Origin of the sequence: Phormidium sp. FACHB-592, from assembly GCF_014695795.1 — a bacterium.
Taxonomy (GTDB): domain Bacteria; phylum Cyanobacteriota; class Cyanobacteriia; order Leptolyngbyales; family Leptolyngbyaceae; genus Stenomitos.
Map to the genome: position 1 here is coordinate 1 of NZ_JACJOZ010000058.1, position 57,671 is coordinate 57,671.

General features: G+C 49.8%; 43 protein-coding genes, 2 tRNA genes and 1 pseudogene (1 of these 46 running past the window's edge). 17 read left to right on the forward strand and 29 right to left on the reverse strand.

The window, feature by feature from the left end; translation table 11 throughout:
- Positions 1-613: 613 nt before the first annotated feature.
- Positions 614-1,609 (reverse strand): hypothetical protein, encoded by a 996-nt coding sequence (locus H6F86_RS15315; protein WP_190449480.1) that lies wholly within the window; start codon positions 1,607-1,609, stop codon positions 614-616.
- Positions 1,610-1,701: 92 nt separating this feature from the next.
- On the opposite strand from H6F86_RS15315, the gene H6F86_RS15320 reads away from it, so the two are divergent.
- From H6F86_RS15320 to H6F86_RS15330, 3 genes are all read left to right on the forward strand, one after another.
- Entirely contained in the window at positions 1,702-3,507 is a 1,806-nt protein-coding gene (locus H6F86_RS15320) for a hypothetical protein (RefSeq protein ID WP_190449481.1), read from the forward strand.
- Positions 3,508-3,515: 8 nt separating this feature from the next.
- Positions 3,516-5,306 (forward strand): hypothetical protein, encoded by a 1,791-nt coding sequence (locus H6F86_RS15325; RefSeq protein WP_190449482.1) that lies wholly within the window; start codon positions 3,516-3,518, stop codon positions 5,304-5,306.
- A gap of 482 nt (positions 5,307-5,788) precedes the next feature.
- Positions 5,789-7,150, forward strand: a complete 1,362-nt coding sequence (locus H6F86_RS15330; protein WP_190449483.1) for a leucine-rich repeat-containing protein kinase family protein — start codon at positions 5,789-5,791, stop codon at positions 7,148-7,150.
- 92 nt (positions 7,151-7,242) lie between these two features.
- Here the strand turns inward: H6F86_RS15330 and H6F86_RS15335 are convergent, their stop codons facing one another.
- Together H6F86_RS15335 and H6F86_RS15340 are read right to left on the reverse strand one after the other, a co-directional pair.
- Positions 7,243-7,383, reverse strand: a complete 141-nt coding sequence (locus H6F86_RS15335) for a DUF2442 domain-containing protein (RefSeq protein ID WP_242033542.1) — start codon at positions 7,381-7,383, stop codon at positions 7,243-7,245.
- A gap of 93 nt (positions 7,384-7,476) precedes the next feature.
- A pseudogene (locus H6F86_RS15340) lies at positions 7,477-8,215 on the reverse strand (IS1 family transposase).
- A gap of 142 nt (positions 8,216-8,357) precedes the next feature.
- Between H6F86_RS15340 and H6F86_RS15345 the strand changes: the two are divergent.
- Positions 8,358-8,467: transfer RNA gene (locus H6F86_RS15345), tRNA-Ser, on the forward strand.
- 159 nt (positions 8,468-8,626) lie between these two features.
- On the opposite strand, the gene H6F86_RS15350 is transcribed toward H6F86_RS15345, so the two are convergent.
- A complete protein-coding gene (locus tag H6F86_RS15350; RefSeq protein ID WP_190449484.1) occupies positions 8,627-9,325 on the reverse strand; it encodes an NAD-binding protein in 699 nt (232 codons plus the stop codon).
- Between the two features lie 269 nt (positions 9,326-9,594).
- A complete protein-coding gene (locus H6F86_RS15355) occupies positions 9,595-10,935 on the reverse strand; it encodes a TrkH family potassium uptake protein (protein ID WP_190449485.1) in 1,341 nt (446 codons plus the stop codon).
- Between the two features lie 400 nt (positions 10,936-11,335).
- Between H6F86_RS15355 and H6F86_RS15360 the strand changes: the two genes are divergently transcribed.
- On the forward strand, positions 11,336-11,962 hold the full coding sequence (locus H6F86_RS15360) for a DUF3611 family protein (protein WP_190449486.1): 627 nt from the start codon (positions 11,336-11,338) through the stop codon (positions 11,960-11,962).
- A 78-nt stretch (positions 11,963-12,040) separates the two neighbouring features.
- Here H6F86_RS15360 and H6F86_RS15365 read toward each other — a convergent pair whose 3' ends face one another.
- The 4 genes from H6F86_RS15365 to H6F86_RS15380 all read right to left on the reverse strand — a co-directional run bounded on the left by H6F86_RS15365 (position 12,041) and on the right by H6F86_RS15380 (position 17,446).
- A complete protein-coding gene (locus tag H6F86_RS15365; protein WP_190449487.1) occupies positions 12,041-13,174 on the reverse strand; it encodes a KilA-N domain-containing protein in 1,134 nt (377 codons plus the stop codon).
- Positions 13,150-13,235: transfer RNA gene (locus H6F86_RS15370), tRNA-Arg, on the reverse strand. The genes H6F86_RS15365 and H6F86_RS15370 overlap by 25 nt, the downstream gene beginning before the upstream one ends.
- A 227-nt stretch (positions 13,236-13,462) precedes the next feature.
- Positions 13,463-14,629 (reverse strand): DNA polymerase III subunit beta, encoded by a 1,167-nt coding sequence (gene dnaN / locus H6F86_RS15375; protein ID WP_190449488.1) that lies wholly within the window; start codon positions 14,627-14,629, stop codon positions 13,463-13,465.
- 828 nt (positions 14,630-15,457) lie between these two features.
- Positions 15,458-17,446 (reverse strand): PA14 domain-containing protein, encoded by a 1,989-nt coding sequence (locus tag H6F86_RS15380; protein WP_190449489.1) that lies wholly within the window; start codon positions 17,444-17,446, stop codon positions 15,458-15,460.
- A gap of 646 nt (positions 17,447-18,092) precedes the next feature.
- On the opposite strand from H6F86_RS15380, the gene H6F86_RS15385 reads away from it, so the two are divergent.
- The gene (locus H6F86_RS15385) at positions 18,093-19,115 is read left to right on the forward strand and encodes a spore photoproduct lyase family protein (RefSeq protein WP_190449648.1); all 1,023 of its coding nucleotides are present in this window, start codon (positions 18,093-18,095) and stop codon (positions 19,113-19,115) included.
- Between the two features lie 7 nt (positions 19,116-19,122).
- On the opposite strand, the gene H6F86_RS15390 is transcribed toward H6F86_RS15385, so the two are convergent.
- The 17 genes from H6F86_RS15390 to H6F86_RS15470 all read right to left on the reverse strand — a co-directional run bounded on the left by H6F86_RS15390 (position 19,123) and on the right by H6F86_RS15470 (position 41,680).
- Positions 19,123-20,175, reverse strand: a complete 1,053-nt coding sequence (locus tag H6F86_RS15390) for a glycosyltransferase family 4 protein (RefSeq protein WP_190449490.1) — start codon at positions 20,173-20,175, stop codon at positions 19,123-19,125.
- Positions 20,176-20,178: 3 nt separating this feature from the next.
- Entirely contained in the window at positions 20,179-21,327 is a 1,149-nt protein-coding gene (locus tag H6F86_RS15395) for a glycosyltransferase (RefSeq protein ID WP_190449491.1), read from the reverse strand.
- Positions 21,328-21,434: 107 nt separating this feature from the next.
- Positions 21,435-23,810 (reverse strand): glycosyltransferase, encoded by a 2,376-nt coding sequence (locus H6F86_RS15400; RefSeq protein WP_190449492.1) that lies wholly within the window; start codon positions 23,808-23,810, stop codon positions 21,435-21,437.
- The gene (locus H6F86_RS15405) at positions 23,807-25,219 is read right to left on the reverse strand and encodes an O-antigen ligase domain-containing protein (RefSeq protein ID WP_190449493.1); all 1,413 of its coding nucleotides are present in this window, start codon (positions 25,217-25,219) and stop codon (positions 23,807-23,809) included. The genes H6F86_RS15400 and H6F86_RS15405 overlap by 4 nt, the downstream gene beginning before the upstream one ends.
- A 110-nt stretch (positions 25,220-25,329) precedes the next feature.
- Positions 25,330-26,148, reverse strand: a complete 819-nt coding sequence (locus tag H6F86_RS15410) for a glycosyltransferase family 2 protein (protein ID WP_190449494.1) — start codon at positions 26,146-26,148, stop codon at positions 25,330-25,332.
- A 107-nt stretch (positions 26,149-26,255) separates the two neighbouring features.
- Positions 26,256-27,344 (reverse strand): glycosyltransferase family 1 protein, encoded by a 1,089-nt coding sequence (locus H6F86_RS15415; protein ID WP_206756047.1) that lies wholly within the window; start codon positions 27,342-27,344, stop codon positions 26,256-26,258.
- A gap of 84 nt (positions 27,345-27,428) precedes the next feature.
- The gene (locus H6F86_RS15420) at positions 27,429-28,730 is read right to left on the reverse strand and encodes a glycosyltransferase (RefSeq protein ID WP_199305304.1); all 1,302 of its coding nucleotides are present in this window, start codon (positions 28,728-28,730) and stop codon (positions 27,429-27,431) included.
- 29 nt (positions 28,731-28,759) lie between these two features.
- Complete coding sequence (locus H6F86_RS15425) at positions 28,760-29,788, reverse strand: polysaccharide pyruvyl transferase family protein (RefSeq protein ID WP_190449496.1); 1,029 nt, start codon at positions 29,786-29,788, stop codon at positions 28,760-28,762.
- A gap of 323 nt (positions 29,789-30,111) precedes the next feature.
- Positions 30,112-31,320, reverse strand: coding sequence for a glycosyltransferase family 4 protein (locus tag H6F86_RS15430; RefSeq protein WP_190449497.1), 1,209 nt, complete (start codon positions 31,318-31,320; stop codon positions 30,112-30,114).
- Positions 31,317-32,237: a glycosyltransferase family 2 protein gene (locus H6F86_RS15435; RefSeq protein WP_190449498.1), complete on the reverse strand. Its 921-nt coding sequence runs from the start codon at positions 32,235-32,237 to the stop codon at positions 31,317-31,319. The genes H6F86_RS15430 and H6F86_RS15435 overlap by 4 nt, the downstream gene beginning before the upstream one ends.
- Before the next feature lie 45 nt (positions 32,238-32,282).
- The gene (locus H6F86_RS15440) at positions 32,283-33,107 is read right to left on the reverse strand and encodes a glycosyltransferase family 2 protein (protein ID WP_190449499.1); all 825 of its coding nucleotides are present in this window, start codon (positions 33,105-33,107) and stop codon (positions 32,283-32,285) included.
- 26 nt (positions 33,108-33,133) lie between these two features.
- Entirely contained in the window at positions 33,134-34,090 is a 957-nt protein-coding gene (locus H6F86_RS15445) for a glycosyltransferase family 2 protein (protein WP_190449500.1), read from the reverse strand.
- 69 nt (positions 34,091-34,159) lie between these two features.
- Positions 34,160-35,215: a glycosyltransferase gene (locus tag H6F86_RS15450; RefSeq protein ID WP_190449501.1), complete on the reverse strand. Its 1,056-nt coding sequence runs from the start codon at positions 35,213-35,215 to the stop codon at positions 34,160-34,162.
- 89 nt (positions 35,216-35,304) lie between these two features.
- Positions 35,305-37,206: a heterocyst formation ABC transporter subunit HepA gene (gene hepA, locus H6F86_RS15455; RefSeq protein WP_190449502.1), complete on the reverse strand. Its 1,902-nt coding sequence runs from the start codon at positions 37,204-37,206 to the stop codon at positions 35,305-35,307.
- 101 nt (positions 37,207-37,307) lie between these two features.
- A complete protein-coding gene (gene hepC, locus H6F86_RS15460; protein WP_190449503.1) occupies positions 37,308-38,219 on the reverse strand; it encodes a heterocyst development glycosyltransferase HepC in 912 nt (303 codons plus the stop codon).
- 116 nt (positions 38,220-38,335) lie between these two features.
- The gene (locus tag H6F86_RS15465; protein WP_347240445.1) at positions 38,336-40,549 is read right to left on the reverse strand and encodes a polysaccharide biosynthesis tyrosine autokinase; all 2,214 of its coding nucleotides are present in this window, start codon (positions 40,547-40,549) and stop codon (positions 38,336-38,338) included.
- A gap of 54 nt (positions 40,550-40,603) precedes the next feature.
- On the reverse strand, positions 40,604-41,680 hold the full coding sequence (locus H6F86_RS15470; protein WP_190449505.1) for a glycosyltransferase: 1,077 nt from the start codon (positions 41,678-41,680) through the stop codon (positions 40,604-40,606).
- Positions 41,681-42,532: 852 nt separating this feature from the next.
- Between H6F86_RS15470 and H6F86_RS15475 the strand changes: the two genes are divergently transcribed.
- Positions 42,533-44,029: a polysaccharide biosynthesis/export family protein gene (locus tag H6F86_RS15475; protein WP_190449506.1), complete on the forward strand. Its 1,497-nt coding sequence runs from the start codon at positions 42,533-42,535 to the stop codon at positions 44,027-44,029.
- A 48-nt stretch (positions 44,030-44,077) separates the two neighbouring features.
- On the opposite strand, the gene ylqF is transcribed toward H6F86_RS15475, so the two are convergent.
- Together ylqF and H6F86_RS15485 are read right to left on the reverse strand one after the other, a co-directional pair.
- On the reverse strand, positions 44,078-44,938 hold the full coding sequence (gene ylqF / locus H6F86_RS15480) for a ribosome biogenesis GTPase YlqF (protein WP_190449507.1): 861 nt from the start codon (positions 44,936-44,938) through the stop codon (positions 44,078-44,080).
- Positions 44,935-45,618 carry an adenylate/guanylate cyclase domain-containing protein gene (locus H6F86_RS15485; protein ID WP_190449508.1) on the reverse strand — a complete coding sequence of 228 codons (684 nt, stop codon included), beginning with the start codon at positions 45,616-45,618 and terminating at the stop codon, positions 44,935-44,937. Before H6F86_RS15485 ends, ylqF begins: the two co-directional genes overlap by 4 nt.
- Positions 45,619-46,035: 417 nt before the next feature.
- Here H6F86_RS15485 and der point away from each other — a divergent pair, with 417 nt between their 5' ends.
- The 8 genes from der (at position 46,036) to aat (ending at position 54,847) form a co-directional block, all read left to right on the forward strand.
- Entirely contained in the window at positions 46,036-47,400 is a 1,365-nt protein-coding gene (gene der, locus H6F86_RS15490; RefSeq protein ID WP_190449509.1) for a ribosome biogenesis GTPase Der, read from the forward strand.
- A gap of 76 nt (positions 47,401-47,476) precedes the next feature.
- The gene (locus H6F86_RS15495; RefSeq protein ID WP_190449510.1) at positions 47,477-48,469 is read left to right on the forward strand and encodes an energy-coupling factor transporter transmembrane protein EcfT; all 993 of its coding nucleotides are present in this window, start codon (positions 47,477-47,479) and stop codon (positions 48,467-48,469) included.
- Between the two features lie 272 nt (positions 48,470-48,741).
- A complete protein-coding gene (gene pipX / locus H6F86_RS15500) occupies positions 48,742-49,011 on the forward strand; it encodes a transcriptional coactivator PipX (RefSeq protein ID WP_190449511.1) in 270 nt (89 codons plus the stop codon).
- A complete protein-coding gene (locus H6F86_RS15505; RefSeq protein WP_190449512.1) occupies positions 49,008-49,697 on the forward strand; it encodes a YggS family pyridoxal phosphate-dependent enzyme in 690 nt (229 codons plus the stop codon). Before pipX ends, H6F86_RS15505 begins: the two co-directional genes overlap by 4 nt.
- 443 nt (positions 49,698-50,140) lie before the next feature.
- Positions 50,141-50,755, forward strand: coding sequence for a cell division protein SepF (locus tag H6F86_RS15510; RefSeq protein ID WP_190449513.1), 615 nt, complete (start codon positions 50,141-50,143; stop codon positions 50,753-50,755).
- Positions 50,756-50,843: 88 nt separating this feature from the next.
- Entirely contained in the window at positions 50,844-51,647 is an 804-nt protein-coding gene (gene proC, locus H6F86_RS15515; RefSeq protein ID WP_190449514.1) for a pyrroline-5-carboxylate reductase, read from the forward strand.
- A 111-nt stretch (positions 51,648-51,758) separates the two neighbouring features.
- Positions 51,759-54,143: an FHA domain-containing protein gene (locus H6F86_RS15520; protein WP_190449515.1), complete on the forward strand. Its 2,385-nt coding sequence runs from the start codon at positions 51,759-51,761 to the stop codon at positions 54,141-54,143.
- Between the two features lie 116 nt (positions 54,144-54,259).
- Complete coding sequence (gene aat, locus H6F86_RS15525; protein WP_190449516.1) at positions 54,260-54,847, forward strand: leucyl/phenylalanyl-tRNA--protein transferase; 588 nt, start codon at positions 54,260-54,262, stop codon at positions 54,845-54,847.
- Positions 54,848-54,920: 73 nt separating this feature from the next.
- Here the strand turns inward: aat and H6F86_RS15530 are convergent, their stop codons facing one another.
- A complete protein-coding gene (locus H6F86_RS15530; RefSeq protein WP_190449517.1) occupies positions 54,921-55,616 on the reverse strand; it encodes an alpha/beta fold hydrolase in 696 nt (231 codons plus the stop codon).
- Positions 55,617-55,924: 308 nt separating this feature from the next.
- On the opposite strand from H6F86_RS15530, the gene H6F86_RS15535 reads away from it, so the two are divergent.
- Positions 55,925-57,004 carry a hypothetical protein gene (locus H6F86_RS15535; protein ID WP_190449518.1) on the forward strand — a complete coding sequence of 360 codons (1,080 nt, stop codon included), beginning with the start codon at positions 55,925-55,927 and terminating at the stop codon, positions 57,002-57,004.
- A 137-nt stretch (positions 57,005-57,141) separates the two neighbouring features.
- Positions 57,142-57,671, forward strand: the 5' portion of a protein-coding gene (locus H6F86_RS15540; RefSeq protein ID WP_190449651.1) for a PfkB family carbohydrate kinase. The gene runs 529 nt beyond the window's last position; 530 of the gene's 1,059 nt are visible here — the first part of the coding sequence; the start codon lies at positions 57,142-57,144; its stop codon lies off the right edge, out of view.

The window sequence follows — 57,671 nt, forward strand, 5'->3', positions numbered from 1 at the left end:
CCTGAAAATCATGAAGGCATGGTTTATGTGGTCATGATTCGGTTGATGCTGAGGCGGTTAACAAACAACCGACGAACGAGGAACTTGAAACCTGCTTAACCAGCATTTACAAACACTTTCTTAGCAACCGTTCGATAAATTCAGAACAACTGAACCCTTCTTGGGTAGACAGCTTTTCTAAGTGACTAATGGCTGATGGCGTGAGAGTCAAGCTAATCCTTTGCTTCAATTCGTCATAATAAACCGGTACACCACGACGGCAAGCTTTCCCTTTGTGACTAACCTTTCTTCCTCTTGGCACAGTTTTATCCTTCCTTAAATTGAACTTAGCCCTTCTGATAGGCATTCAGTTTATGTGCATAAACTGAATATCTGATTGACCTTTTTATAGCTCACTAAATTGTCTATTCATTATAGAAAACTGAGCTAGTAGAAAATAGCAAACACTTCAAAATAGCTAAGGTTATAAGTTTAGCTTAAGTGCCTTTAATACGCATGAACTGTAGAAATGTCACTGTTATATAGCTGTATAAGCAGGTTTATATAACATTATGGGTTGAAGCCAGGATTTGAATTGGTATGGCTCAGTAGATTCACTGTTAAGCTTTGTAATTTACGGTGCTGTATAACTCAGTACTTGCCGCAGGTTGGCTATGCCCAATTCTAAAGCTTGAATCTCCTGACGCATGGTAATCATCTGTTCTTCCTGCGTCTTCAGGTTCTGCCTCATACCAGCTAGCCGTTGCGTATTGCGTTCGATGTCTCGCTGGATTTCATGCTGCTTATCCAGAATGCCATCGTAGGCAGCCTGCAAGCGGCGATCGTTGGCGAAGGTGTACGGATTCTGAGTAAAGCGCACGCGCCAGTTATGTGCTTTCCCACGCAGTTCCATGAACACTTGCCGTCCGGGACTGGCAGACAAGCAAATGTCAAACCCGCCATAGGCACCAACGTTCACCCATTGGTCGAAGTAGTTGCTGGCAAGCAGTTGCTCTGCTAGTTCAGCAAACGCTTTGGCAGCGTCTAGCGGGTTGGTCAGTGCCTGGTCTTGAATCGTCGCCAGGAAGTTCTCTGCCGTTAGCCCCTGCTCAATGTGCTGTAAGGCTAGCTCGGTGTCCGGTGTCAGGTATTGCAACCGCCGATTGAGATGCTCAATCTCAGCCTCCAGCCACGGCGTACCCTGACCGCCCCAGCGATCGTGCTTCATCCGGTACACATCCTGTTCTGCCGCTCGCAGCAGTTGCCGCTTGACTTCCAGGTCAGTCTCAAACTTGCACAGCTCCATAATGCGGTCATCGCCAGTCAGCAGCGCTTCGAGCTGGGCATAGGAGAAAGCGGGCAACTCGGTTTCTTCTTCCAGCCGTCGCACGCTCATATCTTTGGAGAGCAACGAGGTTCGCATTTTGTGCTTGCGCTTGAGGTGCCCCAGGATGAATGGGTCAAAGCCTGTACTGCCCTTCACCCCAGTCGTGCCATAGGTATAAATCCGCACCGTCTCATTTTGGTTGCCGTAGCGAATGACCCGCTTAATGAACTGTTCAAAGGTATCGGGTCGCCACGGAAGAACAAATGTACTGTATAAAATGTTATAATTAGCTAAAGAAAGCAAATCTTTGAATCATAAAGCAGACTTATCTTTTGTTTGTGTTGATGACTGGCACATGAACTCATTTTGTTAGCAGGAAGAAGGGGCTATTTATAATGTCAAACCCAGCCAATGCAGCCGAAGCATTTTCTGCTTTTCAGGCTCATGCTCAAGAGTCTGAATATGCCAAAATTAAGACAGCTTTACTACGTTTTACGGTGCCTGGTTGGAGCAAGCGTTATCCTCTAGAAAAACGTTCATCGTCGCAAGTAATGGCGAAAGCTCTACATTTTTTAGAAACAATTTCATTGCAACAGCTTCAAGGTGCGTTGCAAGTGCAGGCTGAAGTCTTTGAGAAGATGGCAGTTTCTGAAAGCAATCGTCGCGTTTTTAAGTCTTACTTAAGGAAGTTTCTGAGCTGGTGCGAGGAGCAGGGTTGGTTTGATGAAGCAACAACTCGGAGTCTGCCCAACGAAATTGCCAGTCAAGTGCCAGCCAAAGTTGCCGTGCAACTCAACAGATTTCAGAGTCCTAAAGGCGTGCATAAACCACTAGCGAAAGACCTTAAATTGAGTGGTGTGCCGAAGAAGGTTAACTATGCGCTCGGTACTGTAGCGGGTGATGTCATCAATACGCGCTTAGCACACCAACTCGATCGCCTCTTCCAGTTCATGCAGCAGACGCTGGGGCTGCGGCCCTCAACGAGGGAGAACTATCGTGAACGCTTGTTACAGCTTTTGGGATGGTTCCATCGGTATCAAGGGGTGCCGCTGGATGAGCTTTGCTTAGAGTCGATCGTGCCAGTGGTCAAGTTGAAAGCGCGGATGGCAGACTGCTTCAAGGAGGATGGCAGCCCTGACCACAATAAGTTCGCGATCGAGACCATTTTGGCAGCAGAAGGGGCGATGCAGCCGGCGCAACAGACAGACCACCGCCTTCGGCAGTATTTGGATTTCCTGAATGGGTCATTGAGTGCAAAACTCAAAGTCCTGCAAGCCTGCATTAATACGGCCAAGTACCTGTACTCCGAGCAAACCAGCGATCCCAAGCAGTACCAGGATGTGCCGATGATTCTGCTTACTCGCAAGCTGACGCGATCGCTCCGTCAATGTGAGGGAAAAGTCGCGCCGCGCATTCCCTTTGAGGTCAAGAGCGTACCTTGGGAACGGTGCTATGAAGTGGTGCTGCAACTGAAACAGGAAGCCGATACGGTGGTGCTGTATCAAGTCGCACCGAGGCGGACAGGCGGGATTGCAGCGTCTCCTCGCAAAGAGACAGGCATTGCTAGAAGCTATCTGCGTTTTTTGCTAGCGGCCTTATTTGTGCTGATACCACCCGATCGCGCTCGCACTATCCGTGAACTGGAGCTAGGGCGTACCCTAGTCTGGGGCTGTTTACAGGGCGGGGTCATTTTGCCTCCAGAACGGACGCAAACGCCGTCTGCGGCTCGCTGGTGGCTTCATCTACAACCGCAAGATTACAAAACAGGGGACGCTTATCAAACTTACTGGGGAGAGTTACCAAATACGGACTTCGGCGATGGCACATACTTCTACGATTACCTCGATCGCTGGGTCACGATTTACCGTCCCCTTTTTCAGCCCAATCATCACCGGCTCTTGGTCAAGCGCAACGGCGAGCCGCTTTCGAGAAACGGTATGAATCAAAGCTTTCGTCAATGCTTTTTCCGACTGACCGGTGTACCAGTAACGCCCAAAGAACTGAGACCAATGTATGTGACCTACTTACGTCACAAGCAAGCGAATGAGGCGGTACTAGACGCTGCTGCCTGTGCGATGCACCACAGTCGTGCGATGCAAAATGAGATCTACGATCGCCAGCAGTTGCTCGACAAGCAGGAACCCATACACGCATTTAATCAACGTTTGATGACACAAGCCGCTTCCACTACGAGACCTTAGGAGTTGCCATGTTGATGCCGACGAATGCCGCCGAAGCGCTGTGTGCTTACCAGTTGCAAACCAAGCCATCTGAGTTTGCTGGGGTTAAAACCGCTCTCTTACGCTTTGTGGTGCCCGCCTGGAATGGCACTGATCCATCTGGGTGCAAAATGACCGCTCAAGATAGGCAGACTGCGCTGCGTTTTCTAGCTGACGTATCACTCGTGCAGTTGCAAAACGCTTTAGACACTCAATTGACGGTGTTTGAGCGCTTGGATGTTGGCAAGCATAGCCGTGCCGTCTACCGGTCTTACCTCAAGCGCTTTTTGGAGTGGTGTCGTGAGCAAGATTGGATGCCTGATGCGTCTTTCAGTGACCCAGTGCAACCAGCTTCAGAAACTATATCAGTACATCAGTTTAAGCACCCCAATGGCAAGGGCCTCAAGGTTCGCAGCAAGGTCACGGGTCGCCAGCAAAAGGCAGCTTATGCGCTAGGGGCAGTATTGGGAGATATCATCAGTCCTAAACTGCAACAGCAGTTAGATGCGTTTGATCAATTTGCACAGGCGCAGCTTAAGCTGCGCCCATACCCGTTGCAAATTAGCAAAACACTCTTGCTGCAATGTTTGGGTTGGTTACACCGGTATGAAGGTGTGCCACTGAATGAGCTTTGCTTGGAGACTTTGGTGACAGTTGTGCCACTAAAGCAGAGACTCGCTGACTTCACTCATACCAGCGGAGAGCCTGACCCCTTAGCGTATGCTGCTGCCAAGGCGATGGCGATGGAGTCCGCTGAGCAGGAGGGTAGAAAGACCATCAAGCTTATAGAGCGCTACCTAAACTTTGTTGACGGTGCGCTCGGCACGTATGTGGAAATCATCAAAACGGTAACTCGCGTTGCTAAATTCTTGTATGACTCGCAGACAAACGCCATTCTCTACGATTATTACGAAGATATCCCGGTGATTCAGCAACTCCGGCAGTTGGCAGCCGACTTAAAACGTGCACGTCAAGGCGAACCGGCTCAGGTGCCCTACGAGCGTAAAAGTGTTGCTTGGGAGCAAGCGTTGACCGTTTTGTTTGAGTTGAAGCGCCTAGCTGATCTGGATGTCCGGTATGCCAAGGATGCCAGCAAGCAGGACGGCTATCGGGTGCAGCCGCGTCGGGCAAAGGGTATTGGCATGAGTTATCAACAGTTTCTGTCGCTGGGCTTCTTCATGGTCATCCCGCCCGATCGCTCCCGCACGTTCTACGAACTGGAACTTGATCGCACTTTGCGGTGGGGTTACTTTCAGGATGGCCTTTTTGTGGCAATAGAGGATAGGGAAGACCCATCAGCGGCCTGGTATATTCATCTTCAAGCTGAGGACTATAAGACGGGCGCGGCGCATGGCGAGTATTGGGGCAAAGTGCTGAACGCTGAGTTTGCTGATGGCACCTGCTTTTATGACTACATCCAGCGCTGGTTAACGGAGTTCCGTCCGCTCTTTCAGCCGGAGCACCCTTTCTTTTTCGTGCAGCGGAATGGCAAGCCTCTCCTCAAGAATGCGCTTTATGCCCGCTTGCGCTACTTTTTTCAGAAATTGGTGGCGGTACCCGTGACGCCCAAGGAGTTGCGGCGGATGTATGTGACGCAGCTTTATGCGGAGGGTGCATCTGAAGCCGAGAAGGAAGCGGCGGCTTGTGCGATGCATCATAGCCGGAAGATGCAGGCAAGTGTCTACAACCAGCTCGATCAGATACGCATGACGGCACCGATTTATACGTTTAATGAACAAGCCTTCAGTGATTTTCTTAAACAGAAACCCGATGATGCTTGAGACTGCGATCCCAGCAAATGGCAATTTCTCCGCAATTTCTGTTCGTCGAACTCACATTAATTGCGGAGAAATTGCCGTAACCTACTTAACCTGAGTTTGGGTTAAGCCAAAGGCTAAAACCCCTAATATGATTAGTCTGAGCCAAGCAACCAGCAACCCTTTCGTTTGCTAAGCAACGGGAGCATCACATGGGGGCGATCGGGTTTTTCATTCACCACTACAAGGCATCCTTACCGCTTGAGCACTACCGACGTTAAGCACGTTGTTCGTTTAAGGTCTGACGCTAGCCGTGATTCAACGCTTAGTGTTTCAACACTGCTGTTTCCTTTTATAGAATCATCAGTAAGCTGCAAACGACATCGTGCAGCAAGCGGCTCGTTTCGACGCCGCTCAACCTGCAGCGATCGTGGGTTGAGCAAAGCTAAAACCTAAGCACCTTATACCTTTTATCTGTAGCCAAGTCCCTTATTTTTTAACAAGACATGGAAACGCTTGACTTGCTTCGCTCGGGTCAGCTTGAGGGGACTAAAAAACTCAATCTTGCCTGTGGGTTAACTCAATTTCCATCAGAAATTTTTGCTCTGGCAGATTCTTTGGAAGTTCTGGAGCTATCAAACAATCATTTTAAGTGCTTGCCAGAGGCGTTTGGGCAATTGAAGAAGCTTAAAATTGTGTTCTTCAACAACAATGAGTTTGAAGAAATGCCAGCGGTGCTGTCGCAATGTCCTGCACTCTCAATGGTTGGTTTTAAGTCGAATAAAATTACGTCGTTTGGCGCTAATGTCCTCCCACCGACCGTCCGCTGGCTCATTCTCACTGATAATCGGCTGGAGCAGCTACCCGCCTCAATCGGCAGGTTGAGCCATTTGCAAAAGCTCATGTTGGCGGGAAACAAGCTGCGATCGCTCCCCGATGCGATGGCTGCCTGCCTGAATCTAGAGTTGATCCGACTGGCGGCAAATTGTCTCACGGCATTGCCCGACTGGTTGTTCACGCTGCCGCGCCTCTCGTGGCTGGCATACGCGGGAAACCCGTGCTGCATAGCTGCACCCTCGGTTGAGCGATCGCTGCCAGAGATTAGTTGGATGGACTTAGAGCTAGGAGAAGTGCTTGGGCAAGGGGCTTCTGGCCTTATCTCTAAGGGCATTTGGCAAGCAAATGATCCTCAAACCAAGCAGCCACAAACCAAAGACGTTGCCATCAAAGTCTTTAAGGGCGAAATCACCAGTGATGGGTTGCCAGCGGATGAAATGCGGGCGTGTCTCGCGGCTGGAGCGCACAACCATCTGGTGAGCGTACTGGGCAAGCTGACCGATCACCCTGAAGCGAAGGCTGGACTGGTGCTGTCCTTCATCCCGCCTCACTACAAAAATCTCGGTGCCCCCCCCGATCTGGATACCTGCACACGCGATACGTATCCATCAAAGCCCGCTTTTGCTTTAGCGACCATTTTGCGCATCGCTCAGGGTATCGCTGCCGCTGCTGCACACCTCCACGATCGCGGCATCATGCATGGCGATCTCTATGCTCATAATATTCTGGTGGATGAAACAGGAGCGAGCTTACTAGGAGATTTTGGAGCCGCTTCTTTCTACGATTCAACTGACCCAGTGATTAGTCAAGCAATGGCACGGCTGGAAGTCAGAGCTTTTGGCTGTCTGCTAGAGGATCTGTTAGACCGTTACGCCGTGGAGGATGTCACACAAACAGAACGGCAAGCAATGATTGAGCGGCTGCGCACCTTACAGCAAGACTGTATGACTCCAGTGCCATCCCTGCGCCCTCTCTTTCATGAAATCTGCGCTCGCTTAGAGGCTTTAAACCCAGCCTTTGGTGCTTTCTAGGCGGCAGCACAGCATTAACTGGTGTGAGACGGTGCCTAGTCAGCGATCGTAGCTATTCATGCTGCATTGCCATCATCGCTGTTGAGTAAAGCCTAACCACCTAGGTCTGCATTCAGCTTCTCCCATTGGAGTCCTGTGCCAGAGGATGTTACTTCAATGTCAGCTAAATCATCAGGTGATGCACCTGCTAACCCCTGCCTTAACTCTGCCAGAGGTTCGGTCGTAAAAAGCATTTCCAGCCGTAGGTTCAGTGAGACTGGCGATCGCTCAAAGACCTAATGGCTCTAGTTAAGGAGTTGGAGCAGCGCACTATTAAGTTTCGCTTATTACAAGAAAGGGTAGTGCTCAAGCGGTAAGGATGCCTTGTAGTGGTGCATGAAAAACCAGATCGCCCCCGTGTGATGCTCCAGTTTCTTAGCAAACGAAAGGGTTTTGCGCACTCAGCGTGAGACGCGTTGCCGTAACGTACAGTGAAAGCGCTCAATGTGCTTGGTCTGCCCGCTTTCTTTGCCGACAGAACGGTGCCGTTGGCTCGGTAAGACCGCACGGTAGGCCTGCAAAAGTCGGTATAACAGAGGGTACACTGACGATAGACCGCTGGCAAAGACTCCCATAGAGCTTGAGCACCCTCCTGGCTACGGTTACCAATCTGCACCCCCACAATCTCACGTGTACGACGGTCAAGCGCTAACCAGAGCCACTGCTTGTTTCCTTGGTTGCCGACAAACGACCATGCCTCGTCGCCTTCCAGGGTCAAGCGCCCCTTTTTTTGGCGCTCACCGTGACTTGGCGAGGCACCTGCTCGTCTTTGGCATTGACAGACTGCTGCAACCATCGTTCGGAAACTGCGGTGACCCTCGCCATCCCGGCGAGCGGGATCTGCTCTCACAGCAACTTGTCAATGAGGCGTTTCGTGCCCGCGTCGATGACCTTCTTTTGTGGGTCTTGGACGCACTGGCGACCGCAGTCGCTGCCTTTGTGGTTTTGCTTGCCGTTATGGATTCTGCCGTTTCTGACCACGTTTTTTGAGTGGCAACTGGGGCAGCAGGGGCGTGTCAATGGCATGGTTAATTTGGCTCGCAGCCTAGCAGCCATAACATTTCAGCATCTAGCGCTGTACCCTGCTCAAGCTAGAGCTTCACCATCCTTACATGTTTAGCACTACCCTGAATTTTTACTTATGCTCGCAGAACTTGAAAAACATTTTGGGTGTAAATTGGGTGTAAAGAAAACTGAAATGCTCTAATTCCTTTCATACTAGGGATCGTTCACCGCCTCCTAAGCGGTAGGTCGAGGGTTCGAATCCCGCCAGTCCCGTGCTTTTTAGCTATCCCTTGGGAGATTTCTAAGGGAAAATTTACCGTTGGTGAGGGGAGATCACTGCCTAAGTCTTAGTCTTTAAACGCGAACTTTTTTACTTCCTCTGCGGGTATTCTGTTTGTTAGAAATCTCCAGTCAACCATCGCTCAAGGCAGCTTAAAGCGGTAGTCGATCAATATTTTTGTTGCAGCCAATTACGACCATAGCCGATCCCGTATGCAACGTTGTGTTGGGATTAGGGTTAATCTCAAACTTGTCGTCCTGGCTCACAGCAAGCAGGTTTAGACCATAGTGAGAGCGAAGCTTAAGTTCAGCGATTGTTTTGCCATTAAAAGATTCAGGCACCAAGATCTCAACAATACTGTTGTCTGGGTCAAGTTCAAAGCGTTCTAAAATGCTAGGACGAGTAAGGGCACGGGCTAAAGAACAGCCCATCTCATGTTCTGGGAAAACGACATGATCTGCCCCAACCTTTTTCAGCAATTTTTCGTGAATTTGGGAGGAGGCTTTTGCAACGACATGAGCAACTCCAGCTTCTTTAAGATTGAGTGTGGTAATCACACTTTCTTCGACATAGTTGCCGATCGCCACAATCACCGTATCAATTTCGCAAATGCCAGCCTCCTGAAGGGCAGCCGGATCGGTAGAATCCAACTGTACAGCCTGCACTGCAATGCGATCGGTCAGCGCTTGGGCAACGCGCTTTTCGTCCGCATCAACACCCATTACCTCGTAACCCAAATTATGCAACGTATGACAAACAGCTCGTCCAAAGCGCCCTAAGCCAATTACCGCATAGTGCTTGCTTTGATCAGGTTGCAAGCTACGAAAAAAACTCAAGAATGTCAGGTTCACAGGCGAACTCCGAGCGGTTAGCTCCAAATTTTGTGTATATGCTCAGGCGCAGTACTTTTCGGCAGAAGTGATCGGATGTAGCGACTGAGCCGAACGCTACACCAATGGCAATCGATCGCAGCTTGTCTCAGTTTGCATCGACAGGCTTTGTTCACATAGTCAGTGGTATCCATCACCAAGACTCAACCAAGAAGTAGCAACTCAGATTCTCTAGCCTATCAAGAAGCGTAACGATGCACCGCTTTTGGAGGATCGGGTTTCACAACGAGTTAACCCACCAGTAAATTTTCTTCTGGATACCGTACCACGCTAGGGTTAGGGTCGCCAAGAATTGCGCCCATCAGGAGCAAAACGCCAACCCGACCGATGTACATCGTTACTATGATCATTAACTTACCAAACGTCGAAAGACCGGCGGTAATGCCCGTTGAAAGACCAACCGTGGCAAAAGCCGAGACGACCTCCAACAAAATGCTAATAAAGTTAATCTCTGGATCGGACAGGGCAACAAGTGTCGTCATCACAATGACAGTGACCAGCGAGCCAACCGCTACACCCACGGCTTTGAGAATGAGTGAGAAGGGAATCTGCCGCTCATAAAGCGATACGTCTTCCTTGCCTTGCAAGATTGCTTTTGTACAGCTGGTTAGCACTCGTAGCGTGGTGGTTTTGATGCCGCCTGCGGTGCCACCAGGGCTGCCGCCAATCAGCATCAGGGCGATCATGATAAACAAGCCTGCCGTGGTCATTTTACTAATATCGATCGTGTTGAAGCCAGCGGTTCGAGGCGTGACCGCTTGAAACCAGGCTGCTAACACCTGCGTACCAAAAGGCATAGAGCCAAGGGTATCGGGATTGCGTAGTTCGACTAGAAAAAGGGCAAGTGTACCAGCGACTAACAAGATTACTGTAGTGCTCACCGCAACCTTGAAATTGAGGGAGAATACGAGCCGCCCGGGTCGTCGCAGTAGGCGATCGCGCAGCCATGTATACATCTCAAAAATTGCCTCGTACCCAATCCCGCCAAAAATAATTAACCCAGAAATGACTAGATTCAGCAATGGCGATGCTTGATAACCGATGAGATTGTCTGCAAACAAACTGAAGCCGGCATTGTTCCAAGCGGTAATACTGTGAAACGTTGCCAGCCACAGCGCCCGCTGCAGACCATGCGTTGGTGTAAACACAATCAGCAGCAAAAAAATGCCAGTGATTTCAAAGAGCATTGTGGTCGCAATGATAGAGCGGATGACCTGCGCTGCGCCTCGCAACTCACTGCGATCGAGGGCTTGCTGCACAGCAATTTTGTCTCGTAGTCCAAACTTGCGCCCCACCAACAGCAGCAGAAACGTTGTTGCCGTCATGTAGCCTAACCCGCCTATCTGGACCAGCGCCAAGAGCACAACTTGCCCAAAAGGTGAGAAATACGTACCTGTATCTACTACTATGTGCCCCGTCACACAAGCGGCAGAGGTTGAGGTGAACAACGCTACCAGTAGATGATCCCAACTCCAACCGCCTTGACTAATGGATAATGGCAGCGCTAACAAAAGAGTGCCAAGTGCGGTGATAGCAATAAAGCCCAGGCAAATCGTGCGAGAAACGGTCATTTAAGTAGTTAACCGATAGTGAAGTGAAAGAAAAGCCACCCTGCCCGCCTGTAACAAATTAATCCCTATCTAAGGCTAAGCGAAGCAAGAATTTAAGCATCCTTTGAGCTGTGTGCGATCTTACAGCTTTCGATCGTCTTTTCTCTAGAGTTGCCGCTAGAGAGTGGCATAAGAGTGCGATCGAGCGCTGTCATAGTCTGAACGACTTTCTCTCAAAGGCTCAAGCGTATCGATCCAAAGAGAGAAGCGAGAGCAAGAACCTTGTTAGAATACCCGCTTTTCATGCAGCATCTCTTTCAGAGGAGACACGCATTTAATTAGCCTCATTTGTACACTGATAGCTAAAGTAACGCAGTCATTTGGTGAGCGAGTGACTGCAACCAAATTGCCTAAGGACACTATGCAAACCAGTAGCGAAAGAACATCTTCAACTGCCAAGTTTGAGCAGATTGCAACTGTTTTACAGATTGCTGGCTGGGCTAGCTTACTTGTCCAGGCTGGGCTAGCTGCTGTTTCTGGTGTGCTGTTACTGTTAGCTGTTTCAGGGCGAAGTTTTAATCAGGCGATCGGAACCACGACGGGCGTTCCTGGAGTTGGCGTTGCCACCACCCAAAGCGCTACTCCAAGCATAGGCATTGGTATTTTTTGGGCAGTTTGCGGTGCGTTAGTTTTGCTGTTTGGGATCTATCTTGCCTTTCGGCTCATGCGTTTCGGTAAGCGACTTCGCAATCCTAGCCCTGCGATTCATCCCCAACGAGCGAAGGTGATGCACGTGTTATGGCTAGGGGTCGTTACAGGGCTAATCGGTATGCTGCTGATGCTTTTAGGCACGGGAGCGACGATCGGAGTGCTGTTGTCTAAGTCAATTGCCCAGCCGCAAGGAGTCGCCATTTATGACCCCAATCGTATTATTCGATCGCTGGATGTCTTTGTAGCTGCTGCCAATACAACAGGAGTGACAGCTCATTTTGCCGGGACAGTCGCTTCGTTGAGCGTGTTTAACTGGCTACATCGTCCTTCAGATTAGAATCTGCCAGGAATTGGCACAGTAGCATGAGAGATGCTCTCGTTTAACTGTGCACCTAGACTGTTATTTAGATATAGGCTAATCAAAGACTCGTGCAACCTTTGTACCCGCTTGTTGGCAAGCTGTGCGGCATGGGGAAAAGCCATAGTGCTGTTCTTCTCGAATATTCTCCCTCGCTATCGTTTCCGCAAGCATAATCGCTGCACGTTGAACCATCTTTCCTGTTTTAGCCAGATGATCCCGAACATTAGCGTCTTTCGGCAGCTTATGTTTTTTGCGGTAATCCACGGCTTTATCCTTGATTAGAAGCTTGTAAATCAGGTTAGTGAGATAGCCGTATGCCATGCCTTCGCTTTTAATCCAAGTGGGTAGAGTCGCCGGATCTACAGCGCCGTGCTGGGCTAAAGTGCTGGCAAAGTCTTTGCGGACAATCACGCACTGAGCAAGAACTTCAATATTCTCGTCAGAGTGACCCTGCTGCTTCCATGTCTTAACGGCCCGTTCGTACCCACGAGAAAGGGCTTTTTCTGGGTCTGTCTCTTCTTCAATTCGTTCTACAAGAACGTTTAACGCCCATTCATGAAATTCGGCAGAAAGGAATCGAGCATAGTCAATCGCTAGCTGAGGCACCGCATAAGTTCCAGGCGCAACACCCCCTTGCTTAGTTTGCAACCAACTAGGCACAGCCTTGATTTTGCCGTTTTTTGAGTAAAGTGCTACCACAGCACTTTGCTTGGCGTAGCGTTTTAAGAGTTCTTGGGTAGCGTCAAGCTCTCTCCAATCAACAGGACGCTTATTGCTTGGCTCTCCCTGTGCCTTCCACATATCTGTCAGACAGACATCTCCTGTTTGTTGGTTACGGTGAATCATCGAGCCTCCGTAAACCAAAGCAGTGCCTTTTGGGAAATTTGACATTATTGTGTCCTCTAGTGTTTTGTACGCAAAGTGCTTTGCGGTAGAGGACTGCAAGCCGCAACAGAATGCAACATGCTTGACAAGCGCGATCTCGAATGACACTATATGTAGCAGTCTCGCAAAAGATGCCATCATATAATCCCGACGTATTCGATTTGCAATCTTTACTAGCTTGTAGTCCTTACCTGGGTAGATGAGAGCCGTAGAAAAGCTTTCGTCTTTAGAGCATAAGCGTGACCTCCAAGGTTGCATTTGTGTTCTGTCGTCAATTGTGGGGGTGGTGGGACTTGCACTCACAAAACCCTGCCAGGTTGCCGGATTAGGAGTCCGGTGCGTCTGCCAATTCCGCCACACCCCCAAACTTTTCAGCAAAGGCGAGCGTTGATCTACAATCAACGCTCGCCTTTGTCTTTTGGCTTAACTATCACGAAGAGTCAAGCGAAACCATTGCTTACATCCTTTTAATTGCGTGCTTACCGATTAAAACCGCTAAAAACATTGTTTACAGTAAAGACTCCATAGAATTGGTGTTTATAAAGAACCGGAAAACCCTTATTCGTTCTTTGTTTACATGTTGTTCTTTTTTTAGCTACGAACCTGCACAGGCATGACTAAGTAAGTCATTTTGATGCTGCCGAGGGGAGTGACGATCGCTGGGCTCGTTGCTGTATTCAACTGAATCTGGATCTCGGTAGTGGCGATCGTCTTCAAGCCATCCATCAGATATTTCACGTTAAACGCTACATCCAGGTCATCGCCTGTAATCTGTGCGGGAATCGTTTCTTTGCCGCTACCCACATCCTGAGCATCAACCGATAGCGAAAGTAGTTGGCTGGTGCTATCTAGAGTCAGTTTGACAATATTGTTTTTCTGGTCTGCCAGCACGGCAATACGTTCCAGGGCACTCAGCAGCAAGCGTCGTTCAGCGGTAATCTGGCGCGAAAACTGACGTGGCACTAGTTGACGATAGTTAGGGTATTGCCCTTCGAGCAGGCGGCTGGTGAGGCGCTGATCAGTCCATTCAAAGACAACCTGGCTCTGGTCAAAATGAACGGCAACATCACTACCCGTTTGCCGTTCGAGCATTTTGGTCAACTCTTGCAGTGCCTTAGCTGGAATCGTCACATCCAGCGCTTTTTCGGCTTCATTCGCAGTACCGCCAGCCTCAGATGCCTCTGCATTCATGGTTTGCACCACAGTGAGGCGATGTCCGTCCGTGGCAGCAAACTCCAAACCATCGGGCTGCATGGTTAGGTGTACACCTGTCAGCACTTGTTTAGTTTCATCACTGCTGGCAGAAAATAAAGAACTCCGCAACCCTTCGAGCAGGTTTTCAATCGAGAGGTACGCTACTTGTCCTGCTTCCACAACGGGCAGTTCAGGAAAATCCTCAGCACCCATGCCGCGCATCTGGTAGCGTCCCGAGGCGCAGGTCAGCGTTGTGAGAAAGTTTGCTTCAGCAGTTTCCTCTGTTCCATTCTCTAGCGTGATATCGCCATCGGGTAAGCGGGAGACAATATCCGTCAAAAGCTTGGCAGGCAAGGTCAGTGTTCCACCCGTAATTACATCAGCAGGAAAGCTGGTTTGGATACCGAGGCTGAGATCAAACGCACTGAGTCTGATTTGCTGCAACTCTTGATCGGCGACCAGAAGAATATTCGCCAGAATGGGATGACTTGGGCGCGACGAGACGGCACGGCTTACCAGCGTGAGATTGGTGCTAAAGCTGTTTTGAGAGCAAACCAGTTTCATGGGAATGTGACCTTTGCGTTGAGAGGGCGACTGTGTAGCTGGGCAGAGCGGTGACTGTGGTGAGAACTGGTGCTGAACTAGCAAACGGAACGCTATCTGTAGCGGTTGAGAGCGTTGTCTGCGTATGTTAGCACCCTTGTTTTGAACAATCCAGCCTGTTTTTTTAGCATTTTTGCGCTTAATTTCTACAATCCGGACTTAAGTAATTCTTATTTAAACAGTAGTAGTAGAGCCTGTGGAAAATGTGGAGAAGCCTCTAAAATGCGACTGGCCGATTCTTTGAGCCAGCTTTAAACCTGTGGAAAACCTGTGGAAAACTTGCCGATCTTTGCACAGAGTATTTATACCTAGTTAAGTTCTCCACGATCGTCTCAAGTTTTAGACAGGCTTTCCACATAGTTTTCCACAGAAAAGTCTAAGGTTTTCCACATGAATTCGATCGCTTTATCTTTCGCAATGTTTTGCTTAATAAAACTTCGTGAAGCATCAAACAGTGGCTAAAGTTCTTCACAGCCTGCCCACAAGCAATCCATAAGTGGGGCTGATCAATTGACCCTCACAATTGCCAAATCGAAAGAGACAAAGGATCTAAACCCCTTGTCTCTACAACATAATGCGAATTAATTTTGCTCTTCACTGATCGCTCGTGAGCACTAACTGCTAGCCACTTTTACAGAAGTTGATTACAGCAGTCACGGTGTCGCCGAGCATAACCAAGCGTTCAAAAGTCAGCAGGAAATTTTACGGCTTTAAACGTACCTTTGAAAACGAAGTATGGGCGATCCCCGCTTTATCTCTATTGTCTAAACAGCTTTGGCATCGGTGCTTCTAAAGAGGTTGCGGTGTCGCCGTTATAGGAGGCACTAACGCAGCGTCTGATGCAGAGAGTTGGATAATCAAAGGTGCATCCGAGACGTTGAGAGTTAGCTGGGTGGGAGTGGTGTAGCGTGCCAAGGGAGCGATCGATTGATTGGGCGCATAAGTTGTTGCTTGAGCAAACGGCGTATTGAAATTCAACGTGACGTTTTGACCAACGGCAGCCTGAGCAGTGCTAGGTACTTCGAGCCAAAGGACGAGGTAGAAGTCACCGTTGCTCTTCTCCAGTAGCGTGTGATGAACGTTCTGAGTGCTGCCACCCATTGAGAAATTGAGCGCCCCTAATGGTGCTGCGGGTGCGGGTGTTGTAATCGGTGCAGGTGTCGCTATGACTGGCGTTGTCGGTGCGGATGTTGTTGGTGTCGTGGGTGCGGGTACTACCTCAGGTTTGGGATCGTCAAGCAGGGTAATCAGGTTTTTTAAGGCAGTGTAGGCAGGTTTAGGTGTGCCATTGCTGCGAATGATGCCGTAGTTGTTTTCGCTATTGTTGGGGTCAGCTTTTTGATCCATCAGCTCGTAGGAAAAGGTGCGAGGCGCACCAGCGTTGAAGCTTTCGAGAAAGAGCCGAGGGAGATATTTCGCCTGTACGGCTTCTGAGACAGGACGATCGGACGTGGGGCTACCAGTAGAGTAGCCGACCTCAGTGGCGATCAAGGGCTTGGTGCCAAAGGGTTGCGATCGCATGGCATAATCTCTAGTCAGGCTACCGTCACCGGGATTATTGGGGTTGTTGTAAGGGTGAAAACTGCCGTAGTCTACCCACTGGCTCAGGTCACCGATCGCGCCGCTAGAGTTGGCATACACAAACGAGGGACCAATGATAGGAATATGTGCTGTCGCTGGGTCTGACTTGAGTGCAGTATAAACGTCTCTCGTAAAGTCTCGTACGTAGCTGATCCAGCCGTCTCCTGTGACTGGTTGACCATTACGGGTATAGGGAAAGATTCTGTGGAATAGGTCAAATTCATTCAAGATTTCGACGGCTTCTACACCCTCTGCCACCAGGTTTTTGACAAAGTTTGTCACTGTATAGCCGGGTGGCTTGATGTCGTAAGAGTCATCAGGACCAATGCCAATGTTTGGGTCAAGCACCAGGGTCGATTTGATGCCCAGTCTACCTAGCTCGTTGATGCGGTTAATCCAGGTAGGGTCGCTGCCGCCATCGCGAATGTGGCGAATGCCCAAATCGAGCAAGCTTTGTTTGACGAACGGATAGTTACCGTATGCTGTGTCGTAATAGCGAACGTGGGTATTGATGCCGATCGAATCGACAAAAGCATCAGCACTTTTGGCGGGGGCACCAATCGCAAAAGGAAGCGTACTAGTACCTTGAAAGAGTTGGCTGGCGGGAATAATTTCTTTTGCTTGTGTCGGACTAGACCATAGTAGTTGAGCGGTCGCGCCACCTGCACGCTCATAATATTCCAGCTTGATGTCGTAGTTTTGACCAGCGGCAAGGGCGATCGTACCACTGTCTTCAGTCAGGGCATGATCAGCCCAGTTGTCAATCAGCAATTGCCCATTAACCCATAGTCGAACGCTATCATCTGATCGCGTGTAAAACGTGTAGGCTTCAGTAGACTTAGCTTGCACTTGCCCTGTCCAGCGCACTGCAAAATTATCGGCTGCTACAAGCGAGTTAGGTGCCTGATTGCCCCAGGTAAAGTTAACCGTCGGATTGATTTCCGACCATTTCAAAGTTGTAAAGTTCTTGCCTTGAAAATATTGCGCTCGCAACCCAGGTTGGTTAACGATCGCTGCACTTGGTGCAGGGGAAGCAAGAGTACCAGACGTACTACTACTGCTGGCGATAGCGCTACTAGAGAATGTAGACAAGCTATCTGCCAGAGTGCTAAAGGCAGGCGCAACGATCGAACTAGCGCTAACGCCTGGATTCAGATCAGGGCTACTTGTAGCGGCTGCGGTGATTAAATCTGACACTGGTATTTTCCCTGATAAACGAAGGTTGCTTAACGAGTCTCAGCACTAAACCCTAAAAACAGAGTGCATTAAGCTGCAATCTGCATTAGAGGATGAAGGTGTTGAAGACTGGTGGTAACTACTTGTAGGGAACACACGAATTGGGAACTGAAAGACATTCGTAAAGGTACGAAGAGGATTAAGTGGGCGGGCTGCCTTTAAGTGAAACGTAGAACCAAAACGGTTACTGGCTCCCGCACCAAAAGAGTTTATAGACGGCTTTTTGACTGCATCATTGCCTTCATTGCATTCATTTCTTTCACGAGCAAAATAATAGTTGAAGCTATAGCTTGATGACTGTAACCTCAAAAATTGTGAAGATCAAACTGAACGATGCACCCAAGTTAAACACACGTTATCTTCAGCTATACAGCACGAAATTGCAACCGCACTAACTTAAAAATTCTTCTCCAAATTTTCATAAAATTTAACACTTAGGGTCTGTATCGCCCTACTTACGGATGGGTTTTCGCCCACTATCAGGGCGTAAAATCCTCCTCTTGAGGGCGGTTTGGGCGATCGTGTCGTCATTATCATGAAGGAATGTTACTAGCAGTCGTTTACAGTGCAAACAACCGTTAATCTTCCTGCTGTTTCACGCTTATGGATGCCTGAGCGTGTTCTCTTTACTCCATCAGCTCTGGAATTGCCCTGGGGGCAGCAAATTTTGTCGCGGGTGCAGGCGCTAGACCTTCCAGTTGAAGAGTTGCCGCGCGATCGCCTGACTGGTCTGCGGGGTGAAGATGACCGCGAGACATATGCGATCGCTAAGCGTACTCTTGCTGTTGTGGTTGCGCCGCCCAGCCATTTCAAGCTCAGCCCCATTCCACCGTCGGCAGACTGGCAGTTTCACCTGGCGGAAGGCTGTCCTGCCCACTGCCAGTACTGTTATCTGGCGGGTAGTTTGCAGGGTCCACCAGTCATTCGTGCCTATGCTAATCTGCCGCAGATTTTAGAGAACTTAGCGGCGTACGAGCGTCCCGGTCAGGCAACATCCTACGAAGTGAGCTGCTATACCGATCCACTGGGTATTGAACACCTGACAGGTAGCCTTGCTGAATGCATTCGTTACTTTGGTACTCGTCCTGATGCTCGCCTGCGCTGGGTCTCAAAGTTTGACGGGGTTAACCACCTCCTTGACCTGCCCCACAATGGACACACGCGCTGTCGTGTGAGCGTGAATGCAGCACCCATCTCTCAACGGCTAGAAGGTGGTACCGCCTCTGTTGCCAAGCGCCTGCAGGCATTGCGGCAATTGGCGTTACCTCGATCGCAGGGTGGCGGCGGTTATCCCATTGGGCTGGTGATTGCTCCCATTATGCCGATCGATGATTGGCAGACTCATTACAGTGAGCTTTTTGATGCGATCGAGTCGGCGATCGACTTTGACTGCAACCTTACCTTTGAGCTGATCTCCCACCGCTTTACCCCTGGCTCCAAGGACGTGCTGCTGAGCTGGTATCCCAATACATCCCTTGACCTGGATGAGTCTACCCGTAGCGTCAAACGCAATAAGTTTGGTGGTACCAAGTATGTCTACGAGGCTGAGATGATGAAAACCCTGCGCCGCTTTTTTGAGCAGGAAATTGCCCGTCGTTTTCCTCAGGCAGAAGTGCTTTATTGGACTTAGAGTCGCTCTAGAGCAATTCGGCGTACACTTCTAGGGTTTCTGCATGGACTCGTGAGACCTTTAGCCAGTCGAGATTTTGCTGCGATCGCCCTTTCCACCTCTCCAACAAGTCAGGATCCCGCAAAAGGGGGGCGATTGCTTCTGCTAGGGCTGTAGGGTTGGCGACTGGGACGAGAATACCTGCGGCTCCACCATCCAGCGCTTCGGGAATACCATCGACGTTGCTAGCGACGATGGCACAGCCAGCTTCCCGTGCTTCTGAAAGCACCAGCCCGAACGGTTCCTGACGAGAGGCAAGCACAAAGATGTCGGTAGCGTGGAGATAGCGCTGCGGTTCTGCTTGGTAACCTTCAAAGTGAATGCGATCGACAACGGCTGTCTGCTGCGCCTGTGCCTCAAACTCAGCTCGATCGGGTCCATTGCCAATTAAATAGAGATGCACATCAGGAAACTCGACTGCCAGTTGTTCAAAGGCGGCAATTAAATCTGCAATGCCTTTGCGATGGTACATTCCGGCAAGGGTGGCGATCGCGGGTCGCTGAAGTTTGACAGGTGGCAGTGTTGCTAATCCTTCACGTGGACTGCCCAACGTGCCATTGCAAACGACCCGCAGCTTGGTTTGAGGAATGCCTTTGCGCGCCATTGACTGTGCCACTGATTGACTGACTGCAATCATGCGATCAGCTAGCCCCATCAAGATCGCGCTGCGCTGAAATTCGTTGTGCACAGTGGACACTAACCCATAGTGTGGTTTTTCCCGCAAGGTTCGTGCCAGCACCATACCAGTCATCATATGGGCATGAACAATGTCGGGCTGTATTGATCGCACCAGTGCTTGATAGCTTCTAGCGGCGCGGAGCAACTGCAATGGGTAGCGACGCTGATCGAGCTGGATGTGCTGCACGTCATATTTTGCCAGCAGGCGATCGTACTCTCCTCCCGCAGAGGCAACGGTCACGGTATGTCCGGCTTCTGCCTGCAAACATGCGAGATCGACAGCAACATTGACAATGCCATTGCCAATTTCTTGAATGTGATTGAGGATGTGCAAAATCCGCATAGCTTAACCGGCTCGTAGGGTATCGGCTGCTATCAGGTGAGACAACACTTCCACATATTGATCAACCACGTGATCGACTGAAAACTCTTGGGCGCGTTGTCGCAACACGTCAGGCGCGATCGGTGCTTGCAAGGCTCCCAAAAGACCCTCTGCTAGCGCGGCAGCATCCCGCATGGGCACCAGCGTACCGTATTTGCCACCGTCCAAAATTTCAGCCGGACCACTGGGGCAGTCGGTGGAGACGATCGTGGTGCCTGCTGCCATTGCTTCTGCGACCACATTGCCAAAGCCCTCAAAGATGGAAGACAACGCAAACACGTTGGCGTGAGCCATGTACGTGTAGGGATTTTCAGCAAAACCGGGTAGCGCCACATCGTCTTGCAGTCCCAATGTTTGAATCTGTGTCTCTAGTTTGGCGCGATCTTCGCCTTCGCCCAGGATCATCAGCCGTGCTGTTCGCTGCCGTCGTACGATCGCAAAGGCTTCTACCAATGTTGGAAAATCTTTCTGGCTGACCAGTCGCCCTACGCCCAAAATTACAGGTGGTTCTCCGGCTGCAAACCAGGGATGATCAACGGGCTGCTGCATTTTAGCTAGTACAGCGGGCGTGACAACTGGATTGTAAATCACTTGAATTGTGTCGGCTGGCATGCCCGTCAACTGAGCAACATCCTCCGCTACGCCTCTAGAAGCTGCCACGATCGCATCTGCCCAGGGATAAAACAAACGCACTAATTTGGGTCTGATGCGCCCGATCGTGTGGGGTTGATGATCGCGAAACTGCTGTGAAAGATTGGTCTGCACGCACATCACGATGCGGGTTGATGCACCTGCCAAGCGCTGCGCCCAGGTTGCTGAGCTGAGAATATCCAGCGCTGACAAGAGAACAGAGGGCTGCTCTTGCTGCAAGTAGCGTCGCAATGCCAGCGTTTTTGACACCAGCAGCGGCGATCGTGCCTTCAAATCCACAATCCGAATGGTGGATGGCACTGTGTCTAGATAGGCTCCTTTTGTTTCTGCTAGCACCAGATCGATTTTGAAACCACGATCGGCAAGACCTTCTGCTAGATGCAGCATGGCTCGTTCGGCACCACCACCTTCAAGGGCTGGAAGGAAGACGCTGATGGAGGGGGTAGATGGAGGTAGGGGCATGGGAGGAAAGGATGAGGGATGAAGGATGAAAGAGGAGAGGGAGACGGGGAAAGCAGGGGAGGCAGAGAACGCGAGGGAAGCAAGAACGTTTTGAGTTAACTCAGCCTTTAGCCTTCTGCCTTCACCACGGCTTGCAGGAGGTGATCGATCTGTTGTCGAATGTGGCTCAGTGCAAAGCGATCGGTGGCTTGGGTTTGAGCGGTTTGGACGATCGCCTGTGTATGTGCTGGGTCTGCGCGACAGTGGGCGATCGCTGCTGCTAGTGCCTGTGCGTCTCCGGGTGGCGTTAGCCAGCCAGTTACTCCTGGTTCTACTAGCTCCACTGCGCCGCCAGCAGCAGCGGCAATAATGGGTCGCCCACAGAGCATCGCTTCGACGATGACGCGCCCAAAGGGTTCTGGTGCAGTGGAGGTATGGGCAATCACCTCGCACGCTTGCATGATGGGCACTACATCCGACCGAAAGCCGAGAAACTGCACCCGGTCTTGTAGTCCCAGCGTTGCCACTTGCGTTTTCAACGCTTGTACATACTCCTGCTCGCCAAACAGCGCATCGCCTACCAAGACTGCTGTCACATCCTTGGGACAATGAACTAGCGCTTCAATAAGGATGTGCTGTCCTTTCCAAGGCGACAGACGGCTGAAATGTCCGATCGCAAATTTGCCGTCTAGCCCAAGCTGCTGTCTCTGGTTCAGATTCACTTGACCCAACGTTACATCTAACTGATAGGCGGCTGGCTCGAAGCCGTTATAAACCACAGTGACAAGTTCTGCGTGTCCACCTGCCTGAATGAAAGCATCACGAGTGGCATTAGATGTGGCAATGACCCGACTAGCGCAGCGATTTGCCAATGTAACAGCAAGACGGCGATTGGTGCGGCTGAAATGATCGGCTGAAAGGATGTCGTGCAGATGATAAACCAGGGGACGGCGACTGAGTAGGCTTGCTAACGCCCCAACCACCAACGCTTTTTGGGTATTGGCATAGATAATATCGTAGTCGCGGCTGAGACGGGCAACAGTGACAGCGATGGGTAGCAGTTGACCGAGGCTCTGAAGCCCCTGTATCAGACCACTTTCTTTGCGAACCGCGATCGACTTAGTTGCTACCACCTTGACCGCTACTCCCTGTTGCTGCAATGCCGTTTTGAAGGCACCATCTGCAAAGAGACAGACTAAGCTGCGATCGCGGTACGGCTGCACAAGATCCAGCAAACATAGTTCTGCGCCGCCTAAAGCACCACTCTGATCCAGAAAAAGCACCTTGGTTGCTGTGGCAGCGACCGGATCAGACGCTTTTGTTGCTGTTGCTAGTTGATTCACAAGCGTTCCTCTTAGTCGATAGACCAATGGTTTTTCGAGCCACACATACGTCAGGCAACCTACGCTCAAGGTGGTCAGCAGCAACAAGCTAATTGTCGCCGAGTAACCAATGATGCTAATAAGTTGAGCCGCAATTGTCAGCTTCAATAAGGCAGATAAGCAGGGATAGTGGGTCAAATAAATGGAGTACGATGCATCGCCCAGGAACGAAAAGAGACGTACAAAGGGGCGCGATCGCTGTACTTCTAACGTTGCTGCGCCGATTACAATCAACGCTGAAGAAATGCCATAGATCACGATTGGATTGAAGGGGGACGATCGCTCAGTTTGAGCAATATCAAACGTGATAAAGCAAGCCGTCCCTAATAGCAGTAAAAACGTATTGCTTGCCTTTAGTTGCTTCTGTAGCACTACATAAGCTGCCAAACAACCGAGCATAAACTCTAGATTGTGTGGACTAAAAATAAACCACAGCAAAAAATGTTGTTCTGGGTCAAAAGCACCTGCAACATTGAGTAAAAAGATTGCTAGCGTGCCCACAAGCCAGCCTGAAAGTAGACGACTGAAAAGCTTGAGCGGGAATAAAATTGCTAACGCAAAAATGAAGTAAAACAGCACTTCATGGCTCAGCGACCAGCCTACGATCAGGATCGGCAAATGCGCTTGTGGCAGCAGCCATAGAGACTTCAAAATGACATCTAACTGACGCTCATATCCATAACCAAATTGCGGTGCGAGAAAGTAGATCGGCAAGATGGCTAAGGTAACTAACCAATAGAGTGGGTACACCCGAATCAACCGTTTGAGGATGAACGGTTTCAGGCGATCGCGCCGCCCTATATCTGTCTGATGTACAAAGAAAATAATAAAGCCGCTGAGTACAAAGAAAAAATCAACGCCAGCGCTACCAAAGGTAAACAGATTTGCCAAAAACGCTTGACCCAGTTTCTCTTGACTAAGCTGTGTCACATGAAACAGCAGCACTAGTAGAGCCGCGACCCCTCGACAAATTTGAATCCCTTCCAAGCGAAGTTTAGCGACTTTTGGTAAGTGCTCCAGTCGCATGGAATCGCGATCGTATGGCTCCTTCTCTGCGTTTGCCTCTGTTCTATTCCTGAATGACTGCTTGATTGGTAGACTGCCCCTATGCGATGCCATCATTCGTCTCCCGGCTGTAGCAGATGTTGATAGCGATAGAACCGCTGGGCTGCCAGTGCCATACCTGCAAAGCTCCACATCACCACGCCTGATAGTGCCAGCATCGAACTGCCTAGTCCGATTTGGGCAAATACCCCCAGACTGATGGCGCGTGCAGCACTGACAAACGGGTCGGTTTGCCCTTCCTTGCCGCGAAACAGGCTAAAGAATAAGAGAACCGTGCCGCCCAGATATGGCAACGTACCAAACCAGCCCAGGTTGAACAGCAGGGTTAAAATACCGCTGTCGTTGCTGCCCAGGCTATCGTTTGTGAGTACAAACCCTAGCCCGTTGCCCGGAATTTCTGCTAGCGCTTCGCCCATAATCTGACCGTAGCCTTCTAGCCGCTGGTTGTAGCTCACGTCGTCTTGCGTATTTGAGAAGGTTTGCAGACGAGCAGCGATCGCCCCCGAAAAGGGCTGCGTATTCACCAGCGGCACTACGCAGACTGCCATCACTAGAATCGTCACAATCAACCGCATCTGCAAACGGGGCTTGAGCGAGGGCACAAAGGCGACTACGCCCACTGCCCAACCCAACCATGATGCTCGCACCAACGACAGCAAAAACGATAGATAACCCACACCCCCAGCCGCAAACCGCAGCGTACCCTGATTGTTAAACAGCAGCAGCAAGCCTGCCATCATCACTGTCGCAAAGGGACCCGGCGAATTTAGAGTGCTGAACACACGCATTCCTAATGGCTCCGGTGTGCCAAAGGCGATCGCCTTGGAGCTAATCAGCCAAAAGCGATCCCACTCTGGGGCGACAAGATATTGCAGCACCCCGTATGCCCCCATCACCAATACACCCCACAAAAAGACCCGTTCCACATTCTGCCGATACGCTGGATAATGCCGCCAATGCACAAACAAATGAAACCCAAATAAAATTGGCGCTAACCAGTTCAGCAGCGGCACGACAACTGCTGTCGGTGGATACTTAATCAACCCCACCAGTAAGCCGTAGAAAACTCCCGCCGCTGACAAAATGAACGGCAAGCCATCCTGACGCAAGTAGCGGGGCAGGTATTGTACAAAGGTCAACCCCGTCAGCATCATGACCAGAAATGGTGCCAGCAATACAGGGCTAGGGTCAACCCATCCGCTTTGAAAATCAATCAAGCGCCGCACAAAGGGCGTTAAAAATGCAATCCACCAGGTAAATCCGAGGTACAGAACGGGATACCGTTTAAACAAAAACAAGCCGACTAGCAGCGCGATCGCTGGATACGCCAACCGCAGCAACCCACCCGCACCCGCCAAAATGCACAGCAGCGAAAAGCACACCAATCCCAACATGGCAGTCCATGCCAGCGTTGGCTGTAAGCCAAACTGACGACGGTGATTGGGAGTAGAAACGTTGGTTTGCATGAGGGCACAAGGCGGGAGAAGATAGAAGGCAAAGGGCAGGAGGCAGAAGGCAAAGGGCAAAAGGCGGGAGTTGGCAGAAGGTAAAACAAATTCAAAACAAACTCAAACCTTTAATGCTTCTTTAGCGATCGCCCTTTTTTCCAATCAATTTCGTAGAGCTTGATTTCCTTTAGAAAGATGTAGAAACTCCACAGCCCTGAAAGCGTGAAGCCAGCCATACCTTGACGAAACATGCCATACCAAACGTATTGCTGTACAAACTTTGCGGATGGTTTAAGCAAGAGTCGCAGCAGGCTAAAGCGAGTGCCGTTACGATGGGCTTGTTGGGCATCCAAATCGGTGTAGCGGTTAAAGCGAATGACTAAATCGCTGATGTCACGGAAGCCGTAGTGCCAAATCACGCCAGGTAGTTTAACAACGGCTGCATCTTTGATATCGGGTCCTTCGTGTACCAAAACATCTTTGATGCGAAAGATAGTTTTGTTGTAGAGGCGCGTATGATATTCCGGTCGAGTGTCGAGCCACGTATCCCAAAAATCGCCGATGCGAACGGCAGAAAAAGCGTTGGCTGCGATCGTCGGTGCTTGTTTCCACTCCAGTAAGGCGGCGGCTAAGCGACCATCAATGACTTCATCCGCATCAATAAAAAAAATCCAGTCGTGCTGTGCATGGTCGGCTCCAAAATTACGCTGATCCGAGTAGCCTGTCCAGGGATTGTGATAAACCTGGCAGTCCAGCTCGCGGGCGATTTGCACTGTTGCATCCTGACTACCGCTATCAACTACCACTACCTCATCCGCAAATGATTGACATGAGCGAATTGCATTGGCGATACATTCTTCTTCGTTAAGCGCAATGATGACGACGGACAACGATCGCAGCATCGTTGCTGTTGGTTTAGTAAGAGTTTGTTCTGAACTCAGGTGCATAACGACGCAGCCTCTAGGGATGGAATCAAATGACAGAAATGAATGAAAAGTTATGATGCGACTAGTTGATACTATTTAGTCAAAATGTAGGGTTAAAGCTAAGTTTTTCATGGTTTTGATAGGGCTGATAATTGTAATAAAAAGGACTTAAATGTACTGGCTTGATTATGGGTGACGTACCATTGGTGAGCAGCATCGGCGATCGCTTGTAACCGTTCCATTGCTAATGACTCTGCCTGCATACCAGCAAACAAAAAATTGGTTTCAGCTTGCAACCCATCTAGCAAGGTTGCTTTTTCCTGTGTGACGATCGGCACCAGTCCATGAGCGCAATAGGTCGCAAAAACGCCAGATTTTGCTAGACGCCCGTTATCAGTCGAGTAGACAATGCCTGCAAGTGAATCAGACATTAATTGGCTAATCCTTGCAGCGGGCTGTTCACCCATCTCAACTAAGGGAATGCCCGCTAACGTCGATTGATCAAGGTGCAACGGAGAGCCAATGTCACAAATCTCTTCAATGCCTAAAAGCTGACAACAGTTTTTGAGCATGGCTTGCGATCGTTGATAAATTCTGGCGCGTCGTCCCGGTGTACCAAAAACGATTAAGCGTCTCTGGCGTTGTTCGAGGGGTAATAGTTTTTCTAATTCGCCGATATTAGAAAAGACCGGAAGATTAAGAATCGGTGGCTGTTTGTCTTTCGCTAAAAAGTACTTTGCTATGAGGGTTTTTGTGACCGCATTGTTTGTGATGATGACATCAGCTAATTGAGCCAGTTGCCATGCCACAGAGCGCTGCCAGGGAAAGAGATAAAACGTCTTCTTGAGCAGATAGAAGGATGGAAACTCATGAAACATCACAAGCAAGCGTAGCGATCGCTGTTGTTTCATGGTTTCGAGCGCTCTCACTAACCAAACGGGTATACCACGCTTGGCATCGTAAGGATAATCAGAAAAGTGCAAAATAACGGCTTGAATGTGTTGGGGAATGGCATCGACAAAGGCTTGTGGGCTATGTGTATGCAACGGCACAATGGGAAAGCGCTCGTCGCCAAACATCTTTTCTTGATGGGCAGTCATAAAATAGGTGCGAATGTTGCACTGAGAAAGCCCCTTTGCCAGTGTCATTGCATAATCGCCAATGCCGTCGATCGTGGGTGGTAGTCTTGGGTAGATTTGTAGAATATCCATAGGCATAACGTTAGCTTCAATTGAATTAGTTTATAAGTTCTAACTTTATTAGCTTGAATTAATTCGACTGAGTTTATTCGCTTAAATGAATTAACTTGAGTGTGAAACAACCCTTTTTGAGCGTTCTGGAACTTTTAAGACCTGCTGCATTGATTGTTGAATGAGGTGCACAATATTGGCACGATCATAATGTTTGATGGCAGTCATCCGTGCGGCCGCACCTAAGCGCTCACACTGCTCATCGTTTTGCAGCAGGCTTACACAGGCATCTGCAAACGCCCTAGGGTCGTCTCGCCGCAAAAATTCCCGCCCATCCTGAAATTCCAGCCCTTCTGCACCAATACTCGTCGAAACCATTGGCTTGCCATAGGCTGCTGCTTCCACCAGTTTGACCCGCGTCCCACCACCAGACAGGATAGGGCAACAAACCACACGCGATCGACGATAAAGCGCCTCCAGATCATCCACAAAGCCCGTAAACTCTACTCCTGGAATGCCCCTTTGGTAGCTACGAATATTTTCTGGCTGCTTCCCAGCAATAATAAGCCGCGCCTCTGGCACTTGCTCCCGCACCTGTGGAAACACTTCCTCAATCAAAAAATTAGCCGCATTGATGTTGGGGTAGTAGTGGTACGCGCCCAGCAAAAGCAGCGTTGGCTTCGCAGTAAGCGGTTGTGGCTGCGGCAGCTTGACCGCATTGGGAATAGTCACCACACCTGCTATGCCCTGGTTTGTGAGATACGCTCTGTCTTGCTGCGAACACACATAGGTCTGTTTTGCCAGCCGCATGGCTTGCCGTTCGCCCCACCACAGCGCTGGCAGTTGCAGATAATACAGGGAGGTAACAAGCCGCGTGGGCGGTTGCCGAATGTCGCGCAGAAACGCAATATGCTCGATATCGTCCAGGTCAAAGAAAATGGGTGGCAGTGGTTGGCGAGTGAGCAAGGCAGGGCACATCGATCGCAGCCGATGAATGAATACTGCTGCTGGCTTACGGCTTAGGCACGTTTCAAAGGCTTGAATTTGCAAGGGTTGGCTGGTGCGAACCAAATCACGCTGCTGAAAGAAATTGAGCATTCCTGGTGCCTGCTGCTGCCATTTTGACAGTGGCTCAGTGTACACAAACTCTGGGCAAAGAAAGAGCTTAAGAGGAAGATCCCAGTGTTCTGAAAGCGCTTTTTCGGCAGTGGCGATCGCGCTCGGCGATGTGTCTATTTCAGGCGGAACGTAAAACAGCACATCTAATTGAGCTTTAGCAGAACGGCTTTTTTTCAGGACTAGCTTTATCGCATCAATGAACATTGCCATGCGCTTATAAGTGCCCTGCACATCAAGCCGTAGATCGCTAGGAAAGTGAGTTGAGACGAAGAGCATTCGCATAGCAATTAACATTGAATTACGCGGAAAAGCAGATTGAAAAATTAGGCTAATTTAGTTCTGAACTGCTGTCGCCAACGCTCTACTGCAGTAGTATCAAGGGTAATCTTAGTCATGAATGGCTCACGAATCCAGCGTTCCATAAAGGCAAAATCAGCGCGATCGACAGAGGGCAAACCAGTTTCTTGAGCGATTTCGGTTGCACGATGATCAATCCTTAAAATGAGCGCTCGACGCTTTGCTAAAAGACAGCGAATGCCACCATGTAGCCGGGTGCCAATGTAGTCTAGCGAAACATCTGACTTGAGCAAATTTTCTAAGGCTGGCAAGGAACGCTCCAGTATGGTTACAGGTAGATTAAAGCTGGTGACATAATCATGATCGCCTGCGCCCTGCGGCCAAAAATAAACCGTTTCGTAGTGAGATGTGGCTAGCTCTAGCAGCTTTTGATCGAGTTCAATATTTTTGGAATAATCGGTGAGCATGACCAAGGCGCTAGTTGCTTTTGTCTGTGGAATAGCATCCGGCTGGAGGTTGGCTAGCGGCCACATAGTTGGACAGCCTGTATTAATGACATTCCGAATCCCGATCGATTGCAACTTCTTCTTTGTGTAATTATCTCTAACTGAATGGCTGCCTTTGTAGGATAGTGCTAGATGCAGCAGCGCCAGTGTGTACAAGTTCGGTCTACCTTGGTATTGCCACCAGCTTACACCTAGCAAAAGAACTCGCTTCCGTAACCGTAACGCATCACGCAGAACAATCTTCCACTGGTTGTAGTGATTCATGTTTGATGACAGCAAATTTGTGCCACCAACGATCGCAACTGAACTGGCTTGAATCATTTGGAGCTGTGTTTCTTCTAACGGTGCATGGGTAGAGAGTTTAACAATGTTTTGGCTGCCGAAAAGAGAGTCCATTTCGCGTAGCACTGCCTGCTGAATAATTAGATCACCTAAATTTTCGCTCGGGCGATCGTTATGGTCTTCCATGCCTGGATCAAGCAAGCAAACTTGAGATGAAGCAGACGTTTGAGTAACGTTTTCAGGCAGGGTAAGTGAGGTTTTCAGCATAGGGATAGACTCCTGAAATGGATCAAACGTATAAACTCCAAAAACATCTAAACACGAAAGAAGTCTCGTTTCCGTTTGTAAATTATTACCTTGTTGACTATTAAAAAGAAGTGACTTTCAACCATTAAATCCTGATGCAATAATTCTGAATGCGGGAATCTGGAAAACAAATAATAGCAGCTTTGTCGCTAATGCCAATTCACCTCTGAGACTGCGTTGGATTTAGAGAAAGTTGGTTGCTGATCATTTTTCACTTGCTATTGACTGCTCATCGCTGCCTGTCTATTTCTCTAAACGATAATGCTTTTTGTAATCTAAAAAATTCAATGGGTTACTCCAGCTATTGTTGATGAGTGACTGCTTGATTGGGTTGGTAGTGAGAGCGTTTGCAGCACGCTGAACGTTTTTTCAATCATGCTTGCTTGAGAAAAGTGTTGCGCCTGTTGTTGCGCTTGCTGTGCCATTGTCTGCATTTCATCAGGGTGGCGTAGTGCCCATTCAATGGAGTGGAGCAGCGCCTTACGATCACCACTAGGACACAGCAACCCATGCACTTGATGTGTCATCACTTCAGGAATGCTGCTGACGTTGGTAGTGACGATCGGGAGCCCATACGCCATCGCTTCTAGCAGCGCAAACGGATGCCCCTCGAAGCGAGTGGGAAAGACAAACAGATCAGCGGTTTGCAGAAGGCGAGGCAGATCAGAGCGGTGTCCGAGCAGCAGCACCTTGTCAGCGATGCCAGCGCTATGCAGACGATCGCACAAGTCTTGTCTCTGTTCGCCTTCTCCAGCCCACACAAACCGCAGATCGGGGTCTGACTCCAGTAACGCTGGTATTACTTCAAGCAGATCTTCGTAACCTTTTTGGGGCGTGAGCCGACCCACAGTTAACAGGAGCTTACTAGTTGCGGGGATGCCTAACTCCTGGCGCACCTGTTGACGGAGAGCGGTGATCGCCTCAGAGTTACGGTCTAACAGCGTTGGTAGCTGAATGCCGTTATAGATGCAGAGCAAGTCGCTGCTGGGCATCTGAAACAAGTTGGCAAGCGGCGGGCGATTCGCTTGGGCATTTGTAAGCCACTGCTGTCGTCTGGCGCGTGCCCAGGTGTAAGCATGACGGCGCGATCGACTTAAAGGAATGCCCTCCGGTGGAATCAAATGGAACATGACGGCTGTTGGTATTTGCAGCCAGCCACAAGCGACAATACTGCCCAAACAGTGGTCTGCCCAAGGTAGGTTGATGAGAACGACATCTGGTTTGATAGCTAACAACAAGGCACGAGTCCGAACGCTGCGTAGAAAGGCTGACGCCATTGCCTGCATGCCCCGGTTACTCGGCTCGGCAATCGCCAACGGGTGGCAGGACGCATGATTAGCTTCGAGTGCTTGCCGCAGCGAGGCGTTGCTATCGGCATAGGGTAAGGCGACGTGAGTATGCCATCCTGCCTGGACAGCCGCAGCGGCGATCGTCAGCACATATTCTTCTGCCCCACCCCGCACGGTTGCTGAAGTAATGATCAAGAGTTTCATAGATTGCCCACCTCTTTTGATCCAAGTTGCCCACGCTTCCAGTGCTTGTAAAAAGGCTTCCACAGGGCAGCAGGTAAGCTAGGACGCAGGTAGCCATAGACCCAAACCAAGCGATAAAGGGGCGAGCGCAGCAACCAATAAAGATCTTTCTTCTGTTGCAGAATAAAGTGCCAGTCTGCTACCACAGCATGACACCACCTTTTACAGGCATCGCGTAGACCCATATCCTGTGCATACAACGTTTGCAGTGCTAGCGTCTCCCGGTAGGTGCGCCTGTAGACTTGGCTGAGGGGTTCGTTATGAGAATGGTAAACGGCAGCATCTGGTACGTAGAGGATTGTGTGACCCAGCATCAGCATTGCCGATGCCCACTCTACGTCTTCGCAACCCGAAAGAGCCTCGTCAAACGGATGTTTTTCCCAGCACTGGCGACGTATGGCAGCGTTGGCATTGGAAAAGGTGCGCTCGTCTGGGTTTTGAGGGTTAGCTTGTACTCGGGGTTGGTCCCCATAAAAGCTTCGATACTCCCGCTCTACAGGTGGATAGGCATCTAGATGAGGTGCCTGTTTGCCATAAACCCCCGCAACACGAGGATCATCAAAAGGCTCGACTAGATGTCTTAACCAGTCGCGATCGCAAGGAAACGCATGGGCACTGAGAGCGATAACAATTTCTGCTTGCGTGGCAGTAAAGCCAAGGTTCAGCGATCGCCCAAAGGTGAAGTCTTCAGGACGCATTGTAATTAGCTTGACATCCGCTCGTTGTTTAACAATGTCGATCGTGCCATCGGTTGAACCCGAATCAACGACCACAATTTCGTCTGGCTTTAAGGTTTGGTCTGTCACTAAAGCAAGCGTCTTGTCAATGTCTTTCGCTTCGTCTTTCGTCCGGATTAAAATGCTGGTTCTTGGGTTCATAGCAATCTTTAATGAAGCAATATTAAAGTTAGGTTAGAAAGTGCTTTAATTAGTTGAAAATTTGAGCATTTTTGCTTTGATAGCATCTGGTAATGCCTGTGGCTTATTAAGAAAATACTGCATGCTTGCCCAGAAATCGCGACCAAAAAGCTGCATTTGTTGATGTAATGGCAACTGTTTACGATAATGCTTGATCAATTGCATAACCCGTTGATTCATCTGACCGTTATGCATATCATTCACAGTCTTTGTACCCTCTAACCGACGATAGTTACCCCAAATCTCATCAACATAAACGACATTAGCTGCCTGAACCGCTCTGAGAATAAAATCTAAATCCATTGAGTAATGATTAGCAATGTCATAAAGCCCAACTTTTTGATGCAATGCTGTGTGATAGAAGTAAGCCGCAGGATTACAGGGGTATGGATGAATATTCACGCCAGCGACCAACTCAAAAAGACTTAATTTTGCTGGTCTATTGACCTCAACCAGCCTGCCATCATCATCCCAAATGTTGCAATTGCCGACCAGTAAGGTTGGCTCAGGTAATACTTTGAAGCGATCGACAACCCGGTTTAATACACCTGGTTCATATCCATCATCGACGTTGAGCAGCCCCATAATTTCTCCGCTTGCCATGGCAATGCCTTTGTTCATAGCATCTGATTGTCCGCGATCGGGTTCAGAATGCCAGCGGATATGAGGGTAGCGATCGGCATACTGCCGTATAATTGGCACCGTTTGATCGGTTGAACCACCATCAATAATAATGTGCTCAAGATCAATGCAGTTTTGTTCAATAACAGCCTCGATGCAAGTAGCGATAAAGCGCTCACTGTTATAAACCGGAGTAATAATGCTCAACATAAGGTTCTAAAAGAAAAACTCTAAAATCAGAATGCTATATACGTGTTGAATATAGCTGCAATGGCAGCCGAAAGACGAACTCTACGACCAAGATAGGACTGCTGCCAAAGCAATGATCCAACATGACGTACGAGCGATCGATCGTCTGATTGTGAAGCATTTTTTAGCATATGTTTAGCATAGTTAGACATACGATCGCAAAAGAGCATTTCCGCTGCTTCACTACTTACGTTAGCGTAGCTAAGTACAGCCCGTTCAATCGCTTCTAGCTGTTGCCAAAAATCGACTTTACGCCACGTTTTGTACTGGTAATTTTGATCATGTTGGTTATAGTGCAAAAGCTCAGGGCTTTCAATAACCAATGAGGGAAATTGAGCACAAATTCGCGCAAAGTACTCCAAATCACAGGAATAGGAGTACTGTTCATTAAACCCTCCGACCGCAGCAACGATCTCGCGGTGTAGCGTTACTCCAGACGGTGTTGTGGTTGTGTTTAACACTGCCCAAGCTCCAGGCTCTGCCAAACGATAACGAAACGCTTGATCAAGGTGTGAGTTAACTGCACAATGGGCAATGAGAGCCGGTTCGCCCACTAATGTACAGGCACGTCGAATCGTTTGCAGAGAAGTAGGAGTGATACGATCGTCGTCATGAATAATGCAAATCCAATCTTGTGAAGCGTCTGCAAGACAACGATTCCAGGTTTTGACCATGCCGTGGTTCGATGAATTTGATAGCAACTTAACTTGAGGAATGCTACGCAAGGTTTCAGCAGTTGCATCTGGAGAACCGTCGTCTACTATCAAAAGCTCATCATTGGGTAGTAGTTGAGGCAGCAATTGCTGTACTAATGTCGCTACTAACTGACAACGGTTGTAAGTCGGAATGGCGATCGTCAGGGGCAGCGATGCTCCAAAAGTGGTGCTACGCCAGTTTTTTGGTGATGCCTCAGCTTGGCTACATTCAGTTTCAATTCTGGGCATAGTCGCTCCTACAAAAGTAGTTTAGGAGGGATAAATTTTAAGTTAACTTCGACTTCTGCCTGGTAACCGCTAAACCAGGACGCTCTTTAAAGCTCTAGCCAATGTGTTTGTAAAAACGTCCAGATTGTATTTTGTTTCGCATAAACGACGACCTCGATCGCCCATTGCGGCAGCTTCTTCTGGGTGTGCTAGTAAGTAGGCGATCGCTCGTTGCCACCCAGCAATATCGTTTGGTTCTACCCAAAGACCAATACCTTCTTTCTCTAGATCTAGGTCAATGTGTTTGTTTCGCGTCATGATGACAGGCTTGCCAACTACCATTGCGTCTAACAAACTGGTAAGCCCTGCCAGATCCTCTGTCTCTGTTAGTGGAATGGCGATCGCAAAGGCACGACGATAAGCTGCCAAAATAGCTGGATATGAAACAGCATTATTGTGCGAGTTACTAGCAGTTACTTCGATGCGCTCAGTCGCATACGCTACAGTTGGTGCTGTTGCTGCTGAACAATAGATTTTCAGCAAACAGTCGATACTTGAGACTGCTTTGACTAACGTATTGTGGTCGCGCTTTGTCTTGCCTGCACTTACAAATAAAGGAGCGTTGCTAACACTCACTTCTACAGTCGGCACTTTAGTTTCATAAAAAGATAAATCAGCTCCCCACTCAAGTAGATCCATCTTTTTAGAGGGATTAGGTTGCAAGCGATACGGCTGCATTGTGGTTGAACTAAGACACAAGAGATGATCGTGCCCGTTTAAAAAGAGGGCATTTCTCAGCGTGTGCTTCAGTGGATGGTGAATAAGTGCAACTAATGGTTTGCGGAATAAACGCAGCGATCGCAGTAGCGCCAGCAAAAATGTATTTGTCTGACAGGCAGAATAAATAACATCATAGTCAGTACGGCTAAACAGAATCCGCACTTGCTGATCAAGGTGATCGCCTAAGCCAAGTTTGCGTCCGATTTTATTGAGAAGTTTAGATGTTTGATAAGGGAAAATTTTGACTTCAATATCATGCTGAGCAAGGTGCGTTGCACCCCACAGATGATGCCCAGGGTATTCGCCCTTTTGCCATAGCTCCCAGGCATGATCCATTGGATAGTTATTGATGAACAATACTTTCATGAAAACAGTTAAGTAGTCAACAATAAGCGGTCTTCAAGCAATTGAGTTTTAGGACTTAACACCTCATTAAGTAACACCTCACTCAGCATTTATGGTTCAACATTGATCATGCCAGCGATCGCAGGATCGTTAGCACGATTACCCGTTTCATACTGCATCTGGTGATAGTTCCAGAGCTTACCGCGCTGCTCAAGGAGCGCTTGATAGCCGCCTTCTTCGACAATCCGCCCTTGCTCCATCACTACCACTTTGTCAGCACGAATAATGGTGGATAAGCGATGGGCAATGACAATCACAGTGCGTCCTTCTGCCAACTTTTCTAACGAGGCTTGAATCAACCGCTCGGAAATAGAATCCAAGGCGCTGGTGGCTTCATCAAGAATCAAAATTTCGGGATTGCGAAGAATAGCACGGGCAATTGCAATGCGTTGCCGTTGTCCACCGGAAAGTCGCACACCACGATCGCCCAGGCGAGTAGCAAACCCTTCAGGCATTTCTTGAATGAATTCCAATGCGTTTGCCAGCCGTGCTACTTCAACGATTTCGTCGTCTGTTGCGCCTTCACTGCCGTAGGCAATGTTGTCGCGCACACTGGTATTAAAAATGAAGGTGTCCTGGCTGACGATCGCAAACCGTTTACGCAGCGAATTGATCTGAAACTCTCGAATGTCTACACCATCAATCAGAATGCTGCCGTGTGTAACATCATAAAAGCGAGGAAGCAAATCGACTAGAGTCGTTTTACCTGCTCCTGATGCACCTACTAACGCCGTCATTTCGCCCTGTTTAATGGTTAAATTGATGTCGGTAAGAATGGGCTGTTGTGGGTCGTAACCAAAATCAACCGACTGAAACGTGATTGCAGCTTGTAAGCCTGGAAACTGACGCTCTCCATCCTTTAGGTAGGGCTTGTTGACAGTGCTAAGCAATTCGCGAATGTTATTAAGCGATCCCCAATAGCTGCTCATGGCAGCTCGACTACCATTAATTTCGTGCAGCGCGGGCACCAGACGAAACAGTAGAAAGAGAAACGTCAGCAGTGACGCAGTTTGCATAACACCGTTGCTAACAAAGAGGGTCAGCGCCAGGATAATCATGCCGACTAACACCGTGGTCGCTAAGCCTTCTGCCAACGGACGCACCAGCGCAAACCCACGAGTGGCTTTCATCGACGCATCCAAGACATCAGCACTTGCTTGATAGAACCGTCTGCGCTCAAAGTCCTGCGTCGCAAAGGCTTGGACAGTGCGGATGCCGTTGATAAACTCCATCGCGATCGAGGTAAATCGACCGTTAGTGATGGACACTCCAGCACTAGCCTCACGAATACGTGCGATGAGCTGGGACAGGGCTACTGCCAGTAGGCTGAATAACGCTACCGAGATGAGCGATAGCTGCCACGAAATTCGGAACATCAGGAAGACGTAAACACTAAGCGTGAGGCTGCGCGTCACAATAAAGGCTAGCAGCCCAAACGCAGATTGCAGTCTGCCGATTTCACTAGTGAGCGTGTTGAGCAATTCTCCAGAGTGAGTTTTGGAGAAAAAACTGAGGCTTAACGCCTGCAACTGCTCAAAGATTTGCTTCCGCAGGCGATCGATCAGCTTTTGCTGCGTTAAATCGGTGTAAATCTGAGTGAGATAATTGAACGTCGAGCGAATCCAGGTTGCTGTGAGAATCAGCGCTGAGACGCGATAAAGGCGATTGATCGAAGGTTCATTGATGCCTAAAATTCCCTGGTCAAACCAGCCGACCCCAGTCTGAAAAGGCGGTGCATCGGGGTTAACCAGGCTTTGCAAAAAGGCTAGCAGAAAGCCAAAGCTAAACCCCTCAAACGATGCTGCCCCGATCGCACATAAGATTGCTGCCACCGCAACCATGGGAAAGTGTTTAAACTCTCGCAGAATAGTGTAGTTTTCTTTCCAGAAATCTGTGGCTTTCAGCGTCCTTTTGAGCGATCGACGAATGGGAGCAGGAATTTTTAGCAGCATAACTGTTCAGTAGAGAATTGTAACCTTAGCCTTTATTGTCAGTGGTCGCTGTGGTGTCAGCAAGTGCTTAACCGAAACCCACAGAGACTCTTTACCAGCGGCTAAAAGGCACCAAACCCTGAAAGTACTTTGGGTACTGTAAGTAGGAGAATCTTGAAGTCCTGACGCAGCGACCAGGTGCCTAGATAACGCAAGTCAACTCGGTTTACGTCATCCAAATCGCGCAAGTGCGATCGACCCGTAACCTGCCAGATGCCAGTAATGCCAGGGAGAGCATTCAACCGTTGCCGCACTGCCGGACTCAGCCGTACCGCATCATAAAGTGCCCAGGGACGTGGACCCACCAAGCTCATCTCGCCTCGCAGTACATTAATCAGTTGGGGTAACTCATCCAGGCTATACTTCCGCATCCAGCGGCCAATGGGCGTCACGCGGGGATCGTTTTCGCATTTATGCAAACCCGCCTGCTGTCCCATAACCTGATGGTGGTACAGTTCTGCACCCGTAATCATTGTTCGGAATTTTAGAATCTGAAACAGTTTGCCGCGCTCGCCAACGCGCCACTGGCTGAAGAAGATGGGGCCCGGCGACTGAAAGAGAATCAAAAAACTGAGACCGAGCATGAGAGGCCCCACTACTAACAGAAGGGCAACAGCCGCACTCCAATCAATCAGCCGTTTCAGCCTCCACTTCAAGTGATTTTGCTTTTTGGGTAAAGCAGGAGTACTGGGTACACGCAGGTAGGCAGGCTTATTAACTTTGGCACAGGCATCTGCCCAAAGTGCTAACGCGGCTTCACCCAGATCTGGGGCTAGCTTGACTAAATGAACGGGCGATCGCTCCAGGCAATCTGCTAGCAACTGCTCACTTTCTAATGCCAGCAATGGCAGCGTGGTTGGCTGCTGCGAAAGCGTGAGCAAGAGTTGCTTTTGTCTCCACGTGAGAGTGTAGTAGGGGGGGCGATCGGGTTGGATGCCTGTCGCTGCTTTGCTCAGAAGGGAAAGAGTAGACATAAGCGTAGGGAGCCTTTAAGCGGTAGATTTGCCGTCTGATTTATCTGATTTAGTGGTTGAATTGCCCGATGTCGTTAATGGCAGCAATATTTAATGCCAATCTGCAAGGTATCTATCTACAGAGAGGCTAATTGTCCTTTTCGTTCGTATTGTCCTTTACGGTCGTAAGCAAGATAACGGTTTACCGCTAGGTCAGCGCCGTTTGCAATGATGCCAATGATGTTCAGCTTGCCTAGCAGCGCTGTTGCTTGCAATAGTTCAGCACGGGTCACATGACCAATACGCCCGACCAGCACCATACTGCTGCAAAACGAGGCTGTTAGCATGGCATCGACAATGCCCAAAACGGGCGGTGCATCGATAATAATGAGGTCGTAGGTTTGCTCTAACACCTGCATTAAATCGCCCATACGATCGGCACTCAACAACTGGGCAGGATCAGCAGGTATCGGACCAGAGGTCAGAATCGACAGTGGAATGTCGGTGTAGGAGTGCGATAGCTGAATATCGCTGCTTTGTCGGAGGGGCGTTTGCCGTGTGAGCAGGGTCGAAAGCCCATACTGGTTGGGCAAGTCTAGCTGTTGGTGCAGGCTAGGACGACGCAAATCAGCATCGATCAGCAACACGCGTTGGTGTAACCGTGCAGCACTGATTGCCAGACCAAGGGCAATGGTTGATTTGCCTTCACCCGCCAACGCCGAAGTAACCACCAGGGAACGTAAGCCAGCCGCACTCGGCAGCAACTGGATATTCTTATAAATCAAGTCCAGGGATTCACGAAAAGGTTGCCAATGGACGACTTGCATGACAGGGGGCAAACTACCTGCTTCTCGGAAGGGCACTAACGCTGCTAAACCTTCTTCTAGCTGTAGTGTTGGCACCATGCCCAATAGCGGGACAGTCGCTTGCTTCAAGTCGTCTGGAGTGTGTACCGAATCATCCATTGTGTCTCGAATAAAGGCGGCGACGCTGCCAAGCATCAGCCCTGCAACGGCTCCCAGGAGAATGTTTTGCTTCAAGTTGGGTCCAATTTGTCTACCCAGCTTGGGTTCTTCAACCACTTGCCAGTCGAAGCCACCGCGCGCAATTTCGAGGGCAATATCCTGGCGGGCTTTAAGCAATTGTTGCAGCGTGTCACGACCAATCTGCACTTTGGGCTGAAGACGACCATATTCTGCCAGCAAGCTGGGAAAGCGCTGCAACTGCTGCTGGAGCGATCGTTCTGCCTCAGCAAGACTTTGCGCCCGACCTTGCAAGGCGGCTAAATTTACCTGCGACTCTACAAGCCCACTTGCCAGGGTGAGATCGGTTGCACTCAACTGCCCGACGCTCAGACCAGAATCGCCTTTCACATTGACCTGTGCTGCATTGCTGCCCAAAATGCGACGCACCTCGTTTGCCAGCAAATTGCGCTGCCGCTGCCGTTGGTCGATCGCCTGCTGCACAAAGGGGCTAGCAGGTTTGAAGCGCAAACGTTGCTGCACGATCGCCAGTTCACTCTTTTGAATTTCATTCAGCAAGCTCTGGTAGCGAGACGATTGGCTGAGTCGTGCGGCAATCAATGCCTGCTGTGGTGAAAGTGCCAACTCTTTCTGGAGTGTTTGATAGCGACCCTGTACCTCCCGCATTTGAGCCTGATTGCTTTGCCGCTCTTTTTGGACGTTGCTGAGAGCGTCGATTAAAGCGCGTGACTGCAACTCTGGGTCAACCAGATTTTGGCTCTTGCGAAACTGCTCCATGTCATTTTCGGCGCGATCGACTTGCCGTTCAACCCGTGGCAGTTGCTCATCTACGAAAGAGAGACCGCGAGTGAGCCGCAGCTTTTGCTGTTCGCGGTTGTAGTCCTGGTAGACCCGCTGGACTGCTTTCAACACTTTCTGCGTTTTTTCTGGGTCATCGCTGGTGTAAACGACCTGAAAAATTTTAGTTTTTACCTTGTCTTCTTCGACTTGCGTCAGTACCAATGCTTTTTGCAGTTCTGCTGCCTTTAAGTCAGGATAATCTGTCTGCAAAAGGGCAACCGCCTTTTGTAACAGTTGCGAACTCCGCATTTGAGTCAACTGAGTGGAGTAATCAATTTCTACCGTGCTGTCTGCAAACTGATTCTCTGCTCCCGTACCTGCATCTTTTTTGCTCTGGTAGTTTGGTTCTACCAAAAGCTGCATAGAGCTTTGATAAATCGGCTTTTTCAACAATGTGTAAACGGTTACAACTGACAGAACGCCAAAGAAGATACCCACTAGCCAAAGCCGTCGCCGAAAGAGAGCAGCAATCAACTGCCCATAGCCTGGATCGGTTTCAGCAATGCCGCTAACGTTACCTACAGTCACAACTACCACCCTTAACCATAAAGAATCTAGCCTAAGTTCTTAGTCGCCATAGGCTCAAGTGATACCAATCGCTTGTTCCACTTTGCCAAAGAACGCTTCTTCAGAAAAATGCTCAAGGGCGTGGTCTCGAATCTTGCGATAGTTCCACTTAATTGAGTTGGCTGCTAACAACGCAGACTGCAATGCTTCTGGCGATTGCCGATTGAACAGAACGCCGGTTTTGCCAGGAATTTGAGTGTCTAAAACGCCACCTGCCCCATATGCAATCACAGGCGTACCACTGGCATTGGCTTCAACGGGTACAAGCCCATAATCTTCCAGCGCCGCCACGATCACAGCGCGGGTTTTTGACATTAGCTGAGTGCGATCGACATCGCTAACGTGCCCAAGAAAGTGAATGTTTTTCATTGCTTGCGCTTCTAACCGTTTTCGCTCAGGACCTTCACCTGTCACTAACAGTGTTAGACCTAACCAATTAAAGGCTTCGATGATAATGTCAGTCCGTTTATAGCTAATCAGTCGCGCCGAGGTGAGATAAAAATCGTCTTTTTCAGACGAAAAAACAAACTTTTTGCTATCGATCGGATAGTTAATGACGATCGCAGGCTTCTTGTAAACAGTTTGAATGCGTTCTGCAACAATACTCGAATTAGCAATGTAGAGATCTGGCTCTTGAGAGTAGTTTAAATCCACTCGTCGCATCTGCTGAAAGATCTTTTCCAACAGCGGATAGAGCTTTCTAAACGTAGTATACTCTCGCAGATAATTGCGTGTATCCCATAGAAAACGAGTAACGTTGTGGCAAAAGCAAATGTGTCGCGCTGTTGGGTTTTTGCGAACCGCTTTGGCAAAGCTGCTGCTGCTGCTGATAATAAGGTCGTAGTCTTGTAAATCGAGCGATCGAAAGGCTGGAAAGTACAAAGGCGCTAGCAGCCTAAAATACTTGCTAGCGCCTGGAACATTCTGCAAAGCTGTTGTATGAACGACCCGATCGTGAAGGTCGATCGTCCGCTTGGGGTCGTACACCGAAGTGAAAATATCCGCATCCGGATAGCGCTTGCAAAGCAATTCAAAAACGCGCTCTGCTCCCCCCCGTTGAGTTAGGTAGTCATGCACCAAGGCAATTTTCATAACTAAAAAGCAACCACTGTGGTTTTGAACTTAATTATCCAAGCGATGGCTTTAGTAAAACGATTGCTCGTGATCAGATAAGCCGCTTGAGTCCCTAATGTTCAGAAATCCTGCGATGTCGCCTAAACAAGTTGTACATCGGTGGATTCAACTTATGACTTAATCACATTTGATCAAGCATCAACATCTTTAAGGCTCATTAACTCACAGGGAACAACTATGCAGGAAAATGACCAGCAGTGCTACACCGTAACTAATACGGGTATCAATTTATGCGGTCTTATGTCAGTAAGGCGCTGGTGAAATTTCATTTACCATATCACCTTACTCGAACAACAAACTTAACAAAGCGTAGAGATCAAAATTCAGCGAAACATCTCTCTAAAGGCGTAATTTTTAATCCTCACCAGAGAATTTTGTTTGTTTGTCAGTTAGTAAAAATGGTGAAACGAATCAGTTTGATTTGGTGCTTGAAAGGAGGCGATCGATCGATTTAAGTTGTAGAAAACTGCGTGCAAGCAAACTTCCAGAGTTGCTTTTAATACATCTTGAGCGCATAAGTTTGTAGCATTTGCTGGTGTTAGGCAAGGCTCTAGAAGCAGCTAAACAATGTTCTAGACCTTCTTCAACTCTAGCTTTGAGTCTTGCTTTGGCCTGATATGTTCTGCTTCGAAGCAAGTGACTAAAATTACCACTGAGAAAGCTTGCTCGTTTGCTTAACTGAGGCAGCCTATGATCGCTTAAAAACGTAAGTGGTTAACTCGATTGTGCCTGTAACTTGAGAACTTTAAGGAACCTTTTTGGTATTTCTTCGTCTTCGTTCGCATACTTGCCCCACAGTATTACCGCGTTATGCCTCTGGCTCAACCATTCCGGCTTGTAAAGCAGACAACCTGCGCGATCGGCTGGCTCCCTCCAACCATCATCGTCGGTTCCTTGTTTTTAGCCTCTGTGGGCACAGCTCAGGTTCCTGATCGCACCCTTAGTCCCTCCGTACTGCCTACCAGTGCCTCGCCAACTCAGGCTGAAGACGGCTACTTATTAGGCTCTGGCGATCGTGTCCGCATCGACTTTTTCAACGTGCCCGAATACAGCGGCGAATATTTGGTGTTACCCAATGGGGCAGTCAATTTGCCGCAGGTGGGTGCAGTGCCTGTACAGGGTCGAACGCTCAAGCAAGCAGCTGCTGCCATTGCCGCACGATACGAACCTTACCTGACGCGTCCCCTAGTTACTATTGGCTTGCTCTCAGCACGACCGTTGGCGATCGCGATCGCGGGAGAGATTAATCGTCCCGGCACCTACAACGTACAAGCGATCTCAGCGAATGCTGATACAGGTGTTCCCAGCGTCACCCGCTTGATTCAATTGGCTGGTGGTGTGACTCAGGCGGCAGATGTGCGCCAAGTCGAAGTGCGTCGTCCGCGTCCTTACAATACAGGTGCAGATGAGGTTATCAAGGTTGATTTATGGGAGTTGCTCAAAGCCGGTAACTTGCGACAGGATTTGCGATTACAAGATGGTGACAGCATTTTTATTCCATCTGCTACCAGCGTTGATCTAAATGAAGCGCAGCGTTTAGCAGCGGCAACGATTGCGGCTCCCAGCGATCGCCCCATGCGGATTGCAGTCGTTGGTGAAGTGAATCGTCCTGGTCCCTACATTCTGACTCCTGACCAAACGAACCCAACGAACCAAACCAATGGTGCGTCGTCTACACCCTTGCCCACTAATGCAAACTTAAAAGTTCCTACGGTCACGCGTGCCATTCAGACAGCAGGCGGCATTACGCAAACCGCCGACATTCGCAATGTGGAGGTGCGACGCACGACTCAGGCAGGTCCCGTGCAAACCATCAAAGTTGACTTCTGGAGTTTGCTCCAGGCTGGGGATCTGCGTCAGGATTTGCCGCTTCAGGAAGGCGATACGATCGTCATCCCTACTGCCCCTGCTTTGGACAATACGGAAGCAACCAAGATTGCCGCTGCTAGTTTTGCGCCCGATCGCATTACAGTCAATGTTGTAGGTGAGGTGGTGCGATCGGGTCCGGTTCAAGTACCGCCTAACACGCCGCTAAATCAGGCATTGCTGGCAGCGGGTGGCTTTAATAACCGTGCCAAAAAGGGTGAGGTGACGTTCATTCGTCTCAATCAAAACGGCACCGTAGCGCGACGCAATATTAACGTTGATTTTGCTCAAGGCATCAGCGAGGCAAACAACCCACCAATGCGAAACAATGACACGATCGTTGTTCGGCGATCTGGTCTTGCTACTGTATCGGACACGTTGGGATCAGTTCTATCGCCGATCGGTGGGGTCTTTAGCATCATTAATCTATTGGGGTTTTGAGCAAAGGCGCTCAACCTTCAGCTCTGAAGATCAACTAGCTCTTAACTGCTAACTACTGACCGCTGACCGCTCCATAGGGTATTCCAGCGCGATCGCCCCCAGTACTCCGGTACGAAAATCGTTCAATACTTGACGTGCGGTGCGCTCCACATCGCCTTTATGGCGGTGGGTGGCCAGTTCGTGTAGATAGCTTTCGCCAGTAAACGGTTGAGCATCCAGGTTGTAGCGTGCCTGCAAGACAGACTCGATCGCCCGTTCCTTGAGCAACTCGATCAGCGCAGCGGCAATCCGCTGATTGTCGTAAGCGGCTTCACCAATGTCGTCGCAAATTGCCAGTTTGAGTGCGGCATCCTGATCGGTCAAGCGCGATGGCAGCACTCCGGGCGCATCCAGCAGCTCAATTTGATCCGAAATTCTGACCCAGCGCAGTTGTTTGGTAATGCCTGCACGACGAGCGCTGTCTACGACACGCCGATTCAGCAAACGGTTGATCAGTGCTGATTTACCAACATTGGGGAAACCGATGACAACGGCACGGACGGGACGGGGCAACATACCACGATCGCGCCGACGTTGATTCATCTGCTCTCCCGCTCTTTGGGCTGCGTGCAACACCGTTTCAATGCCTTTTCCATGTTGGGCATCAGTAAAATAGGGTTCGTCTCCCTGCGAGCGAAACCATTCTGTCCACTGCTGCCGCGCTTGCGTGGAGATCATGTCAATACGGTTCAGCACCAGCACACGCCCTTTAGTGCCCAACCACTGCTGCACTTGGGGATGCTCTGTCGATTGTGGAATCCGCGCATCTCGCACTTCCAGCACGACATCAACACGCTTAAGCTGCTCCATCAGCGCTTTTTCGGCTTTGGCAATGTGACCGGGATACCACTGAATCGAAGGCGTAGTCATGACAGTCCAACCAACTTGTAGAGGGTAATCGGTTGCTTTCTGCCGCTTAAGAGCTTTGAACCCAAAGTTTCTACCTGGATTCTATCAGCGCAGTATTGATAAGTTGCTTCCCCAAGAATGATGTCACACTGATGCTCCTGAGCCGCCCTTTCTAGGGCAACAGTCAGATTAACGCCATCACCAACTACTGTATATTCCATCCGTTTGCTAGAGCTAATATTACCAACCCCCACTCTAGCAGTGTTAACGCCTATGCCAATTTGCAGGGCTGGCAGGTTGGTAGATGCGAATTGGGTATTCAGGTGTACGAGGCGATCGCGCATGGCGACCGCTGTTTTTACCGCCTTCCAAGCATGGTCGTCAAGCGGTAAAGGCGAACCAAAAACTGCCACGATCGCTGCGCCAATGTACTTGTCGAGCGTACCTTTGTGCTCAAACACGGCATCTACCATCGTTTCAAAGTATTGATTGAGCAGGCCCACTACTGCTTCTGGTTCCATGCCCTCTGAAAGCGTTTCATAGTTACAAATATTGGCATACAAGATGGATACTTCTTTAACCTGACTCTCCATTTTGCTGGCTTCAGGATTTTCCAATAACTGCTCTGCCAGTTCTTGCGTCATATAGCGATACATTGTTTGCCGCAGCATCGCGTCATCTTTTGCATTGGTATCAGTCATGGAGCCAGTACGTTACTTCATGTCTAGCGATCTTAACTGATTAAGCAGATTCTCTTTGCCCAGAACGTAAACATGATTGATAGGATTCGTACTAATTTCAACATTGGCGACTGAAAAAACGACGATCGGCGTGACGAAGTGTAATCCTTTTGGCTCTTTGGTTCTTTGGTTCTTTGACACGAAACCCAGCCCGCGATTTCAGCACCAAAGCACCGAGAACTTGCACTAGAACTGTTGAGAGGTTTAATTCGGCAGTCAGGGTTAACAGTTGACGAGTTGCTTGACAATAAATGATCTGTAGTGGATTTCTGAGGATCTGCTAGCACTGCCGCTAGAATAGAAGACTGTTGATAATGAATGGCTCATCGTAATGAACCCCATTCATTCGTTAGCCTTCATCCTTCATCCCTTCCTGCCATGCCCTTGCCTACTGTTGCTATTATTGGTCGTCCTAACGTGGGCAAGTCTACCGTCGTCAATCGGCTGTCGGCATTGCAGGATGCCATCGTGTTTAATGAACCGGGTGTCACCCGCGATCGCACTTACAAACCAGCCTTTTGGCGCGATCGAGAATTTCAAGTTGTAGATACAGGCGGTCTGGTGTTTGACGATGACACCGAGTTTTTGCCACTTATTCGCGAACAGGCACTGGCTGCGCTGGCAGAAGCAAGTGCCGCCATCTTTGTAGTGGATGGTCTTACGGGGCTGATGCCGTCGGATGAAGAGATCGCTAGCTGGTTGCGGCAACACTCTGTGCCCGTTTTGCTGGCAGTCAACAAATGCGAGTCGGTGGATCAGGGGGCAGCACAGGCGGCAGAATTTTGGTCGCTGGGCTTGGGCGAACCATTTCCCATTTCGGGCATTCATGGCAACGGGACGGGCGAACTGTTGGATGCATTGATTACGCACCTGCCGCCTGCTAATGAGATTGAAGAATCTAACGAAATTAAAGTAGCGATCGCAGGACGACCCAACGTGGGCAAATCGAGCCTGCTGAATGCGTTTGTTGGTGAGACACGCTCGATCGTCAGCCCGATTTCTGGCACGACGCGAGATGCGATCGATATGGTGGTGCAGCACGGCGAACAAACCTATCGCCTTATTGACACAGCAGGCATTCGCAAGAAAAAGAATGTCGAGTATGGACCTGAATTTTTTGGCATTAACCGTGCTTTCAAGGCGATTAATCGTGCTGATGTGGTGCTGTTAGTGATTGATGCGCTGGATGGCGTGACTGAGCAAGACCAAAAACTAGCGGGACGAATTGCTGATGAAGGTCGTGGCTGCGTCATTGTGGTGAATAAATGGGATGCAGTCGAAAAAGATGCCTATACCATTTATGACCACGAGAAATTAGTGCGAGAGCGTCTCCACTTTACCGAATGGGCAGACGTGATCTTTATTAGCGCCAAAACTGGACAGCGCGTGGAAAAGATCCTCGATATGGTGAACATTGCTGCCGAACAACAGAAACGGCGTGTTTCCACCTCTGTTATTAATGAAGTGCTAGAAGAAGCGGTTGGTTGGCACTCTCCGCCTACGACACGTCAGGGTCGCCAAGGCAAAATTTATTACGGCACGCAGGTCAGCAGTCGCCCACCGGCGATCGCGCTCTTTGTCAATGATCCTGCTTTGTTTAACGACAACTATCGCCGCTACGTCGAAGGTCAGTTTCGCAAATCCCTTGGCTTTGTTGGCACACCGATTCGCCTTCTGTGGCGTGGTAAGAAAACAAGAGATGTTGATCGCGATCGCGTGACAGCAAACCGAGCAACAAGATAAGCAGTTGTTAGTTGCTAGTTGCTAGTTGTTAGACTTTTCTAGCCAGCCGTTAGAAACTAAAAGCTAAAAACGATTCATGGATTTGCTCCGCTCTCTGCCCCTGGGGCTATACCTTGAACAACCCATTACCTGGCTGCATCGGCTCGATCCCCGGCTGAAGTTAGCATGGTTGATGACCTTTCTGGCAGCGCCGCTGCTAGCAAATGCCTTTTGGCGGGTGCTGTTATCGGCATTGCTCGTTCTGCTTACTGTTCTAGCCCTGATTCCTTTGCGGGTATGGCGACAGCAGATGGGTTGGCTGTTGACGCTTAGTTTTATGGTGTTTGCCTTAACCACCGTGCTACCCGATGGGCTAAAAACACGGCATCAGCCTCGCTTACCTGTAGATGAGCTTGCTTTTGCCCAACAACCAAACAAGCTGCCACCTGCCGCAGCGCCACTTCCCTGGTACAATCCGCTGGCTGTTGGCAAGCCGTCTGTATCACCGCCTGCGGGCACGACGCCTACCGTTTTACCGCAGCCTACAGATTACCGCTACGTCGTCTTCAAAAGCCGCTGGTTCACCATCACCAAGCGATCGATCGCTTTAGCCATTCGCTACAGCACACTCCTGTTTACGCTCATCTACAGCACCAATCTTTTTTTGCTGGTTACTTCGCCAGAGGAGATTACAGCCGCGATCGAAGATTGGATGTCTCCTTTACGCCGCTTCAATTTACCTGTAACAGAAGTAGCCCTTACGCTGACGCTCTCGCTCCGCTTTATCCCCCTTGTGCTTGAAGAAGTGCAGAACTTGATGCGATCGGTCAGCACCCGTGCAATCAACTGGCGTAAGTTGGGCTGGCGACAGGCACTGCAAGTTTGGTTGACTGTTGCCGAACGCTTGCTCGAAAACCTGCTGTTGCGGGCGGAGCAAATTGCTAGTGCTATGAAAGTCCGAGGCTTCACTAGCCCCAATGAACATCAGGTGCAATGGCATCAGTTTCGCCTGAAATGGGTCGATTGGCTGGCGATCGTGACGCTTACAGGACTATGGGGTGCGCGTTTGGTCTGGGGTTGGGAACTTTAGAGAGGCTGGAGGCTAAACGCTAATAGTCAAGAGTTGGGCCAGTATTTAGTCGTCAAAACTAAATCAAGACTATCCTTTGCCTTTTCTGCTCCCTTTACCTCCTGTTCCCCTTGCCTCCTCTGTATTTTCCTCATTTCTCTGTATCTTCCTTACTCCTCTGCCCCTTATCACAGATCATTTTTATGCCTGAGATAGAGGCATCGTTATCACGTAAAGTGATGTCATACCTACATTAAGGTGTACTATTCTCTCCGTCGTCCGCCTAGACCTGAATGAGCAACGAAGATTACTTAAATCATCCGAATTTTGGCTTGCTTTTTAGAGTCTGTCTGATCGACACAGCGCGTGAGTTGTTTACAACGCTTTATGCACAGCGCTTGTTTTTCTTGGTTGCCAATGGCGATGAAGGGTTAGAGTTTGAGTCTATTACTCGCACTGATGCCCGCATTCTGGTCGAAAACCGGATGCGAATGTTGCGTCGTCAAGGGCAGCAGCAGGATTACAATCAGCTTCAGGTGATTTATAAACAAACATTTCAATGACAGCGTTTTCTCAACTTAGCGGTACGATCGCAGAACGCATTCACCAGATTCGTCAAACGCTGCCAGATTCGGTGCGGTTGCTTGCAGTCACCAAGCAAGTTTCGATCGAATTAATGCGAGCTGCGTATGATGCGGGAGTGCGAGATTTTGCCGAAAATCGAGTGCAGGAAGCAGAGGCAAAACAGGTTCAACTGCATGACCTTACAGATGTAACCTGGCATTTGATTGGGCATCTGCAAAGCAACAAAGCGCAAAAGGCATTGGAGTGCTTTCAATGGATTCACTCGATCGACGATTTAAAGCTGGCGCAGCGACTGAATCGATTAGCAGCACCACTACCGCAAAAACCACAGTCATTGCTACAAGTAAAGCTGCTGCCAGATCCAACAAAATATGGATGGTCAGTGGCAGAGCTGATGAACGATCTGTCAGTCTTAAATCAATGCGAAGATCTCAGGATTCAAGGATTGATGACAATTCTTCCCTATGGGTTAACGTCTACAGAAGCAACGACTGCCTTTCAACAGATGCAAACCCTAGCTAATACAATTCGGCAGCAAAATTTACCCCATATTCAAATGCAAGTGCTGTCAATGGGAATGTCGAATGACTATCGCTTTGCAGTGCAGGCAGGGGCGACGATGGTTCGCTTAGGGCGCATTCTCTTTGGCGATCGTCCTGCATAACCATTGCTAAATCGAGCCAAAAAGTTGCTTCAGATCTGCTGGGATTGATTGCAAAAAGTTTGAGAAAAAATGAAGCGATTTTCAAAAGATCGAGTATCTTGTTCCCTAGGGTCTGATGGTTTGTTGAAGGAAGCGACTTAGACCGATCGTTTCCCTCTGCCATTAATGACTTAAACATCCTGATCGAAAAAACTTTTGGTAGTATGTTTGGATTTCGGTATCTGGATGTATACTATTCATTCAATTCGGTCAAAGCAGGCAGGGCGTTTAAGCTATTTGTTTGTGGATATAAGCCTTCATCAGTTGGGCTTTTAGTTAAGAGGTTCGGAAGGTAATTCCCTTTTTGCTACCTCTGATTATTACGGACTAGATTTAGCATGATCCCTGCTTTTCCGGTCGTTATGCGTTTCTCAATTAACTCTGATCGTGATGGAGCGTGAACAGTGAGCAACATCTTCACCAAGCTACGAGACTTTGTTGGATTTAACGAACCTATGGACTACGAATACGAGTACGACGAAATGGATGGAGACGAGTATCAAAATCTCTATCAGCAAGAGCACGCGCAACCTGCTGCTGCACCGCAAGAAGATGCACGCACTCGTCGCCCCAGTCGCTTGCGCGATCGTCCCCCACTCGGTACTGAAATTGGCACCATGAGCGCAGCACCTATGGGCAACGTTATTGGTATGCCCGGCGTAGGCGTAAATGGTGTTTCGGAAGTTGTGGTGATGGAACCACGTTCCTTTGAAGAAATGCCTCAAGCAATCCAGGCATTGCGCGAACGCAAGTCTGTGGTGCTTAACCTTACCATCATGGATCCCGATCAGGCGCAGCGTGCGGTTGACTTCGTAGCTGGTGGCACCTACGCGATCGATGGTCATCAAGAGCGTATTGGCGAAAGCATTTTCCTCTTCACCCCAAGCTGTGTTCAAGTCAGCACTCAAGGGGTTCCAGGTTATGAAGCGCCACAAACTCAGCAGCCTCAAGCACGCGTTCCGCGTCAGGCAGCACCCGCGCCAGCTTGGTCAAACGAGCCAATGAGAATGGCACAGTAAAAGCTGTCAGTGTTCAGCTATCAGCATTTAATTGCGTTTTGCTGACGGCTGACCGCTTATTGCTGACAGCTCAACGGAGACGGTCAAATTGTCTATTAAACTTGGTCTGATTGGCGGCGGGGTAATGGGGGAAGCTCTATTATCCCGTCTTGTCGATCGTGGTGTTTACGCACCGCAGGCTATTTTGGTGAGTGAACCACAGGCAGAACGACGAGCTTTTTTGGCGCACACCTATGGCGTTCAGGTAACAACCGAGAATCAAGCCGCTACCGAAGCCGATGTGCTTTTATTGGCGATTAAACCTCAGCTTTTTGGTGCAGTGACGTCACCGCTAGCAGAACAAATCGGGACGCGATCGCTGCTAGTACTTTCGATTTTAGCGGGAACATCGCTGAGTAAGCTGGAAGCCGCGTTTCCTAACCAGCCTGTAGTGCGGGCGATGCCGAATACACCCGCTACAGTAGGCGCAGGTATGACGGCGATCGCTCCTGGTATTCACACCCAACCGCATCACCTGGCTCAAGCGCGGAAGATTTTTGAGGCAGTGGGTGAAGTGGTAGAAGTCCCCGAAGCGGCTATGGATGCCGTTACAGGACTATCTGGTTCAGGACCAGGTTATGTTGCACTGATGGTAGAAGCTCTTGCGGATGGCGGTGTTGCAGCAGGCTTGCCACGGGCGATCGCGCTTCAACTTGCGCTCCAAACGGTTAAGGGCACTGCACAGTTGCTTCAGTCATCGGGGCAGCATCCAGGCGCTCTGAAAGACCAGGTAACGAGTCCTGGCGGCACGACTATCGCAGGCATTGCGGCACTTGAACGCGCTGGCTTTCGTTCGGCAATCATTGAAGCTGTCTTAGCTGCCGATCGACGATCGCAAGAATTAGGACGTTAAGCGAAGCGTGTCTATTGTGACCACGTTTAAATAGTGGGGACACTATCTCTGCTGAGGTTGTATGGGTATCCTGAACATCGGGAGACTGCTTGACCTTTCAACTCATGCCTCATGCGAACCAGCGAAAAGACGGTTCTAACGCAACCTTACCTGGAGCTAACTAACCAGGGCACAACGGTTCAACGTTTTCTGACCCAGGAACAGCACCTTCTAGGACGAGATGCCCAACGCGCCGATCTGGTTCTTCCTGGCGACTGGCAGATGATTTCTGGCTGTCATGCGCTGTTGCGGCGATCGGGCGAAGATTACTGCCTTTATGATGGCGATGGTCAAAAACCGAGCACAAACGGCATTTTTCTGAACCGGACTCGGATTACGCCCTCAAAAGGTTATTTACTCAAGCATGGGGCAGAACTGCGGATTGGGCAGAATCCTCACAATCAGGTGACGCTGATTTACCGCAATCCCTTGGGTGCGGAAGTAGCGGAGATGCCAGAGACGCGATCGCTCTCACTAAAGAACCGAACGATTTCTCTAGGGCGCGATCCCCAGGCAACATTGGAACTAGATGCGCCGATTGTCTCTCGCCGTCATGCCACGATCGAACCAGACGGGCAGCGCTACATTCTGCGAGATCACAGCGCCAATGGTGTGTTTGTTAACGGAACGCGGGTCAACGGTAGTCTTGTATTGCCTGCGGATTGCACGATCCAAATTGGTCCGTTTACTCTGGTTTGTCGAGATGACGTGCTGAAAGTTGTCGATCGCGGCAACCAGATTCGTTTAGATGCGTGGGAATTGGTGCGGGAGGTGCCAGGGAAGCGAAAGGAACACCGTCGCCTTTTGGATGACGTGTCGCTGGCGATCGAGCCTGGACAGTTTGTGGCACTGGTAGGCGGCAGTGGTGCTGGCAAATCAACTTTAATGCGAACGCTGTTGGGGATCGATCCGACTGATAAAGGGGTTGTTTATCTGAATGGCACCAACTTGCGTCGTAACTTCGGGATGTACCGCGCCCAAATTGGCTACGTTCCCCAAGATGACATCGTGCATCGCGAATTGACTGTTGGGGAGGTGCTAACCTATGCCGCAAAGCTGCGTCTGCCTGCTGATACTGACATCGCCGCCATTGTTGAAAAAACGCTTGATCAGATTGAAATGAGCGATCGATCTGGTGTGTTAGTTAGCAAACTCAGCGGTGGTCAGCGGAAACGAGTCAGTATTGGTGTGGAGCTACTTGCCGATCCCAGACTGTTTTTTCTGGATGAACCGACATCAGGGCTTGATCCCGGACTGGACAAAAAAATGATGCAGCTTTTGCGGAAGCTGGCAGATGAGGGGCGCACCGTTATTCTGGTAACTCATGCGACAGCAAACATTAAACTATGCGATCGCCTTGCTTTTGTCGGACGAGGCGGACGGCTTTGCTATTTTGGTCCACCGCTCAAGGCGCTAGCGTTCTTCCAAACTGGATCGGATGACTTTGCCGACATCTACAATGAACTGGAAAAAGGCGAGACGATCGTGCGCCAATGGGCAGAACGCTTCCGCCACTCTGATGATTATTGGCAGTACGTTACCGGACACCTTACCCCTGGTAATGGCAACAAGCCACGAGCGATCCCAACACCCAGCAAAGGTACGTCCTTTCTGGCTCAACTCTGGCTGCTGACGCAGCGCTACTTTCAACTGGTTCGTCGCGATCCCGTGAACCTGTTGCTGTCGCTGCTTACAGCACCGATCGGCATTAGCCTGATCATGCTGGCAGTCGGAGACAAAAATCCCCTCATCCTTGCCGAAACGCCTGATCCTACACTGGCTCCACTGGCACTGCGCGTTCTCTTTGTGTTTTCCTGTGCGGCTCTCTGGGTGGGGCTTTCTAGTTCCCTTCAAGAGATTATCAAAGAGTCAGCCATCTACCTGCGAGAGCGACTGGTCAATCTTGGTTTGTTTGCCTATCTAGGGTCAAAAGCCGTCATTCTCGCCAGTCTTGCACTGCTGCAAACGCTGCTGATTGTGTGGGTTATTTTGCTCGGTTTTGCTGATCCCGCTCCTACCATCCTTACCTGGGAACTAGGTGTTGGCGTGACAACCTTTCTCACCCTGATTGCCTGCATGAGCATGGGGCTAATGGTTTCGGCGATCGTCCGTAATGCCAGCCAGGCAAATAGTGCTCTTCCCCTCTTGCTGCTGCCTCAAATCATCTTCTCTGGTGTCCTCTTCCGCATGGATAGCTTGACCAGCAAACTATCCTGGCTAATGCTGAGCCGCTGGTCGGTTGGTGCCTACGGTACGGTCGTGAATATTAATGCGATGGTGCCAGAACCAACGAAACTTCCAGATGGCAGTACAATTCCGCTTCCTTTTGAGCCGACAGCCGTTTATGATCCCTCCTGGCGCAACTTGATGCTGAATTGGGGGATGCTTTGCCTCCATGCAGTGGTGTATCTGGTCGTCACGTTCTGGGTACAAAAGCGAAAGGATATTTTTAAGTAGCTAGGCTGCTCTCCGGCTCATTTAGTGCGTTGACTGCTTGAGGAAGTCGGGAATTTAACTCGCTTTTATAATGAAATGCTGGTGCCCAATGTCTGACGAAGTGAGGTGTTGCACGCTTGAGTGAGAGCCGCTTTGATGTTGCCTCTATTATCCAGGGATATGCCCAGGGCTATTTCCTCATGGCGGATAATACAGGGGATTCGCTGGGCTGGTATTCCAGTCGAGAACGGACGTTGATTCCCCTAGATGAGCGGTTTCGCTATCCCCGATCGCTCCAGCGAGTCCTTAATCAAGAGCGCTTTACTGTAGCAGTGAACCGAGACTTTGAGGCGGTTATTGAGGGATGCGCCGATCGCGAAACGACCTGGATTTCGGCAGAACTGAAAGACATTTACCGATCGCTGCACGCAGCAGGATGGGCACACAGTTTTGAAACCTGGCAGGGCGATGAACTGGCAGGCGGCATTTTAGGGTTAGCGATCGGCGGTGCTTTCATTGGCGAGTCGATGTTTTTTCGCATTCCTGATGGCTCAAAGGTCGCAATGGTGAAGCTGGTAGAAAGATTGCGCGATCGACAGTTCGTTCTCTTTGATGCCCAAATGATGAACCCCCATCTGGAACGGTTTGGTGCCCATATTATCGGCAGCCGGCAATATAACACCTTGCTGAAGCAGGCACTTAAGCGGCAGTGTTCGTTGGAGTAATCGACCTTGAGTCTCTTAAACACGCTCTGCAAACGCCAGAGCATTTTTAGTTGCTTTTGCCTTCTGCCTTTTTCTACGCCAAGTACGGTGTCCAGCGTTCCAACAGGCCTGGCGATCCATACCAAACGCGATTGCCTCTAGGAGAATGCATCGCGCCGTCAAGAATTAAATTTTCGGCACCATTCAAGTGGGCAGCCTCGATCGGTGTGATGCCATCGCCCCATGTGTTGCCCTGTCCGCACGTCAATTTATAGCTGCTAAAAGCCAACCAGCTTCGCCAGCGATCCCCGTAGATCGCTTTTCCCGCAACGCAGACGTAGCGTACATCTGAGTAAAACGCGCCAGGGTAACTCAGGTTAACAAAATCGAGATTTTTGCGCGTCCAGCGTTCCAAACTAGTGTGCGGCGTACCGAGTGTAATGAGTGTTGCTACCCGATCGCGGGCAGACCAGGCACCATCATCCACATCATTAGGATGAACACAGTATGGTTTTTCGCCCAAATAGATGCGCGACAGCCACCCACCGGCTGAATGCCCTACCAGCGTCACTTTAGGCACGTCATACTGCTGAAGCACCTGTTTCACCGTGGTGTCCAGCACCCGCAGAATGGGAGATACTGACCGACCGCCGATCGTGGGCACCCAGTCTTGCCAGCGCAAGGGCACTGTAACCGCTGGAAAGCCTAACGTTTGGAGCGTCTTTTCTAAAACACGGTATTCCAACGCGCCCGCAAGATAACCTGGCAAAATAACGATCGGTAGAGGCATGGGCAAGAAGAGTAAAGATTGGCAGCTTTCCTAAAATTTAAAGCGTTTTTGCTGACAATAGGAATTAGCAACGAGGGCGATCGCTTTTTCCAGATCAGCACAGTACGGCTTGTAAAGTTAGGATGGCGGGTATTGGGTGTACTTCCTTTCAGACAAAAACCGCTATAACTCCTTAGTCCTTATCTCCTTATACAGTTTCCAAACTGGCAACAAAACGCGATTAGTCCAGCCGCGAGCGCTAAGATTTGAAGCAGGGCGTTCCTTCTCGATCGCGTGCTTCCATTGCCCCATGACCGAGCGTATCTGCTATGTCTAATTCCTTATCACCCAAAAGGCTACCCCAGATTAACCAGGAAACCCTGGAGCGGGTGCTAGAGAAATTGCGCCAACCAGCTTCGCTGTCTGTCTTAGCCTCTCTTGTGGCACATGGTGTGCTAGGGGCATCGTTACCAAGTCTGTTGGCTAGCCAGCCGGAGGAGCTAGATACACAGCGAAGAGTGCAGGTTTTGGAACTGTCCCCTGCTGAGCAAAGGCAGCTGCCGACGCTCGATGCTGCTACGCCACTTCCCCCATCACTCCTGCCTGCTAAACCCTTGCAGCCAAACCAGCCAGCACCAAAGCTGCCTGATCCTAAGGTGTATAACGATCCATCGCTTTACACCCTTCCGCCTTATCCGCCACCAACCTTTTCTTTCCCGGTGCCGCCTTCTATTTTTGATATTCCTGCTTCGTCAGCAAAGAAGCCGCTAAGCCCCTCGACTCCTCAGCCGCTTGCTCCCAAACCGCCTCCTGACTTAGCGCCGCCTCTGGCATCAAAGCCCCCTGCTGAATCCAAGCCAGCGGATGCAGATGCTAAAGATTCTGACCAGCCGACTCCCCCTTCAAATGCGCCTACCCGTGCAGAGAAGCTTTCGCCAGAACAAATTGCTGCGCTTCAGGCAGATGCAGCCCGATCGCGTCAGTCCGATCCTTCATACACCTTCAATGGTCCAGAAACCGAAGAAAAAGCGGCAGGAGTCTTTAACGATAATGTGACTGCTTTCATAGACAGGGCGGCGAAGGTAACGGATGGCAATGTTGATGACAGCCGCTTTTACAAAACGCCTGAGAGGGTGACTGATCTCTTTCCAAAGGATGCCTGTCCGTCGGTGAGAGGGGTGCGTAATGCTTCCTTTAGCGCGATTGTGAAACCCGATGGCACCCTCGCAGAACCGCCCGTTGTGCTGCTTACATCAGGCTACAAAGGCTTAGATACGGCTGCGATCGAAGACATTACCACCACCACGAAAAATAAAAAATTTAGTGATGGTGATAAGTTTCAGCTCATTCGCTTCGACTACACATTTGATCCTAAAACGGTTTGTCCTAAGTCTGCTGATCCTGCTTAAGCGTTTGGCTCGCAGCAATTTGTACAAAACACATTTTTTATTAGAGTTGCGTGTGTGATTACCCGAATGCGCTACTCTGACTGAGATAAAGTTGTTTGCGTACTCTTTGCGGACTTGTGGGTCACGTGCGATCGTCTATGGTTCTTGATGCGTCTTTTGCAGCCCAGCTTGCAGCGTCTGCTGAACGGCTGTTTTACTTGATCGATCGCTTTCAGGCAGCGAAGATTTTAGTCGTCGGCGATTTGACGTTGGACGAGTTTCTTACGGGGCAGGTGGAGCGGCTGTCTCGCGAAGCACCTGTGCTCATCATTCGCCATGAAACGACGCGACAGGTGCCGGGTGGTGGCGCAAATGCGGTCTATAACTTTGCGAAACTGGGCGCACAGGTGAAAGCTGTGGGGCTACTGGGTGTTGATGACCAGGGGAAAGCACTACGCAGCATTTTTGAAGGCGCAGGTATTGATACGCAAGGAGTTCTGCTGGACAGCGATCGCCCCACTGTAACCAAAACGCGGATCTCGGGTCATGCTCGCCAGTCAGTAACGCAGCAGATTGTGCGGGTCGATCGTAAGTCAGATAATTTGCCCACTGAGTCGCTCCAGCTTCAGCTTGCCGACTACATCCAGCAGCACGTTGGCACCGTTGATGCAGTTGTCTGCTCCGATTA

What these genes read in the sequence shown, in the direction of transcription:
- H6F86_RS15320 (WP_190449481.1), top strand. Translation starts at nt 1,702, where the DNA reads ATGTCAAACCCAGCCAATGCAGCCGAAGCATTTTCTGCTTTTCAGGCT.
- H6F86_RS15325 (WP_190449482.1), top strand. Translation starts at nt 3,516, where the DNA reads ATGTTGATGCCGACGAATGCCGCCGAAGCGCTGTGTGCTTACCAGTTG.
- H6F86_RS15330 (WP_190449483.1), top strand. Translation starts at nt 5,789, where the DNA reads ATGGAAACGCTTGACTTGCTTCGCTCGGGTCAGCTTGAGGGGACTAAA.
- H6F86_RS15335 (WP_242033542.1), bottom strand. Translation starts at nt 7,383, where the DNA reads ATGCTTTTTACGACCGAACCTCTGGCAGAGTTAAGGCAGGGGTTAGCA.
- H6F86_RS15355 (WP_190449485.1), bottom strand. Translation starts at nt 10,935, where the DNA reads ATGACCGTTTCTCGCACGATTTGCCTGGGCTTTATTGCTATCACCGCA.
- H6F86_RS15360 (WP_190449486.1), top strand. Translation starts at nt 11,336, where the DNA reads ATGCAAACCAGTAGCGAAAGAACATCTTCAACTGCCAAGTTTGAGCAG.
- dnaN (WP_190449488.1), bottom strand. Translation starts at nt 14,629, where the DNA reads ATGAAACTGGTTTGCTCTCAAAACAGCTTTAGCACCAATCTCACGCTG.
- H6F86_RS15385 (WP_190449648.1), top strand. Translation starts at nt 18,093, where the DNA reads ATGCCTGAGCGTGTTCTCTTTACTCCATCAGCTCTGGAATTGCCCTGG.
- H6F86_RS15390 (WP_190449490.1), bottom strand. Translation starts at nt 20,175, where the DNA reads ATGCGGATTTTGCACATCCTCAATCACATTCAAGAAATTGGCAATGGC.
- H6F86_RS15395 (WP_190449491.1), bottom strand. Translation starts at nt 21,327, where the DNA reads ATGCCCCTACCTCCATCTACCCCCTCCATCAGCGTCTTCCTTCCAGCC.
- H6F86_RS15400 (WP_190449492.1), bottom strand. Translation starts at nt 23,810, where the DNA reads ATGATGGCATCGCATAGGGGCAGTCTACCAATCAAGCAGTCATTCAGG.
- H6F86_RS15405 (WP_190449493.1), bottom strand. Translation starts at nt 25,219, where the DNA reads ATGCAAACCAACGTTTCTACTCCCAATCACCGTCGTCAGTTTGGCTTA.
- H6F86_RS15410 (WP_190449494.1), bottom strand. Translation starts at nt 26,148, where the DNA reads ATGCACCTGAGTTCAGAACAAACTCTTACTAAACCAACAGCAACGATG.
- H6F86_RS15415 (WP_206756047.1), bottom strand. Translation starts at nt 27,344, where the DNA reads ATGCCTATGGATATTCTACAAATCTACCCAAGACTACCACCCACGATC.
- H6F86_RS15420 (WP_199305304.1), bottom strand. Translation starts at nt 28,730, where the DNA reads ATGTTAATTGCTATGCGAATGCTCTTCGTCTCAACTCACTTTCCTAGC.
- H6F86_RS15425 (WP_190449496.1), bottom strand. Translation starts at nt 29,788, where the DNA reads ATGCTGAAAACCTCACTTACCCTGCCTGAAAACGTTACTCAAACGTCT.
- H6F86_RS15430 (WP_190449497.1), bottom strand. Translation starts at nt 31,320, where the DNA reads ATGAAACTCTTGATCATTACTTCAGCAACCGTGCGGGGTGGGGCAGAA.
- H6F86_RS15435 (WP_190449498.1), bottom strand. Translation starts at nt 32,237, where the DNA reads ATGAACCCAAGAACCAGCATTTTAATCCGGACGAAAGACGAAGCGAAA.
- H6F86_RS15440 (WP_190449499.1), bottom strand. Translation starts at nt 33,107, where the DNA reads ATGTTGAGCATTATTACTCCGGTTTATAACAGTGAGCGCTTTATCGCT.
- H6F86_RS15445 (WP_190449500.1), bottom strand. Translation starts at nt 34,090, where the DNA reads ATGCCCAGAATTGAAACTGAATGTAGCCAAGCTGAGGCATCACCAAAA.
- H6F86_RS15450 (WP_190449501.1), bottom strand. Translation starts at nt 35,215, where the DNA reads ATGAAAGTATTGTTCATCAATAACTATCCAATGGATCATGCCTGGGAG.
- hepA (WP_190449502.1), bottom strand. Translation starts at nt 37,206, where the DNA reads ATGCTGCTAAAAATTCCTGCTCCCATTCGTCGATCGCTCAAAAGGACG.
- hepC (WP_190449503.1), bottom strand. Translation starts at nt 38,219, where the DNA reads ATGTCTACTCTTTCCCTTCTGAGCAAAGCAGCGACAGGCATCCAACCC.
- H6F86_RS15470 (WP_190449505.1), bottom strand. Translation starts at nt 41,680, where the DNA reads ATGAAAATTGCCTTGGTGCATGACTACCTAACTCAACGGGGGGGAGCA.
- H6F86_RS15475 (WP_190449506.1), top strand. Translation starts at nt 42,533, where the DNA reads ATGCCTCTGGCTCAACCATTCCGGCTTGTAAAGCAGACAACCTGCGCG.
- ylqF (WP_190449507.1), bottom strand. Translation starts at nt 44,938, where the DNA reads ATGACTACGCCTTCGATTCAGTGGTATCCCGGTCACATTGCCAAAGCC.
- H6F86_RS15485 (WP_190449508.1), bottom strand. Translation starts at nt 45,618, where the DNA reads ATGACTGATACCAATGCAAAAGATGACGCGATGCTGCGGCAAACAATG.
- der (WP_190449509.1), top strand. Translation starts at nt 46,036, where the DNA reads ATGCCCTTGCCTACTGTTGCTATTATTGGTCGTCCTAACGTGGGCAAG.
- H6F86_RS15495 (WP_190449510.1), top strand. Translation starts at nt 47,477, where the DNA reads ATGGATTTGCTCCGCTCTCTGCCCCTGGGGCTATACCTTGAACAACCC.
- pipX (WP_190449511.1), top strand. Translation starts at nt 48,742, where the DNA reads ATGAGCAACGAAGATTACTTAAATCATCCGAATTTTGGCTTGCTTTTT.
- H6F86_RS15505 (WP_190449512.1), top strand. Translation starts at nt 49,008, where the DNA reads ATGACAGCGTTTTCTCAACTTAGCGGTACGATCGCAGAACGCATTCAC.
- H6F86_RS15520 (WP_190449515.1), top strand. Translation starts at nt 51,759, where the DNA reads ATGCGAACCAGCGAAAAGACGGTTCTAACGCAACCTTACCTGGAGCTA.
- H6F86_RS15530 (WP_190449517.1), bottom strand. Translation starts at nt 55,616, where the DNA reads ATGCCTCTACCGATCGTTATTTTGCCAGGTTATCTTGCGGGCGCGTTG.
- H6F86_RS15535 (WP_190449518.1), top strand. Translation starts at nt 55,925, where the DNA reads ATGTCTAATTCCTTATCACCCAAAAGGCTACCCCAGATTAACCAGGAA.